49 protein-coding genes and 1 tRNA gene are annotated in these 45,587 nt (G+C 73.6%); 36 read left to right on the top strand and 14 right to left on the bottom strand.

The window, feature by feature from the left end; translation table 11 throughout:
- Positions 1 to 208, top strand: a 208-nt coding sequence (locus DT057_RS36170) for a hypothetical protein (RefSeq protein WP_203236303.1), incomplete at its 5' end; no start/stop codon positions are given.
- Positions 205 to 1,206: a hypothetical protein gene (locus DT057_RS17720; protein ID WP_128563426.1), complete on the top strand. Its 1,002-nt coding sequence runs from the start codon at positions 205 to 207 to the stop codon at positions 1,204 to 1,206. The genes DT057_RS36170 and DT057_RS17720, both read left to right, overlap by 4 nt.
- A 33-nt stretch (positions 1,207 to 1,239) precedes the next feature.
- Here the strand turns inward: DT057_RS17720 and DT057_RS17715 are convergent, their stop codons facing one another.
- Positions 1,240 to 1,917 (bottom strand): hypothetical protein, encoded by a 678-nt coding sequence (locus DT057_RS17715; RefSeq protein ID WP_128563425.1) that lies wholly within the window; start codon positions 1,915 to 1,917, stop codon positions 1,240 to 1,242.
- A gap of 359 nt (positions 1,918 to 2,276) precedes the next feature.
- Between DT057_RS17715 and DT057_RS17710 the strand changes: the two genes are divergently transcribed.
- The 5 genes from DT057_RS17710 to DT057_RS17690 all read left to right on the top strand — a co-directional run bounded on the left by DT057_RS17710 (position 2,277) and on the right by DT057_RS17690 (position 7,178).
- Positions 2,277 to 3,101, top strand: coding sequence for a trna delta -isopentenylpyrophosphate transferase (locus tag DT057_RS17710; RefSeq protein WP_128563424.1), 825 nt, complete (start codon positions 2,277 to 2,279; stop codon positions 3,099 to 3,101).
- Positions 3,102 to 3,307: 206 nt separating this feature from the next.
- Entirely contained in the window at positions 3,308 to 4,219 is a 912-nt protein-coding gene (locus tag DT057_RS17705; RefSeq protein ID WP_162501438.1) for a dienelactone hydrolase family protein, read from the top strand.
- A 121-nt stretch (positions 4,220 to 4,340) separates the two neighbouring features.
- The gene (locus DT057_RS17700; protein ID WP_128563423.1) at positions 4,341 to 4,769 is read left to right on the top strand and encodes a response regulator; all 429 of its coding nucleotides are present in this window, start codon (positions 4,341 to 4,343) and stop codon (positions 4,767 to 4,769) included.
- A 202-nt stretch (positions 4,770 to 4,971) separates the two neighbouring features.
- Positions 4,972 to 6,255 (top strand): dicarboxylate/amino acid:cation symporter, encoded by a 1,284-nt coding sequence (locus DT057_RS17695; RefSeq protein ID WP_128563422.1) that lies wholly within the window; start codon positions 4,972 to 4,974, stop codon positions 6,253 to 6,255.
- Positions 6,255 to 7,178, top strand: coding sequence for an amino acid ABC transporter substrate-binding protein (locus DT057_RS17690; protein WP_128563421.1), 924 nt, complete (start codon positions 6,255 to 6,257; stop codon positions 7,176 to 7,178). Before DT057_RS17695 ends, DT057_RS17690 begins: the two co-directional genes overlap by 1 nt.
- A 31-nt stretch (positions 7,179 to 7,209) precedes the next feature.
- Here the strand turns inward: DT057_RS17690 and DT057_RS17685 are convergent, their stop codons facing one another.
- Positions 7,210 to 7,686, bottom strand: coding sequence for a RidA family protein (locus tag DT057_RS17685; RefSeq protein ID WP_128563420.1), 477 nt, complete (start codon positions 7,684 to 7,686; stop codon positions 7,210 to 7,212).
- A 151-nt stretch (positions 7,687 to 7,837) separates the two neighbouring features.
- Positions 7,838 to 8,929, bottom strand: a complete 1,092-nt coding sequence (locus DT057_RS17680; RefSeq protein WP_407068092.1) for an AI-2E family transporter — start codon at positions 8,927 to 8,929, stop codon at positions 7,838 to 7,840.
- Positions 8,930 to 9,207: 278 nt separating this feature from the next.
- On the opposite strand from DT057_RS17680, the gene DT057_RS17675 reads away from it, so the two are divergent.
- The 10 genes from DT057_RS17675 to DT057_RS17630 all read left to right on the top strand — a co-directional run bounded on the left by DT057_RS17675 (position 9,208) and on the right by DT057_RS17630 (position 17,746).
- Positions 9,208 to 9,510: an acyl carrier protein gene (locus tag DT057_RS17675; RefSeq protein ID WP_128563419.1), complete on the top strand. Its 303-nt coding sequence runs from the start codon at positions 9,208 to 9,210 to the stop codon at positions 9,508 to 9,510.
- Between the two features lie 21 nt (positions 9,511 to 9,531).
- On the top strand, positions 9,532 to 9,996 hold the full coding sequence (locus tag DT057_RS17670) for a 3-hydroxyacyl-ACP dehydratase FabZ family protein (protein ID WP_128563418.1): 465 nt from the start codon (positions 9,532 to 9,534) through the stop codon (positions 9,994 to 9,996).
- Positions 9,993 to 11,135 (top strand): beta-ketoacyl-ACP synthase, encoded by a 1,143-nt coding sequence (locus tag DT057_RS17665; protein WP_128563417.1) that lies wholly within the window; start codon positions 9,993 to 9,995, stop codon positions 11,133 to 11,135. The genes DT057_RS17670 and DT057_RS17665 overlap by 4 nt, the downstream gene beginning before the upstream one ends.
- Positions 11,132 to 12,427, top strand: coding sequence for a beta-ketoacyl-ACP synthase (locus DT057_RS17660; protein WP_128563416.1), 1,296 nt, complete (start codon positions 11,132 to 11,134; stop codon positions 12,425 to 12,427). Before DT057_RS17665 ends, DT057_RS17660 begins: the two co-directional genes overlap by 4 nt.
- Positions 12,424 to 13,191 carry an SDR family NAD(P)-dependent oxidoreductase gene (locus DT057_RS17655; protein WP_128563415.1) on the top strand — a complete coding sequence of 256 codons (768 nt, stop codon included), beginning with the start codon at positions 12,424 to 12,426 and terminating at the stop codon, positions 13,189 to 13,191. Before DT057_RS17660 ends, DT057_RS17655 begins: the two co-directional genes overlap by 4 nt.
- A 31-nt stretch (positions 13,192 to 13,222) precedes the next feature.
- Positions 13,223 to 13,507: an SH3 domain-containing protein gene (locus tag DT057_RS17650; protein ID WP_128563414.1), complete on the top strand. Its 285-nt coding sequence runs from the start codon at positions 13,223 to 13,225 to the stop codon at positions 13,505 to 13,507.
- A 28-nt stretch (positions 13,508 to 13,535) separates the two neighbouring features.
- A complete protein-coding gene (locus DT057_RS17645; RefSeq protein WP_128563413.1) occupies positions 13,536 to 14,558 on the top strand; it encodes a zinc-binding dehydrogenase in 1,023 nt (340 codons plus the stop codon).
- Between the two features lie 152 nt (positions 14,559 to 14,710).
- Positions 14,711 to 15,754 carry a lipid A biosynthesis lauroyl acyltransferase gene (locus tag DT057_RS17640; protein ID WP_128563412.1) on the top strand — a complete coding sequence of 348 codons (1,044 nt, stop codon included), beginning with the start codon at positions 14,711 to 14,713 and terminating at the stop codon, positions 15,752 to 15,754.
- Between the two features lie 6 nt (positions 15,755 to 15,760).
- Positions 15,761 to 16,498: a DUF1223 domain-containing protein gene (locus DT057_RS17635; RefSeq protein WP_128563411.1), complete on the top strand. Its 738-nt coding sequence runs from the start codon at positions 15,761 to 15,763 to the stop codon at positions 16,496 to 16,498.
- Positions 16,499 to 16,708: 210 nt separating this feature from the next.
- Positions 16,709 to 17,746 (top strand): NADP-dependent oxidoreductase, encoded by a 1,038-nt coding sequence (locus tag DT057_RS17630; RefSeq protein ID WP_128563410.1) that lies wholly within the window; start codon positions 16,709 to 16,711, stop codon positions 17,744 to 17,746.
- Between the two features lie 36 nt (positions 17,747 to 17,782).
- Here the strand turns inward: DT057_RS17630 and DT057_RS17625 are convergent, their stop codons facing one another.
- The 4 genes from DT057_RS17625 to DT057_RS17610 all read right to left on the bottom strand — a co-directional run bounded on the left by DT057_RS17625 (position 17,783) and on the right by DT057_RS17610 (position 23,577).
- On the bottom strand, positions 17,783 to 19,057 hold the full coding sequence (locus DT057_RS17625; protein WP_128563409.1) for an aminopeptidase: 1,275 nt from the start codon (positions 19,055 to 19,057) through the stop codon (positions 17,783 to 17,785).
- Positions 19,058 to 19,239: 182 nt separating this feature from the next.
- Positions 19,240 to 19,551, bottom strand: coding sequence for a DUF2218 domain-containing protein (locus DT057_RS17620; protein WP_128563408.1), 312 nt, complete (start codon positions 19,549 to 19,551; stop codon positions 19,240 to 19,242).
- Positions 19,548 to 21,902, bottom strand: a complete 2,355-nt coding sequence (locus tag DT057_RS17615; RefSeq protein WP_128563407.1) for a xanthine dehydrogenase family protein molybdopterin-binding subunit — start codon at positions 21,900 to 21,902, stop codon at positions 19,548 to 19,550. Before DT057_RS17615 ends, DT057_RS17620 begins: the two co-directional genes overlap by 4 nt.
- Before the next feature lie 172 nt (positions 21,903 to 22,074).
- Positions 22,075 to 23,577 (bottom strand): FAD-binding oxidoreductase, encoded by a 1,503-nt coding sequence (locus DT057_RS17610; protein WP_238313330.1) that lies wholly within the window; start codon positions 23,575 to 23,577, stop codon positions 22,075 to 22,077.
- A 189-nt stretch (positions 23,578 to 23,766) separates the two neighbouring features.
- Between DT057_RS17610 and DT057_RS17605 the strand changes: the two genes are divergently transcribed.
- From DT057_RS17605 to DT057_RS17580, 6 genes are all read left to right on the top strand, one after another.
- On the top strand, positions 23,767 to 24,465 hold the full coding sequence (locus DT057_RS17605) for a fumarylacetoacetate hydrolase family protein (RefSeq protein ID WP_128563405.1): 699 nt from the start codon (positions 23,767 to 23,769) through the stop codon (positions 24,463 to 24,465).
- A 23-nt stretch (positions 24,466 to 24,488) separates the two neighbouring features.
- Complete coding sequence (locus tag DT057_RS17600; protein WP_128563404.1) at positions 24,489 to 24,962, top strand: NUDIX domain-containing protein; 474 nt, start codon at positions 24,489 to 24,491, stop codon at positions 24,960 to 24,962.
- Positions 24,963 to 25,058: 96 nt separating this feature from the next.
- Positions 25,059 to 25,133: transfer RNA gene (locus tag DT057_RS17595), tRNA-Gly, on the top strand.
- A 278-nt stretch (positions 25,134 to 25,411) separates the two neighbouring features.
- Positions 25,412 to 25,666 (top strand): hypothetical protein, encoded by a 255-nt coding sequence (locus tag DT057_RS17590; RefSeq protein ID WP_203236302.1) that lies wholly within the window; start codon positions 25,412 to 25,414, stop codon positions 25,664 to 25,666.
- Between the two features lie 368 nt (positions 25,667 to 26,034).
- Positions 26,035 to 26,262, top strand: a complete 228-nt coding sequence (locus DT057_RS37535; protein ID WP_128563427.1) for a putative hemolysin — start codon at positions 26,035 to 26,037, stop codon at positions 26,260 to 26,262.
- 644 nt (positions 26,263 to 26,906) lie between these two features.
- Complete coding sequence (locus tag DT057_RS17580; protein ID WP_128563403.1) at positions 26,907 to 27,341, top strand: hypothetical protein; 435 nt, start codon at positions 26,907 to 26,909, stop codon at positions 27,339 to 27,341.
- Between the two features lie 224 nt (positions 27,342 to 27,565).
- On the opposite strand, the gene DT057_RS17575 is transcribed toward DT057_RS17580, so the two are convergent.
- Positions 27,566 to 27,799, bottom strand: coding sequence for a hypothetical protein (locus DT057_RS17575; RefSeq protein WP_128563402.1), 234 nt, complete (start codon positions 27,797 to 27,799; stop codon positions 27,566 to 27,568).
- Positions 27,800 to 27,989: 190 nt separating this feature from the next.
- Here DT057_RS17575 and DT057_RS17570 point away from each other — a divergent pair, with 190 nt between their 5' ends.
- The 4 genes from DT057_RS17570 (at position 27,990) to DT057_RS17560 (ending at position 30,218) form a co-directional block, all read left to right on the top strand.
- A complete protein-coding gene (locus DT057_RS17570; protein WP_128563401.1) occupies positions 27,990 to 28,289 on the top strand; it encodes a hypothetical protein in 300 nt (99 codons plus the stop codon).
- A 154-nt stretch (positions 28,290 to 28,443) separates the two neighbouring features.
- Entirely contained in the window at positions 28,444 to 28,659 is a 216-nt protein-coding gene (locus tag DT057_RS17565; RefSeq protein ID WP_128563400.1) for a hypothetical protein, read from the top strand.
- A 33-nt stretch (positions 28,660 to 28,692) separates the two neighbouring features.
- Entirely contained in the window at positions 28,693 to 28,830 is a 138-nt protein-coding gene (locus tag DT057_RS35510) for a hypothetical protein (protein WP_162501437.1), read from the top strand.
- A gap of 746 nt (positions 28,831 to 29,576) precedes the next feature.
- A complete protein-coding gene (locus DT057_RS17560; RefSeq protein WP_128563399.1) occupies positions 29,577 to 30,218 on the top strand; it encodes a hypothetical protein in 642 nt (213 codons plus the stop codon).
- A gap of 67 nt (positions 30,219 to 30,285) precedes the next feature.
- Here the strand turns inward: DT057_RS17560 and DT057_RS17555 are convergent, their stop codons facing one another.
- The 4 genes from DT057_RS17555 to DT057_RS17540 all read right to left on the bottom strand — a co-directional run bounded on the left by DT057_RS17555 (position 30,286) and on the right by DT057_RS17540 (position 33,475).
- On the bottom strand, positions 30,286 to 31,647 hold the full coding sequence (locus tag DT057_RS17555) for an LLM class flavin-dependent oxidoreductase (protein ID WP_128563398.1): 1,362 nt from the start codon (positions 31,645 to 31,647) through the stop codon (positions 30,286 to 30,288).
- A gap of 116 nt (positions 31,648 to 31,763) precedes the next feature.
- Positions 31,764 to 31,979: a hypothetical protein gene (locus DT057_RS35505; RefSeq protein ID WP_162501436.1), complete on the bottom strand. Its 216-nt coding sequence runs from the start codon at positions 31,977 to 31,979 to the stop codon at positions 31,764 to 31,766.
- A 54-nt stretch (positions 31,980 to 32,033) separates the two neighbouring features.
- Positions 32,034 to 32,816 (bottom strand): MetQ/NlpA family ABC transporter substrate-binding protein, encoded by a 783-nt coding sequence (locus tag DT057_RS17545; RefSeq protein ID WP_128563396.1) that lies wholly within the window; start codon positions 32,814 to 32,816, stop codon positions 32,034 to 32,036.
- A 452-nt stretch (positions 32,817 to 33,268) separates the two neighbouring features.
- Positions 33,269 to 33,475, bottom strand: a complete 207-nt coding sequence (locus tag DT057_RS17540) for a dodecin (RefSeq protein ID WP_128563395.1) — start codon at positions 33,473 to 33,475, stop codon at positions 33,269 to 33,271.
- A 184-nt stretch (positions 33,476 to 33,659) separates the two neighbouring features.
- Here DT057_RS17540 and DT057_RS17535 point away from each other — a divergent pair, with 184 nt between their 5' ends.
- The 9 genes from DT057_RS17535 to glpK all read left to right on the top strand — a co-directional run bounded on the left by DT057_RS17535 (position 33,660) and on the right by glpK (position 44,075).
- Positions 33,660 to 34,466, top strand: a complete 807-nt coding sequence (locus DT057_RS17535; RefSeq protein ID WP_128563394.1) for a DeoR/GlpR family DNA-binding transcription regulator — start codon at positions 33,660 to 33,662, stop codon at positions 34,464 to 34,466.
- Positions 34,467 to 34,616: 150 nt separating this feature from the next.
- The gene (gene glpD / locus DT057_RS17530) at positions 34,617 to 36,152 is read left to right on the top strand and encodes a glycerol-3-phosphate dehydrogenase (RefSeq protein WP_128563393.1); all 1,536 of its coding nucleotides are present in this window, start codon (positions 34,617 to 34,619) and stop codon (positions 36,150 to 36,152) included.
- A 14-nt stretch (positions 36,153 to 36,166) separates the two neighbouring features.
- Complete coding sequence (locus DT057_RS17525) at positions 36,167 to 37,249, top strand: ABC transporter ATP-binding protein (RefSeq protein ID WP_128563392.1); 1,083 nt, start codon at positions 36,167 to 36,169, stop codon at positions 37,247 to 37,249.
- A gap of 15 nt (positions 37,250 to 37,264) precedes the next feature.
- Positions 37,265 to 38,365, top strand: coding sequence for an ABC transporter ATP-binding protein (locus DT057_RS17520; protein ID WP_128563391.1), 1,101 nt, complete (start codon positions 37,265 to 37,267; stop codon positions 38,363 to 38,365).
- Positions 38,362 to 39,333: a carbohydrate ABC transporter permease gene (locus DT057_RS17515; protein ID WP_128563390.1), complete on the top strand. Its 972-nt coding sequence runs from the start codon at positions 38,362 to 38,364 to the stop codon at positions 39,331 to 39,333. Before DT057_RS17520 ends, DT057_RS17515 begins: the two co-directional genes overlap by 4 nt.
- Complete coding sequence (locus tag DT057_RS17510; RefSeq protein WP_128563389.1) at positions 39,333 to 40,130, top strand: carbohydrate ABC transporter permease; 798 nt, start codon at positions 39,333 to 39,335, stop codon at positions 40,128 to 40,130. Before DT057_RS17515 ends, DT057_RS17510 begins: the two co-directional genes overlap by 1 nt.
- Before the next feature lie 18 nt (positions 40,131 to 40,148).
- Positions 40,149 to 40,430 carry a DUF2160 domain-containing protein gene (locus tag DT057_RS17505; RefSeq protein WP_128563388.1) on the top strand — a complete coding sequence of 94 codons (282 nt, stop codon included), beginning with the start codon at positions 40,149 to 40,151 and terminating at the stop codon, positions 40,428 to 40,430.
- 184 nt (positions 40,431 to 40,614) lie between these two features.
- Positions 40,615 to 42,360 (top strand): ABC transporter substrate-binding protein, encoded by a 1,746-nt coding sequence (locus DT057_RS17500; RefSeq protein WP_128563387.1) that lies wholly within the window; start codon positions 40,615 to 40,617, stop codon positions 42,358 to 42,360.
- 221 nt (positions 42,361 to 42,581) lie between these two features.
- Positions 42,582 to 44,075, top strand: coding sequence for a glycerol kinase GlpK (glpK, locus tag DT057_RS17495; RefSeq protein ID WP_128563386.1), 1,494 nt, complete (start codon positions 42,582 to 42,584; stop codon positions 44,073 to 44,075).
- 29 nt (positions 44,076 to 44,104) lie between these two features.
- Here glpK and DT057_RS17490 read toward each other — a convergent pair whose 3' ends face one another.
- Positions 44,105 to 44,602: a DUF4399 domain-containing protein gene (locus DT057_RS17490; RefSeq protein WP_128563385.1), complete on the bottom strand. Its 498-nt coding sequence runs from the start codon at positions 44,600 to 44,602 to the stop codon at positions 44,105 to 44,107.
- A gap of 146 nt (positions 44,603 to 44,748) precedes the next feature.
- Positions 44,749 to 45,587, bottom strand: an 839-nt coding sequence (locus DT057_RS17485) for a formylglycine-generating enzyme family protein (protein WP_162501435.1), incomplete at its 5' end; no start/stop codon positions are given.

Below are 45,587 nucleotides of genomic sequence, written 5' to 3'. Positions count from 1 at the left end.
CCTCGCGGCCGCGCAGGCCGCGATGGCGGACCTCCTCGCCGCGACGGGCGGGCGCTGCCCGGCCTGCGGTGGCCCGGCCGCCGCCGAGGCGCTGCTCTCCGGGCACCGCCACCGCCAAGGGGACGCGGCCTCACGGCCGGACGCGGCTTCGCGGCCGGACGCGGCCTCGCGGCCGGGTGCGGTCACGGCACCGGGGGCGGCGGCGTGATCCTCGGGCGCGAGCGGCTCGAGGCCGCCCCCTTGCGCTGCGGCGGGCTCCTGCTGATCGGCGACCCCCACGTCTCGTCGCGGCGGCCCGGCCGGCGCAAGGACCGGGACTGGCCCGGACCCGTGCTGGCGAAGCTCGCGCATTGCGTGGCCCTCGCCAACGCCCGCGACCTCGCCCCGGTGCTCCTCGGCGACCTGTTCGAGCACCCGGTCGAGCCCGACGAGAGCCTGAAGTCGCGCCTGATCCGCATCCTCAAGGCGTTCCGGCACCGGCCCCTCGCCAACGTCGGCAACCACGACATCCGCCACACCCGCCTCTCGGACGGCGACAGCCTGGCGATGCTCGCCGTGAGCGACGTCCTCGACGTCGTGGCCGAATCGGGCCCCGCCGCCCGCTACGCGGTCGGGTCGGAGCGCATCGGCCTCGGGGCGACGCCCTACGGGCAGGTTATCCCGGACGACGTGCGGGGGTGCCTCGGCGGCGTCGACTGCACGGTCTGGCTCACCCACCACGACCTCGCCTTCGCGGGCGGCTACCCGGGGGCGGTGCCGCCCGCGCCGATCCTCGGCTGCGCGCTCGCGGTCAACGGCCACGTCCACCGCCGGCACCAGCCGGTGAGCGTGGGCGGCACGGTCTGGTTCAACCCGGGCAACATCACCCGGGCCTCCGTGGACCTGATCGCCCACGAGCCCGCCGCCTGGATCCTGTCCGGGGACCTCGCGCTCGCGCCCGAGACGCTGCCCCACGCGGCCGACGTGTTCGACCTCACCGGCCGGCAGGTGGCGCCCGCCGCCGATCCGGCGCCGGCCGGCCCCGTGGAGAGCGCCTTCGTGTCGCTGCTGCGCGCCGAGGCCACGACCGACCTCGGCCGCAGCGACGACGGCGCCCTGATCCGCGAGGAGATCGAGGCCAAGTTCGCCCGCGACGAGACCCCCGAGCCGGTGCGGGCGGCGGTCCGCGCCCTCGTGGCGGGCGCGGTGGCGCGGCGCGGGGCGTGAGCCGCGGCCGCTCCACCCGGACCGGGCGCGGCTCTAGAACCCGAAGGGATCCGGGTAGGGCAGGGGGCGGCGCCGCACCGGCGTCTCCGGCAGGATCGGGCGGCTGACGTCGACCGCGACCAGCCCCTCCACCGCCAGCGCCAGCACCGCCGCGACGCCGTCCTGGGCGTTCTGCACCATGGCGGCGCACTCGACGAGGCGGCCGGTGCCGCACTCGTCGAGGTGGTGCAGGATGCGGACCCGGTCGCCCGCCGACACGTAGGTGCGGCGGCAGGCCATCACGAGGCGCACGGTCGAGATCCGGGGCTCGGCCCGGAGCGTCGCGGCGCTCTCGATGACGAAGCGGCGGCCGTCCTCGGCCAGGACCGGCTCCCCCGCCACGTAGGCGGTGCGGAACGGATGGCGCCCGAGATCCGCCTCCGCCACGACGTCGACGAGGAGGCCGGTCTCGTCCGTGCGGGTCTGCTCGAAATCGGCCGCGTGGGTCACGACCGTGTCGCCGAGGCACAGGCGCACGGGGGGCGGCGAGGCGCGCAGGCGCTCCACCGCGGGATCGAGGGCCGCGATCGCCAGGAAATCCGCCACGAGGGCGACGCGGGGCACCGCGAGCGCCACGCCGACGCCGCGCCGGCCGGCGCCGCGGACCGCGTCGCGGCGCCGGCCGGGGCGCTCCGCGAGGGAGGACGGATCGAACAGGGCATGCGTGCTCATGGACGGGCGGAACTCACGGCGAGATCGGGCCGGACGCGGCAGTGCCGGCGGCACGGGCTCAGGATCGAAGTCATCATCGCGCCAAGCGACAAGAACGATTAGCGAACATATCCGAGCCGGTCAATGCGCCGCAAATCCGCCGGGCTCAAGCGCGGCCGTGCTGATCCTCGGCTGTTCGCACGGCATCCTGCAGCACGGCCCGGATGCGACAAAATCATCGCTCCGGAACGGGATTTCGAGCCTCGCAAATCTGGCAAAAATCCTCGCCCATCACCATCTTGCATGGTACACGGAACGGGTGCGGAGCCGGACGCTCACGACCCGTCCGGATGCCGCTTCCAGCAGGTGAGATCGATCGCATGAGCGCAACGACGGACAAGCAGATCGCCGACATCCTGGCGACCTACGGCGAGCCGCTCGCCGGCAACGTCTGGCGGGTGCAGGGCACCGCCGTGATCTACCACAAGGCGCTCGAGCGCATCGCCGTGCAGGCCCGCATCCGCTTCGACGCGCCGGTGATCGTCCGGGCCGAGCGGGACGAGGCCGTGATCCTCGTCACCGGGCACATGCCGGGCGCCAACGGCGACCGCACCGAGTGGTCGATCGGCGAGGCGCTCATCGGCGTGAACTACCGCGTCTCCGGCCGCCAGGCGGCCTACGTCTTCGCCATGGCGGAGAAGCGCGCCAAGGACCGGGTCATCCTCAAGCTCGCCGGCCTGCACGGCCTGCTCTACTCCGAGGACGAGGCGGACGAGTTCAAGGCCAGCCGGCCCGACCTCGCGGCGGCCCAGGCCGCGGCGGCCCAGGCCGCACCGGCGCAAGTCGCACCGGCCCAGGCCGCCCCGGTGCAAGCTGCCCCGAGGACCGCCTCGGCCGAGTCGCGGGCGGTCCGGGCCGCTCCGGCCGAGGCCCTGGCGGCCGACGAGGGGGTGCCCGAGGACGAGACGGCGGCCCGGGAGGTGAGCGCCTCCGCGGAGGCCGACCTCACGGCCCGGATCGACGCGGCGGCGACCATCAACGCGGTCACCGACCTGATGCTCGACCCCGACACCCAGCGCATGCTGGCCGCCATGGCGCCCGGCCTGCGCGACGAGGTGCGCGAGCACGCCAAGGCCCGGCTCGTCAGCCTCGGCTGGCCGGCCCGGAACGCCGGCAAGGCGCGCAAGGCCGCGGCGGTGGCCTGACGCGCCGGGGTCGGGCCGGCCGGCGCCGGCGGGCGGTCCGCGCGAAGCGGGCCGCCGGCCAGGCCGCGCGCCGGCACCCGCCTGAATCGTGATCGCGAAAGTGGCGCGTCGCACCTTGCCCGCCGCCGCCGCACCCGCATGATGGCGCCCGCCCGAGAGGCCGGCCGCGAGGCGGCCCGGGCGATCGCACAGGGGAGGAGCCGCGGATGGTGACGAGCGATGGGGCGACGAGCGAGCCGGAGACCGGCGGGACCCGCGACCTCCAGGGCCTCGACGGGCTGGTGACGCCGCCGTTCTCGCGGCGCGGCTTCGTGATGACCGGGCTGATGAGCGGCCTGACCCTCGCGACCACCCGGGTCGAGGCGCAGGTCATCCACACCGACGAGACCGGGATCGAGGCCGGCGAGGTGCGCATCCCGGTCGGCGACGGGCCGATGCCGGCCTACCGGGCGATGCCGAGCGGCCCCGGCCCGTTCCCGATCGTCCTCGTGGTCGAGGAGATCTTCGGGGTCCACGAGTACATCAAGGACATCTGCCGGCGCTTGGCGAAGGCCGGGTACACCGCGGTGGCCCCGGAGTTGTTCGCCCGACAGGGCGACGTCTCCACGATGACCGACGCGCAGACCATCGTGCGCGAGGTGGTGTCGAAGACGCCCGACGCCCAGGTGCTCGGCGACCTCGACGCCGCCGCCGCCTGGGCGGCGGCCGAGGCCAAGGGCGATTCGGGCCGGCTCGGCATCACCGGCTGGTGCCGGGGCGGGCGCACGGTCTGGCTCTACGCGGCCCACAGCGCCAGCCTGAAGGCCGGGGTCGCCTGGTATGGCCCCGTCGGGGGCGCCCGCACGCCGATCCAGCCGAAGACCGCCGGCGACCTCGCCGCCGAGATCCGCGCCCCGGTGCTCGGCCTCTACGGCGGCGCCGACACGGGCATCCCGGTCGCCGACGTCGAGAAGGCCCGCGACGCGGCCCGCGCCGCCGGCAGGACGATGGAGCTCGAGGTCTTCCCCGACGCGCCCCACGGCTTCCACGCCGATTACCGCCCGAGCTACCGGAAGGCCGCGGCCGACGAGGGCTGGTCGCGCATGCTGGCCTGGTTCCGGAAGTACGGCGTCGCCTGAGCGGCGGTCCCACGGCGTCGCGGCGTTGCCGCGATGCCACACAGCGACAAGCTTTCGTGAGCGCATTGACAGAACGGTGCGGAGCTATGCAACCAGTAGACTGGCCGTTCGTTCCCTGCTCATGACCGCACCCGGCGCCGCCGCGAAGACCCAGCCCGTCATCCTGGTCGTCGAGGACGAACCGGAGGAGCGCTTCCTCGCGGCCACGCTCCTCGAGGAGACGGGCTTTCGCGTCATCGAGGCCGAGACCGCCGAGAAGGCCCTGGCGATCCTGCGCGAGCGCGGGGACGAGGTGAGCGTGGTGTTCTCCGACGTCCGCACGCCCGGCCAGATCGGCGGCTTCGAGCTCGCCCGGATCATCGGCGTCACCTGGCCCCGGGTCCACGTGCTGCTCACCTCGGGCGACGCGGGCGACCAGCCGAGCGACCTGCGGGTGTCGGCGACCTTCATCCCCAAGCCCTGGCGCGCCCTCGACATCCTGACCCTGGTCGAGCAGGCGGCGGGCCTCCATTCCGACCGCTCGCCGGTGGGAGACGCGAGCGCCGGCTGAGCGCCCGTCCCGGTTCCCGTCCCGACCGATCCGCCCCGCCCCGCCGGCGGCGCGCCCGCGGCCGGGCAGAGGGCAGCCCGCGGGCCTGCCGCCCGCCGCCGAGTAGCCGTCAAAGCAATTTGCACGTGGCCTGTTTCGTGCTTCACTTCCGGCGCAGGCCGAGCGACGCGAACCCGGAAGAACTCGGCCAGGAGAGGCAACGATGCGATCCTCCCGGCTGACCACGCTCATCTTCATCGGCATGTTGCTCGGCATCGTGGTCGGCTACTTGTGCAGCATCACCTGGCCTGACCCGCAGACCGCCAAGGAGATCTCGGGCTACATCTCGCTCATCAGCGACATCTTCCTGCGCCTGATCAAGATGATCATCGCCCCCCTGGTGTTCTCGACGCTGGTGGTGGGCATCGCCCACATGGGCGACACGGCCTCGGTCGGGCGGGTCGGCGGCAAGGCGCTGCTCTGGTTCGTCGGCGCCTCGCTGTGCTCGCTGCTGCTCGGCCTCGTGATGGTCAACCTGCTGCGCCCGGGCGACGCCCTCAACCTGCCGCTGCCGGAGGCCGGCGCCGGCACCGGGCTCAAGGCCGCCTCGCTCTCGCTCAAGGAGTTCGTCACCCACCTCGTCCCCAAGAGCGCCGTCGAGGCGATGGCCACGAACGAGATCCTGCAGATCGTGGTGTTCTCGGTGTTCTTCGGCGTCGCGCTCGCGGCTCTCGGCGAGAGGGGGCACGCCCTCGCGGCCGGCATCGAGGGCCTCGCCGACGTGATGCTGAAGATCACCGGCTACGTCATGATGTTTGCCCCCGTGGCGGTGTTCGCCGCCATCGCGGCCACCATCACCACGCAGGGCCTCGGCGTGCTGGTGACGTACGGCAAGTTCATGCTCGAGTTCTACCTGAGCCTGGCGGTGCTGTGGTGCCTCCTGGTGCTGGCCGGCTACCTGCTCGTCGGCTCGACGGCCATCCGGCGCCTGCTCGACCTGATCAAGGAGCCCTTCGTCCTCGCCTTCTCCACCGCCTCGAGCGAGGCCGCCTACCCGAAGACGCTCTCGAACCTCGAGCGCTTCGGCGTGCCGAACCGGATCACCAGCTTCGTGCTGCCGATGGGCTACTCGTTCAACCTCGACGGCTCGATGATGTACTGCACCTTCGCGGTGATGTTCATCGCCCAGGCCTACAACATCCCGCTCACCCTGGGCCAGCAGCTCACCATGCTGCTCCTCCTGATGGTGACCTCGAAGGGCATGGCGGGCGTGCCCCGGGCCTCGCTGGTGGTGATCTCGGCCACGCTCTCGACCTTCCAGATCCCGGAGGCGGGCCTCCTCCTCATCATCGGCATCGACCAGTTCCTGGACATGGGCCGCTCGGCCACGAACGTGCTCGGCAACAGCGTCGCCACGGTCGCGGTCGCCAAGTGGGAGGGGCAGCTCGCCATGACCGACCAGCGCCTCGACCGCGACGTCAGCCCGCTGCCGGAACCGGCCGAGTGATGCGCCGCCCTGCGCGCCTGCGCGGGCGGCCCGCGGTCCGCCTCGCCGCCGCCCTCGCCGGGCTGGTCCTCGCCGCCGCCCCGGCCGCTTCGGTCGAGGTGCTCACCGGGACGCTCCAGAGCATCGCGGCCCGCGGCAGCGTCACGATCGGCTACCGCACGAGCTCGCTGCCGTTCTCGTTCGTGGAGGAGGGCCAGGCCCGGCCGCTCGGCTACGCCATCGACCTGTGCCAGGAGATCGTCGACGACATCGCCCGCGCGGTCGGCCGGGACGGCCTGCGGATCGTGTACGAGCCCGTCACCTCGGAATCGCGCATCGCGGCCGTGACCTCCGGCAAGGTCGACCTCGAGTGCGGCTCGACCACCGCGAACGCCGAGCGGCGGCGCAGCGTCGCCTTCTCGCCCGTCACCTTCATCAGCGCCACGAAGCTCCTGGTGCGGCGCAACGCGGGCCTCGCTTCCTACCGCGACCTCGGGGGGAAGAAGGTCGTGGTGACGGCCGGCACCACCAACGAGGGGGCGCTGCGCGCGCTCCTCGCCCGGCTGAAGATCCAGTCCGAGATCCTCGTCGGGCGCGACCACGCCGAGTCGTTCGCCATGGTCCGCGAGGGCCGCGCCGACGCCTTCGCGCTCGACGACGTGCTGCTGTACGGGCTGATCGCCGGGGCCGGGGCGGACGGCGCCGCCTACACGGTCCTGCCCGACAAGCTCTCGTTCGAGCCCTACGGCATCATGTTCCGGCGCGACGACCCGGACCTCGCCGCCGTGGTGACCGGCACCTTCGGGCGCCTCGCCGAGAGCCGGGAGCTGCGCTGGACCTACGAGAAGTGGTTCCTGAAGCGCCTGCCCAACGGCGAACGGCTGAACGTGCCGATGTCGGAGGACCTGCGCACGAGCTTCCAGGTGCTCGGGCTCGAGGAGTGAGGCGCGGTCCCGGACCCGCGCCGCCTCCGCCTCAGCGCACCTCGAAGATCCCGTCCACCTCCACGCTCGCGTCGGCCGGCAGGCCCGCGACCCCGACGGCCGTCCGGGCGTGGCGGCCGGCCTCGCCGAACAGGCGCGCCATCAGGTCGGAGGCGCCGTTCACCGCCTTCGGCACGTCGGGCCAGCCCGGGGAGACCTGCACGAAGCCGCCGAGGCGGTGGCAGCGCACCACGCGGTCGAGGTCGCCCTCGAGGGCGAGGCTGAGTGCGGCGAGCAGGTTGAGGGCGCAGAGCTCGGCCGCCCGCTGGCCCGTCGCGACGTCCGGCACCGGGCCGGTGAAGCGCACCTCCCCCTCCCACTCGCAGATCTGGCCGGCGAGCCAGAGCGTCGGGCCGATCCGCGAGAACGGCAGGAACGCCCCCCGGGGCGGCGGCACCCGCGGCAGGACGAGGCCGAGGGCGCCGAGCCGCCGGGCGGCCTCGCCGCGCGGGAGGGGAGCATCCGTCATCGCCGCCATCTGCCGTCTCGAGTCTTCCGCGGGAGCGCGCCTCGCCGGTCCCCGGCAGGGCGCGCGCGATCCTGGAGCACCGGCCCGGGACGGGTAAAGCCCGGCGCGGGCGAAAGAGGCACCGCCCCCGCGGGCCGCGGGGCCGCCGGGATCAGGCGACCGGGGTCGCGTCGCCCTCGGTGTACTCGCGCCAGAGCAGCACCAGGGCGGCCATCACGGCGGGGCCGAGGAACAGGCCGAGGAGCCCGAAGGTCTCGACGCCGCCGAGGATCCCGAGCAGCACCCACAGGAAGGGCAGGCGGGTCGCGCCGCCGATCAGGACCGGGCGCACGAAATGGTCGGCCACGAAGGTCACCACGATCCCGGCCGCCACCACGACGGCGGCGGCCGTGACGCCGCCCTTGGCCACGAGCAGCACGGCGGCGAGGCCGAAGGCGAGGGGCGCCCCGAACGGGATCATGGCCGCGAGCGCCGTCGCGGCCCCGAGCAGGACCGGGTGCGGCACGCCGGCGAAGACGTAGATCACCCCGAGCAGGAAGCCCTCGCCGAGGCCGACCAGCACCAGCCCGTCGACGGTGCCGTGGATCGAGGCCGCCATCTGGCGGGCCACGCGCTCGCCCCGGGGGCCGAAGAGCCGGCGCGCCGCGCTGAGGCCCTGGTCCGCCACCGCCGGGCCGTCCCGGAACAGGAAGAACAGGGTCAGGAGGGTGAAGCAGAACAGCACCGAGCGGTGGACGATCTGGCTGCCGAAGGTGCGCCCGAAGCCGACGATTGACGAGCGGTCGAGGCGGTGCAGCATCTCGGAGGAGCCGGACGGGTGGCTCAGGTTCTCCTGCCACCAGGCCGAGACCTGCGCGGCGCCGAACGGCAGGCGGGCGACGAAGTCCGGCACCGGCCAGCCGGATTCCTCGATCTCGCGCCAGAACTGCACCACGTCGTGCGCCTCCCGGGCCGCCTGGATCGCCGCCACGGCGAGGGGCACCAGGATCACGAGCGCCACCCCGAGGGTGAATAGGGCCGGTCCGACGACGTTGTGCCGCCCCGGCGGGAAGGCCCTCGTGAAGCGGGCGTAGAGCGGCCGGAGCGCGATGGTCAGGATGACCGCCCAGGCGAGCGCGGGCAGGAACCCGTGCAGGATCCACACGCCGAGGGCCCCGAGGCCCAGGACGAGGGCGGTGCGGGCGAGGCCGTGCCGGTCCGCCTCCGCGGGCACCGTCGGCGGCGGTGGCGTCACGTGTTCCACGGGGCGTCCTCTGTGTCCACGGCGCGGCCTCGTCCGGGGGAACCGCCCGCGCTGAACTAGGGCGCGGGGGCCGCGAAGGAACGCCACGCTGTTGCCGGCCCGTGCCCCCTCGTGTATGCGGGCCCCTCGACCGGGGGCGGTCCCGCGCCAGCGGGGCGCTCCGTTCGATTCGCCGGGTCCGGCGAACGCCAACAGCGGTTTCGTGACCAGGGCTCGGGCGGGTGTCCGGAGGTCGCGCCGTTCGAGCCAGACCTCAGCAGGAAGACGGCTGCACGTCCATGTCCGACGCTACGACCTCCGGCACCTTCGATCGCGTTGCCGACATCATCGCCGAGACCGCCGACATCCCGCGCGAGTCGATCACGCCGGAGAGCCACGCGATCGACGATCTCGGCATCGACAGCCTCGCCTTCCTGGACATCGCCTTCGCCATCGACAAGGCCTTCGGCATCAAGCTGCCGCTCGAGCAGTGGACCCAGGAGGTCAACGAGGGCAAGGTGCCGGCCGAGGCGTACTTCGTGCTCAAGAACCTCTGCGCCCGCATCGACGGGCTCGTGGCCGAGAAGGCCGCCAAGGTCTGACGCCTGAGGGCCGCCGCGGGGATGCGCCTCGAATACTTCGACATGATCGACCGGGTCGTGCTCCTCGACCGCGCCGCCTGGCGCATCGGGGCGCGGGCGACGGTGCCGCTCGCGAGCCCGGTCTTCGAGGGGCACTTCCCCGGATATCCCCTGGTGCCCGGCGTGCTCCTGACCGAGACCATGGCGCAGGCCTCGGGCTACCTGCTCCTCGCCCATGCGTCGTTCCGCCACATGCCGTTCCTGATGGGCGTCGACAAGGCGCGCTTCCGCTCCTTCGTGGGACCGGGAGCCGAGCTCGACGTGGAGGCGAGCCTGGAGCATGACGGCTCGGGCTACGCGGTGACGAAGGCGGCGATCCGGGCCGAGGGCAAGCCGCTCTGCAATGCGGAGCTGCGCTTCCGGACCATGCCGTTCCCGGATGGCCTCGACGCGCCGATGCGCGAGCGCGCGGTCCGGATCGGCCTCCTCGACGGGGACGCCCCGTGAGCGCCCGCAACGTCGTGATCACGGGCCTCGGGCTCGTCTCCTGCGCGGGCGAGGGCGTCGAGGCCCACCTCGCCGCCTACCGCTCCGGCGCGGCGCCCCGCACCGACGCGACCACCTTCGCGCCTTACCCGGTCCACCCTGTGGCGCCGCCTGGCCTCGACGGCCAGATCCCGAAGAAGTCCGACCAGCGGCAGATGGAGGCCTGGCAGCGCCTCGGCGTCTACGCGGCGGGGCTCGCCCTCGACGCCGCCGGCGCCAAGGCGGACGCGGCGCTCAAGGCGGCCATGCACCTCGTGGTGGCGGCGGGCGGCGGCGAGCGCGACTACGCGGTCGACGGCCAGATCCTCACGGGCCTGCGCGGGGCCGCCGATCCGGGCGCCTTCCTGAACGAGCGCCTCCAGAACGACCTGCGCCCGACCCTGTTCCTGGCCCAGCTCTCGAACCTGCTCGCCGGCAACATCGCCATCGTGCACGGCGTCACCGGCGCCTCGCGCACCTTCATGGGCGAGGAGGCGAGCGGGGTCGACGCCCTGCGCATCGCCCGGGCCCGCATCGCCTCGGGCCAGAACGAGATCTTCCTCGTCGGCGGCTCCTACAACGCCGAGCGCGCGGACGTGCTGCTGATCCACGAGATGGGCGGGCACCTGCGCACGCCCGGCTACGCCCCGGTCTTCGCCCGGGAGGACGGCCCCGGCTTCATCCTCGGATCGGGGGCGGCCTTCCTGGTGCTCGAGGCGGCGGAGCACGCCGCCGCCCGCGGCGCGCGCGCCCTCGCGCGGCTCGCGGCGGTCGAGAGCGACCGCACGCCGCGCCGGCCCGGCGCCGTGTCGGGCAGCATCGCGGCCCTGTGGGCCGGGTCCGGGCTCGCGCGGCCCGACGCCGTGATCTCGGGCGCCACCGGCTGCGCCGGCATCACCGCCGAGGAGGCTGAGAGCCTCGGCCGGCTCGCGCCGGGCGCGCCGGTCCGGGCGCTCGGCGACGTCACGGGCCACACCCTGGAGGCCGCCGCCCCCTTCGGGGCCGCGCTCGCCGCCGCGCTGGTGGCGCAGGGCGGGGCCCGGGAGGTCGCCGTCACGGTGGTGGGCCACCGCCGCGGCGAGGGCGTCCTGCGCATCACCGCACCGGACGAGGCCCCATGACCCCCACCCCGAGCGGCAACCCGGGCGCGGTCCGCGACGCGCGCGACCGGCCCCTGGTGGCGGTCACCGGCCTCGGCGTGGTGACGTCGCTGGGGCAGGGCGCCGCCGACAACTGGGCAGCGCTCACGGCCGGCCGCTCCGGCATCCACGCCATCACGCGCTTCCCCACGGAGGGCCTGCGCACCCGCATCGCCGGCACGGTCGACTTCCTGCGAGCCGACCCGATGGTGGCGCCCCTCCTGTCGGAGCGCTTCGCCACGGAGGCGGCCGACGAGGCCGTGGCCCAGGCGGGGCTCGGCAAGGCCTTCCCGGGCGCCCTGTTCATCGCGGTGCCGCCGGTCGAGATCGAGTGGCCGCAGCGCCGGGCCCTGGCGGAAGCCTCCGGTGCCGCCGGGGACGTCACCTACGCCGACCTCCTGCGCGCCGCCGCGACCCGGCGCTTCGACGACTGGCACGACCTGTTCATCTTCGGCACCGTCGCCGACCGCATCGCCGACCGCTTCGGCACGCGGGGCTCGCCGATCTCGCTCTCGACGGCCTGCTCGTCGGGCGCGACCGCGATCCAGCTCGGCGTCGAGGCGATCCGGCGCGGCGAGACGAGCGCGGCGCTCTGCATCGGCACCGACGGCTCGGTGAACCCGGAATCGCTGATCCGCTTCTCGCTGCTCTCCGCCCTGTCGACCCAGAACGACCCGCCGGAGGGCGCCGCGAAGCCCTTCGCCCGGAACCGCGACGGCTTCGTCATGGGGGAGGGCGCCGCCGCCCTGGTGCTGGAGGACGCCGCCCACGCCCGCGCCCGGGGCGCCCGGATCCTCGGCTACGTGCTCGGCTGCGGCGAGAAGGGCGACGGCTTCCACCGCACCCGCTCGAGCCCCGACGGCGCGCCCATCATCGCGGCGATCCGGGCGGCCCTGGACGATGCGGGGCTCGCCCCCGACCGGATCGACACGGTCAACGCCCACGGCACCGGCACGCCGGAGAACGACAAGATGGAGGCACTGGGCTGCCTCGCGGTGCTGGGCGAGCGCATGCGGGACGTGCCGATCTCGTCCAACAAGTCGATGATCGGCCACACGCTCACGGCGGCCGGCGCCGTCGAGGCGGCCTTCTCGCTCCTCACCATCGCGCAGGGCCGCGTGCCGCCGACGCTGAACTACGCCGTGCCCGACCCCGCGATCCCCCTCGACGTGGTGACGCGGGCCCGCGACCTGCCGGTCTCCTTCGTGCTGTCGAACTCGTTCGGGTTCGGCGGCCAGAACACCTGCCTGGTGTTCGGGGCGGACCCGGCGTGAGCGCGGCGGCGCCGGGGCGGCGCGTCCTCGTCACCGGGGGCGCCCGGGGGCTCGGGGCGGCGATCGTGCGCGCCCTGACGGCGGCGGGCCACGACGTCGACTTCACCTACCGCGAATCCGGGGAGGCCGCCGAGGCCCTGGCCGGGGAGGCCGCCGCCGCGCATCCGGGGCGGCGCCTGCGCGCCCACCGCCTCGACCTCGCCGACCGGGCGGCCCTCGACGCCTTCTGCGAGGTGATGGCGGGCGAGGACGTGTTCGGCCTCGTCCACAATGCCGGCCAGCCCTACGACAGCCTCGCGGCGATGCTCGACCAGGAGCGGGCCGAGGCCGCCATGCAGGTGAATTTCTGGTCGCTGACGCGGCTCGCCAAGGCGCTGGTGCGCCCCATGACCCGGGCGAAGGCCGGCCGGATCGTGGCGGTGGGCTCCGTGGCGGCGCTGAGGGCCAACCCCGGCAACGCGGCCTACGCGGCCACCAAGGGGGCGCTCATCGCCTATTGCCGCACCCTCGCGATCGAGTCGGCCCGGCGCGGCGTCACCGTGAACGTGGTGGCGCCGGGCTTCATCGATACCGCCATGATGGCGCCCTACGCGGCCCACCGCGCCGGCATGGAGCGGCAGATCCCGGCCGGACGCTTCGCCGCGCCCGCGGAGGTTGCGGAACTCGTCGCATTCCTGCTCGGCCCCGGCGCGGGCTACATCACCGGGGCGGTGCTGCCGGTGGATGGCGGCCTGACCGCGATGATGGGCATCCACCGCACCTGAGCAGCGCGACGATTCCATGAGGCACCCCCCGATGCGTCGCGCCGCCGCCGCGGCCGCGCTCCTCGTCCTGGCGGCGGGGGCGGCTCCGGCCCGCGCCCAGGAGGCGTTCCGGGTCGATTCCCTGGCGCCCGGCGACACGCTGAGCATCCGCGAGGCGCCCGACGCCGCGACGCCCGTCCTCGGCCAGGCGCCGGCGCGGGCGCGGCTGCGGGGCTTCGGCTGCACTAACGACACACCGAGCGGCCTCACCTGGTGCCGCGTCAAGTACGGCGCCGTGGTCGGCTGGGCCCGGCGCCGGTACCTGGCGCCCGAGTGAGAGACGACGCGTCCACCAGGAGCACAGCATGCAGGCCCTCCAGCTCTTCGGCGACCGCGACCTCCGCCTGACGGAGATCGACGCGCCGCCGCCGCCCGGCCCCGGCGAGGTCCAGGTGCGGGTGCGGGCGGTCGGGCTCAACTTCATCGACGTCTGGGGCTTCCGCGGGATGGCCTTCGCCAAGCGCAGGCTGCCGCTCGCCGTCGGGGCCGAGGCCGCCGGCGAGGTCGCGGCCGTCGGCGAGGGCGTCCGGGACCTCGCGGTGGGGGACGCCGTCGCGCCCTACGGCGCGCTCACCTGCGGCCGCTGCCGCGCCTGCCGCGAGGGCCGCGACAACCTCTGCGAGGAGGTGGGCGGCGTCATGGGCTTCCACATCGACGGCTTCGCGCGGGAACGGGTGAACCTGCCGGCCCGCCTCGTGGTGCCGGTGCCGGAGGGCGTCGGCCTCACCGACGCCGCCTGCGCGCCCGTCGCCTTCGGCACCGTGCAGCACATGCTGTTCGACAACGCCCGGCTCGAGCCCGGCGAGAGCATCCTGGTCCATGCCGGGGGCTCGGGGATCGGCACCGCCGCGATCAAGATGGCGAAGGCGATCGGCTGCACGGTGTTCGCGACGGTCGGCGACGACGCGAAGGGCGAGAAGGCGCGGGCGCTCGGCGCCGACCACGTCGTCAACTACCGCACCGACCGCTTCGAGGGCGAGGTCCGCAAGCTGACCCGGCGCAAGGGCGTCGACGTGGTGTTCGAGCACGTCGGCCCGGAGACCTGGAACGGCTCGCTGCTCTGCCTCAAGCGGGGCGGCCGCCTCGTCACCTGCGGGTCGACCTCGGGCGTCTCCACGACCATGAACCTGATGCAGCTGTTCCAGCAGCAGTACCGCATCACGGGCTCGTTCGGCTGCCGCCTCGCCAACATCCGCGAGGCCCTGGCCAAGATGGCGGGGGGCCTCACCCCGGTCGTCGACACGGTGCTGCCCCTCGCCGACTACGCGAGCGGCCTCGAGCGCCTCGCCTCGCGCCAGGTGTTCGGGAAGATCATCGTCACGCTCTGACAATCCCCCGCCCGGACGCGGCCGGACCCGCCGCGCCGACCTTTGCGAAAATGTGACAGGTCCGCCGAATCGGCACGGAACCGGGTCTCCCGGCCGCGCGATTCGTGCGAGATCCCGGGATCCAAGCGTCGCGATCCGCCGTGAGACCCTCCTTGCTCCGTCTGAAGCTGAGGCTGTACCGCCTCCTCTCCCGCCTCGCCGGACTGCCGATGGTCCTCGTGGTGCGGGGGCTGTTCGCGGTCGCGCGCCGGCTCGGCCCGGCCCGCGCGGGGGCGGCCGGCGCCCGGATCGCCCGCGCCCTCGGCCCGCGGCTGCCCTCGCACCGCACGGCGCTCGCCAACCTGCGCCACGCTTTCCCCGAGCGGAGCGAGGCCGAGATCCGGGCCATCGCCCTCGGCTCGTGGGAGAATCTCGGGCGCACCGGGGCCGAGTACGCCCACCTCGCGGCGATCTTCGACTACGACCCGGACGCGCCGACGCCGGGGCGGATCGCCGTCGAGGGCATCGAGCACTTCTTCGCGCTGCGGGACGACGGGCGGCCCGGGCTGATCTTCTCGGCCCATCTCGGCAACTGGGAGCTGCCGGCGATCTGCGCCGCCCGCTTCGGCCTGGAGGCGAGCGCGGTGTTCCGGCCTCCCAACAGCCCGGCCGCGGCCCAGCTCGTGCAGGAGGTGCGGCGGGCCACCATGGGGGGCCTGACCGCGGCGGGCCCGGGCGCCGCCTTCGCGATGCAGGGCGTGGTCGAGCGCGGCGGCCACCTCGGCATGCTGGTGGACCAGCACTTCACCCGCGGCGTCGTGGTCGACTTCCTCGGGCGGCCGGCCCTCGCCAATCCCCTCCTCGCCAAGCTCGCCCGCCACTACGAGTGCCCGGTCCACGGCGTGCGGGTGATCCGGCTGCCGGAGGGGCGCTTCCGGCTCGAGCTCACCCCGGCCCTCGACCTGCCGCGGGACGCCGCGGGCGCGATCGACGTGCGGGGCGCCATGCAGGCGATGACCGACGTGATCGCGGGCTGGGTGCGGGACCATCCCGAGCAGTGGCTCTGGATGCATCGGCGCTGGCGGCCTGCGCTGCTGCCGAAGGGGGCGCCGCCTGCGGCTGACGCGAGGCCGCCCGCGGCGGGCGCGGCGCCGGCGCCCGTGACGGCGCCGGCTCAAGCTAACGTGACTTCCGTCGGCCCCGCGGCCGGGTGTTGATGGCGCATGACGCACGCGGCCCTCCGCCGACTTCTCGCAGGCCTGATCCTGACCGGCTTTTCCGGCACGGCCCTCGGCGCCGAGGCGCCCCGGGCCGTGATCGAGCTGTTCACGAGCCAGGGCTGCTCGGCCTGCCCGCCGGCCGACCGCCTGATGAGCGAGCTCGCCCGCGACCCCGGCGTGATCGCGCTCAGCCTGCCGGTCACCTACTGGGACTACCTCGGCTGGAAGGACACCCTGGCGCACACCGCCTTCACCGAGCGCCAGCGCGCCTACGCGAGCATGCGGGGCGACCGGCAGGTCTTCACCCCGCAGGCGGTGGTGAACGGCGCCGCCACGGTGGTGGGCTCCGACCGCGCCGCCCTGGAACGCAGCATCCGCGACCCGGGCACCGCCACGAGCCTCCCGGTGGCGATCCGCAGCGAGGCGGGGCCGGAGCGCATCGCCATCGACGTCGGCGCCGCGCCGGATCCGGGCCGCACGGCGGAGCTGTGGCTGCTGCCGGTCGCCCGCACCCGGGAGGTCGCGATCGGCCGCGGCGAGAACCGCGGCCGCACCGTGACCTACCGCAACGTGGTCAGGGGCATGCACCACGTCGGCACCTGGACCGGCGCCCCGGCCCATTACGAGGTGCTCCGCGCGGCCCTGCGGGCGGGCGACGCCGATACCTACGTGGTCGTGCTGCAGGCCGAGCATAACGGCCCGGGGCGGATCCTGGGGGCCGCGAAGGGGCCGGGCCTCTAGGGGACGCGTCCTCAGGGAGCGGTCCCGTGCGGCGCGCCAGGGTCCCGGACATCCCGCGCCGCGATCCCCGATCACCGGCGCGGGATGTCCGGGACCCGGTCGCGGCGCTACCCTGGCGCCTGCGCGCGGGTGAGCCGCGCACGAGACGCCGGTCGCGGCCGCCCCCCGGATGATCCGCCGGGCGCGGCGCGGCCAGGGGAGGGATGGACGATGAGCGGCCCGACACATGTCCCGGACTATCGCTGTCCGGACCGCAACCGCCGGGTGATACTGGCGCGCCGGCCCGAGGGCATCCCGCAGCCGGAGGACTTCGCCCTCGACGAGGTCGCGGTGCCGGAGGCCGGCCCGGGCGAGTTCCTGGTGCGCAACCTCTACCTCTCGGCGGACCCGGCCCAGCGCGGATGGGCCAGCGCCGAGTCCAACTACGCCAAGCCCGTGCCCCTCGGCGGGCCGATGCGGGCGCTGGCCGTGGGCGTCGTCGTCCGCTCGCAGGCACCGGACGTGCGCGAGGGCGAGTTCCTGTACGGATGGTTCGACTGGCAGGACTACGCCGTGGCGACGCCGGCGGCGATCTTCCGGCGCGCGAGCGAGGCGGTTCCGCTCTCCGCCCATGCGGGTCTCCTCGGCCTCAACGGGCTCACGGCGTATCTGGGCCTCACCGTGCTCGGCCGGCCGATGGCCGGCGACGCCGTGCTGGTCTCCACCGCCGGCGGGGCGGTCGGCAGCCTCGTCGGGCAGATCGCCCGGAACCTCGGCTGCCGCGCCCTCGGCCTCGCCGGCGACGACGCCAAGGTGGCGCGCTGCCGCGAGCGCTACGGCTACGACGCGGTCTACAATTACCGGACGGCGGACTGGACCGCCGCCCTCGCGGCCGACGCGCCCGGCGGGATCAACGTCTACTTCGACAATGTCGGCGGGCCGATCCTCGACGCGGCCCTGCGCCGGATGGCCGTGGCCGGCCGCGTGGTCCAGTGCGGGACGGCCTCGGTGGCGAGCTGGACCGAGACGCCGACCGGGCCGCGCAACGAGCGCGAGGTCCTCACCCGCCGGCTGGTCTGGAGCGGCTTCGTGGTGCTCGACCACGTCGCCCAGTTCGAGGCCGCCGCCCGGGCGCTGGTCTCCTGGTACCAGGAGGGCCGGCTCTACTACGACGAGGACGTCTCACAGGGCATCGAGCAGGCGCCGGGTGCCATCCGGGCGCTCTACCGCGGCGAGAACCGCGGCAAGAAGCTGATCTACGTCGGCTGAGCAACCGCGGGCGGAGCCCCGCGGCGCTCCGCCCGCTCAATCCACCCACTCGCCGCGGCGCATGAGCGGCTCGGCGCGGCCGTCCTTCGCCACGCCGTCGACGTCGACCTCGGCCGAGCCGATCATCCAGTCGATGTGGATCAGGCTGCGGTTGGCGCCGCGGGACACGAGGTCGATCTCGGTGAGCCCGGCGCCGCCGTTGCGGAAGCACTTGCTGTAGGCCTGGCCCAGCGCGATGTGGCTCGCCGCGTTCTCGTCGTAGAGGGTGTTGCAGAACAGCAGGCCGGAGGCCGAGATCGGCGAGGAGGCCGGCACGAGCGCGACCTCGCCGAGGCGCCGGGCGCCCTCGTCGGTCTCGATCACCCGGGCGAGGACGTCGGCGCCGGTGCGGGCCGTCGCGTCGACGATGCGGCCCTCCGCGAAGCGCACCGCGATGCCGTCGATCAGGGTGCCCTGGTACGAGAGCGGCTTCGTGGCGCTCACGTGCCCCTCGACCCGCGACCTGTGGGGCGTGGTGAACACCTCCTCGGTCGGGATGTTGGCGTTGCAGAGGATCCCGTTCTTCGCCGTGGCGGCGCCCCCGCACCACTCGTGGTCGTCGGCGAGGCCCACCGTCAGGTCGGTGCCGGGCCCGCGGAAGCGCAGGGACGCGTAGCCCTTCCGGTTCAGGAAGGCGGTGCGGTCGCTCAGGTGCCGGTTGTGGGCCGCCCAGGCGCCGACCGGATCCTCGCCGTCGACCCGCGACGCGGCGAAGATCGCGTCCCACAGGCGGGCCACGGCCTCGTCCTCGGGCAGGGCCGGGAACACCGTGCGGGCCCAGGCCGGGGTCGCCGCCGACACGATGGTCCAGTTGGTGGAGAAGTTCGCGATCAGCTCCAGGGCCGGCATGTAGGCCTTGGAGCGGGCGCGGTTCGCCCGCGCCACCTTGTCGGGATCCTGGCCGGCGAGCAGGGACGGGTCGTCGCCCGAGATCGCGAGCCGCGCCGCGCCGCCGCGATAGGCGTTGGCCATGCCCTCGTAGAGCCAGCCGGCGGCGCGGTCGAAGGCACCGTCGGGCGCGTGCTTGAAGCGCGCCAGGGTGGCCTCGTCGTCGGCCAGGAGCGTCGTCACCAGGGAGGCGCCGGCCGCGTAGGCCTGGGCGGTGATGCGGCGGGCGAGGGGGAGGGCCTCGAGCGGCGCCGTCATCACGAGCTCCTGGCCGGGCTGGAGGCCGAGCCCGACCCGCACCGCCACCTCGGCGAGCCGGTCGAGGCGGGCGTCGGGGGCGAACGCGGCTGTCGGCGCCGTGGGGTCGGGGGCGTGGATGTTCATGATGCCGCCTTCTTCGGGAATGCCTCGTTGCGGGCCTGCACGGCCCGACCGCGTCCGGTGCCGCGCGCGCGGGCTTCGGCGGGAACTCGGCCCCGCGAGCCCCGGGCGGCGCGGCGCGAGCGTACGCGAATCCACCCCGCGCGGCGATCCCGGCGGGCTCCTCGGCGCCGGGACCGCGCCGCTCACACCACCCGCGCCCAGGCGAGCCCGCCGAGATCCTCCCGGAAGGCGAACCGGGCCAGGTGCTCGGCCACGACGCCCTGCATCCGGGTCAGGGCCTCGAGGTCGTGGGCCGCGACCCGCAGGGTCAGGCCGTCCGGGTCGGCCTCGGCCGTGAAGGTGCGGCCTTCCCCGAACGGCACCACGCCGCGCTCCGGCGAGAACGCCGTGTCGGGGAACTTGTGGCTCCAGTGCTTGCAGAGCTGGGTCAGGTAGCGGCTGCCCTGCTGGGTGTCGACGCGGGCCTCCGACGTCAGCGTCGCCGGGCCGCTCATCGGGCGGAGGCCTCCTGGAGGGCCGCCCAGATCGCCCGCGGGGTCGCCGGCATGTTGATGTGGGCGATGCCCCGGGGCCGCAGGGCGTCCACGAGGGCGTTCATCACCGAGGGCAGCGACCCGGCGCAGCCGGCCTCGCCGCAGCCCTTCACCCCGAGGGGGTTCGTGGTGGCCGGCACCGCGTGACTCTCGAAGCCCATGAACGGCGCGTCGGAGGCCCGCGGCAGGCAGTAATCCATGTACGAGCCCGTCACGAGCTGGCCCTGGTCGTCGTAGGCGGTGCGCTCCATCAGGGCCTGGCCGATGCCCTGCACCACGCCGCCGTGGAGCTGGCCCTCCACGAGGAGCGGGTTCACGATCGTGCCGAAATCGTTGACCGTGGTGTAGCGCACCACGGTGGCGACCCCGGTCTCCGGGTCGACCTCGACCTCGGCGACGTGGCAGCCGTTCGGGAAGGCGGAGGGCGACTGCTCGTGCACGTGGGCGACGTCGAGGCTCGTCGGCGCGCCCGGGTCGGGCAGCCCGGCCCGGACCTTCGCGGCGAGCTCGAGCAGCCCGATGCCGCGGTCGGTGCCCGCGATGGTGAAGCGGCCCTCGCGGAACTCGATGTCGGCGACGCCCGCCTCCAGCACCGAGGCGGCAGCCTCGCGTCCCTTGGCGATCACGAGGTCGCCGGCCTCCACGATGGCGGCGCCGCTCGCCATCAGGGACTTCGAGCCGCCGGTGCCGCCGCCCGCGATGAGCTGGTCGCTGTCGCCCTGGAGCAGGCGGATGCGGTCGAGCGGGATGCCGAGGCGGTCGTGCAGCACCTGCGAGAACGGCGTCAGGTGCCCCTGGCCGTAATCCAGCGTGCCGGTGATGATCGTCACGGTGCCGTCGGCCTCGAAGCGGATGCCGCCCATCTCGTTCTGGGGCGGCGCGGTGATCTCGAGGTAGTCGCCGATGCCGATGCCTCGCAGCATGCCCCGGCCGGCGCTCTCGGCCCGCCGCGCCGCGAAGCCGTCCCAGTCGGCGGCCGCGAGGGCCCGGTCGAGCACCGCCGGGAAGTCGCCGCTGTCGTAGGTCATGCCCGAGGGCGCCGCGTACGGCATGTCCTCGGGGCGAATGTGGTTGAGGCGGCGCAGGGCGACGCGGTCGCGGCCGGTCTCGGCGGCGGCGGTGTCGATCAGGCGCTCGATGAAGTAGTTGCCCTCCGGCCGGCCGGCACCCCGGTAGGCGCCGATCGGCGTGGTGTTGGTGAACAGGCAGGCCACCGCGACGTCGAAGACCGGCGTGCGGTAGACCCCCACCATGTTGCGGGCGATGTTGACGGTCTGGAACAGGGGCGCGAGGGGGTTGAGGTAGCCGCCCATGTTGGCGCTGCCGCGCAGCCGGTAGGCCAGGAAGCGCCCCTCGGCGTCGAGGGCGAGCTCCGCCACCACCGCCACGTCGCGGCCGTGATGGTCCGACAGGAAGCTCTCGGAGCGCTGGTCGGTCCACTTCACCGGCCGGCCCAGCACCTTGGCGGCGTGCAGGAGCGGCAGGTACTCGGGATAGACCGGCGCCTTCATGCCGAACGAGCCGCCGACGTTGCCGGTGAGCACCCGGACCTTGTCGCGCGCGACCTTCAGGACGCCGTCCGCGAGCCCGTTGCGCAGGCCGAACACGCCCTGCGAGCCGACATGCAGGGTGTGGCGCCCGGCCTCGCCGTCGTAGGCGCCGATGGCCGAGCGGGGCTCCATCGGGTTGATCACCAGGCGGTTGTTGACGAGGTCGAGGGTCGTCACGTGCGCCGCCGCCGCGAAGGCCGCCTCGGTGGCCGCCGCGTCGCCGAGGCGGAAGTCGAGGGCGAGGTTGCCCGGCACGTCGTCGTAGAGGAGGGGCGCGCCCTCCGCGGCGGCCTCGTCGGCCGTGGTGACGACCGGCAGGTCCTCGATGTCGAGCACCACCGCCTCGGCGGCGTCGCGGGCCTGCGCCAGCGTCTCGGCCACCACCAGGGCGACGGGCTCGCCGACGTAGCGCACCCGGTCCGTCGACAGCGAGGGCTGCGGCGGCTTGCGCATGGCCGAGCCGTCCTGGTTCTTGAAGGGCATGCCGTTGCCGATCGGCCCGTAGCCGTCGAGGTCGGCCGCCGTCAGGACCGCGATCACGCCCGGCAGGGCGGCCGCGGCCTCGGAGTCGATGCCCCGCAGGAAACCGTGGGCGATCGGGCTGCGCACGAACACCCCGTAGGCCTGCCCGTCCAGGGCGAGATCGTCGGTGTAGCGGCCCTCGCCCCGCACCAGCACCGGGTCCTCGGCCCGCGGGACCGGCTGGCCGATGCCGAATTTCTGCGGGGCCGCGAAGTTGCGGGCGTCGGGACGGGCGTTCATGCCGGGGCTCTCCGGAAGTCCAATACACCCTGAGCTAGCAACTCGGCGGGAACCTGCAAGGCGCTCCGGGGCGGGACACCCCGGCGCAGGCGTCACGGCTCGGGCGGGAGCCCGCCGGCCGGTGACCTTTCGCCACGGACCGGGGCGCCCCCGGACGCCGGCTTTCCGGCGCTCAGGCCGCCGCGCCGGAGCGGCTCCCGGCCGCCGGCGCCCCGCCGGATCCCTCCCGCTCCGGCGGAGCCTCGCCGGGCAGGAGGTCGCCGGGGAGCACCCGGTCGGGCAGCACCTTGCCGGGATTGAGGAGGCCGTGGGGATCGAGGGCCGCCTTGAGGCGGTGCATCAGGTCGAGGGCGACGGGGTCCTTGTAGCGCAGGAGCTCGTCGCGCTTGATCAGCCCGACCCCGTGCTCGGCCGCGATCGAGCCGTCGAGTTCGTGCACGATGTCGTGGACGATGCGGTTGAAGCGCGGCCAGGCGGCCAGGAACGCCATCCGGTCCATGCCCGGGGGCTGGGTCAGGTTGAAGTGGATGTTGCCGTCGCCGAAATGCCCGAAGGCGCAGACCCGCACCCCCTGCATCGCCGCCTCGCAGGCGGCCGTCGCCCGCTCGAGGAACTCCGCCACCCGCGACACCGGCACCGCGACGTCGTGCTTGATCGAGCCGCCCTCGTGGCCCTGGACCTCGGACAGGCTCTCGCGCAGGCGCCAGAGGGCGCGTCCCTGCGCGTCGCTCTGGGCGAGCACGGCGTCCTCGGCCCCCTCGGCCTCGATCAGCCCGGCGAGGAGTCCCTCGAGCTCCGCGCCGGCATCGGGGGCCGGGGAGGAGAGCTCCACCAGCGCGTAGGCGGCGTGGTCGCCCGCGAGCGGGCGCACCGCACCCGGGAGGTGGCGCAGCACGATCTCGAGGGCGAAGCGCGGCAGGTACTCGAAGGCCGTGAGGCGCGGGCCGACCCGCCCGCGCAGGTGCCCGAAGGCCGCGAGCGCCGCCCGCGCCGAGGCGAGGCCCAGGAAGGCGGTGGCGCGGGAGGCCGGCTTGGGGAAGAGCTTCAGCACCGCCGCCGTGATGATGCCGAGGGTGCCCTCGGAGCCGACGAAGAGGTGTTTCAGGTCGTAGCCGGCATTGTCCTTGCGCAGGGCCCGCAGGCCGTTCCAGACCCGCCCGTCCGCCAGCACCACCTCGAGCCCGAGGGTGAGCTCGCGGGCGTTGCCGTAGGCCAGCACCGCGGTGCCCCCGGCGTTGGTGGCGAGGTTGCCGCCGATGCGGCACGAGCCCTCCGAGGCGAGGGAGAGGGGGAAGAGCAGCCCGGCCTCGTCCGCCGCCTGCTGCACCCGGGCGAGCACGCAGCCCGCCTCGACCGTGATGGTGGCGTCGAGGACGTCGAGCGTCCGCACCCGGTCGAGGCGCGAGAGCGAGATCACCACGCCGCCGGCCGGCACGCCGCCGCCGACGAGGCCGGTATTGCCGCCCTGCGCCACCACGGGCACCCGGGCGCGGGCGCATTCCCGCACCGCGAAGGCCACCTCGGCGGTGTCGCGCGGGCGCACGACCGCGAGCGCCTCCCCGCGGTAGAGCCCGCGGGTCTCGGCGAGGTGGGGAGCCACGTCGTCGGGCGCGGTCAGGACGTGGGCGGCGCCGAGGCGCGCCGCGAGGGTGTCGATCAGGCTCTTGTTGGACACGGCAGGCTCACGGAGGCGGACAGGACCCCGCACGCGGCAGGCTCCCGGAGGCGGGATGCGGTCCACCGAGGCACCGACCCGGCGGCGCGGGAGGCCGGGATGGCGCGCCGCGGACGCGGCCTCTAGATAGCGGTCAGCCGGCGTTTTCCCAAGGCGCCGGGCCCCGCCCCCCCGCCCGAGACGGACCCCATGCTCTCCGTGATCCCGAACCCGCCGCGCACCGCGCTCCCCATTCACGGCACCCAGGATCTGTTCCCGGTCCGGCGGGTCTACTGCGTCGGGCGCAACTACGCGGCGCATGCCCGCGAGATGGGCGCCGACCCGACCCGCGAGCCGCCGTTCTTCTTCATGAAGCCCGCCGACGCGCTCCAGGTGGTGCCGGCCGGCGAGACCGTGGCGCATCCCTACCCGCCGAAGACCGCGAACTACCACCACGAGATCGAGCTGGTGGTGGCCCTCGGCCAGTCCGGGCGCGACATCCCGGTCGCGCGCGCCCTCGAGCACGTCTACGGCTACGCGGTCGGCCTCGACATGACCCGGCGCGACCTCCAGGACGAGGCCAAGGCCCTGCGCCGGCCCTGGGAGCTCGGCAAGAGCGCCGACGCCTCGGGACCGGTCGGCGTGCTCCAGCCGGCGAGCGCCATCGGCCACCCGGAGCGGGGCACGATCGCGCTCACCGTCGACGGCGCCGTGCGCCAGAAGGCCGACCTCTCCGACATGATCTGGTCCGTGGCCGAGCAGATCGCCTACCTGTCGGCCTACTTCGCGCTCGAGCCCGGCGACGTGATCTTCGCCGGCACCCCGGAGGGCGTCGGCGCGGTCGCGCGCGGGCAGACCCTGGTCGGGTCGATCGAGGGCGTGGGCGAGATCCGCCTCGCGGTCGGCTGAGCGGGCGCCCGGGAGGGGACGACGTGACACGACGCACGCAGCACCTGCTCATGCGCGGCGCCCACCTGGTCTGGCGCGTCACCCGCGGGATGACCCTCGGCGTGCGCGGCGCGGCCATCGACGGAGAGGACCGGGTCTGCCTGATCCGGCACACCTACGTGGCCGGCTGGCACCTGCCGGGCGGCGGCGTCGAGCCCGGCGAGACCGCCCTCGAGGCCCTCGGCCGGGAGTTCCTGGAGGAGGCCGAGGTGGTGCTCGACCCCGCCGTGACGCCCCGCCTGCACGGCTTCTACCTCAATGCCGCCGCCTCCGGACGCGACCACGTCGCGCTCTACGTCGCCCGCGCCTTCGCGGTCCGGGCGCCCAAGCGCCCCGACCGCGAGATCGCCGAGTGCGGCTTCTTCCCCCTCGGCGACCTGCCCGCCGACACGACGACGGCCACCCGGGCGCGCCTCGCCGAGATCGCGCACGGCATCCCGCCCGCCGCGCGCTGGTGACGGGCCGCGCGCCGCGATCTCCCCCTTGCGCCCGCCGGCGGAATGGTGTTTATGCCGCCCATCGGCGCCGCCACGGTGGCTCCGGAAAACGCGAGAGCGGGTGTAGCTCAGGGGTAGAGCACAACCTTGCCAAGGTTGGGGTCGAGGGTTCGAATCCCTTCGCCCGCTCCAGTTTTCCTCAACGATCCGGACGACTTGAGGGCTGCCACTCGGCGGCCCTCGTCGTTTTCGGACGCCCCCGGAGGGCAGCGGGGCGGCGATCCTGGCGCGACGCCATGCCGCGCTTCGCGGCCGCGCGCGGACGGGCAGTCAGAGGGATTGCACGGGCCTGCCGACCGGGGCTCACGACGACGGCAGGAAGCGCCCGCACGATCGCAGGGACGCCTCCAGGGATGCCGGCGGCGCAGCGAGGCTGGTCGACCACCCGGCAGGAACGATAAGGATCAACGATGAGCACCCATGACGACGCGCCCGACGGCGCCACCGAACCGGCCAAGGCCTCCCAGCGCGAGCACCGGGCGGCGATGCAGGCCGAACGTGCCGAGATGGCCAAGCAGGCCTGGGAGGACATCGCCTCGGCCGACCGCAGCCGCGACGAGAACATGGTGCGCCTGAAGGCGGCACGGCTGGAGCGGGACGCGGAGATCGCCGCCGCCGCGCCCGCCCCGAAGGCCAAGGCCAAGGCCAAGCCGAAGGCAAGGTGATCCGGGACCGCCGGGCCTGCCGGCGTCATCGTGGCGGGGCATGGCGAGGGGCCCGGCATCCGGCCCCCAGCCGCCCACGAGCCCCGACGGGCGCCAGCCCGGCACCGTCGTCGGCACCGGTCGAGCCCGCCACCACGGCGAGGCGGGCGCGGGACGATGCCGGCGGCCCGCCCCGATGCGGATCCGCTCTCCGGCCGCACGACGCGCGGCGCGCGAAGGCCGGGCGGGTCTTCGCAGATCAGGCCGTGTACGCGCGGGCGGCGACGCGCGGACGGGCCGATGCAGGTGAAGCGGCCGGTGGAGGAGCAACGATCGTGATCGATCATCGGGAACGAAGACCGGCTGCCGTAGTGGCCCGGTCTCTCCTCATGGTCTGCGCGTGCCTGATCGCCGCCGGCGCCGAGGCGGGTCAACGCGGCCGTTCCGAGCGCCTCACCCTCGGAAACTCCGCATCCGTGAGCTGCGCAGAGAAGGGCGGGACGTCCGAGATCCGAAGCCGTGACAGCGGCCAGACCGGGTATTGCCGCTTCCCCGACGGCCGCGTCTGCGAGGAATGGGCACTCCTGCGGGACGGCCGCTGCACCCCTCCCGAGTGACCGCACGGGCGCACGCGCGGCGGCCTGCCACCGGACGCGGGGACCTCATGGTGCACGATCCCGTCGCCGCTCTCGCAACCGGTGCGGTGGCGTCCGACATCCGGCAACCCTGCTCGCAGGTTCACGCGCACGGGCAGGCCTCCCGATTCCTTCGAGCGACCTTCGGCCTCCTTTCGGCCTGATCTCCGCCACGATCGCGTGCTGCGGGAGCCCCCGCCGTCGGCTGCCATCGTCCCCGCCCTCGGCCCGACGCCACCACGGCCACCGCAGCCGGACCGGCCGCCGCAAGTCGAACTGCCGTTCTCGGGATTGGCACAATCCTGACTGATTGAATTTCTTTTGAGCGCGGCCGCTACAAAATGAAATCAACCGGTTATTCACGGCCAAAATCCATCGATATGTACAATATATTGAATTTTGATCTAGTATAGATTGAAATTTCTGCCGGCAAGTCGGATCGTATTCATCACTCTGCCAACCGCGATGCCACCGCCAACGCTGCGATGCCGGGAGGCACATGGGACGCCGGCGGGCTATGTCGTGCCTTAACCAAGCCTTAATTGACCCTATTGTGCCTCGCCGGGCGACCAGCGTGACGGTTCACGCCGCGCGCGTGCGGCGCACGCAATGTGGAGGGCTACCGATTGTACTCTGAATATATCAGATATTGCCTCGTTGGCGCCTCCGCCATCTTATTGGCTGTCGTCTTGTTTGTGTATCTACAGTCCGGGCAGTTGTTCAATCTGACGGCCCTTGGCCTGATTCTGTTCTTTGCCGCGAACGCAGGCTACCTGATGTTCTGCAAGGAGTTCGCGCAGCCCAGCCGCCTCCTCGCCTTCGTGGCGAGCTGTGCCGCCCTGGCGGCGTACAAGCTCGAGGATCTGGCCGAGCAGGCCGAGCACACCGAGCGGGAACGCGCCGCGACCCTCTCCGCCCGGGCCGCGGAGCCTGGGCCGCCGCAGAAGGACGTGTCCCGTCAGACGATGCCGGTGCCGCGGGACGTCGCGCTCCCGGTCTCGCTCGCGAGCACGGCGCAGCTGTCCGTCGCGGATCATTCCCGCGAGCTCGCACTCCACTAGCGAGGACCGGGCGGTGCGCCCCGGCCTGCGGGGGGTGAGCCCCGGGCAGGCTGCGCTCGGCGCGTCTGCCCGGGGCATCAGAGCGCCGGCGGCGGTGTGCGGCGCGCTGATCTCAGAAAGAACCCGCCTCGGCGGGGCCGGGCGGGAAGGCGGGGTCCCGACCTTGACCGTAACGCGTCGCCGCCGGGCCGGCACACTCATTTGAGAAGGGCGCCGCGCGCGGATCAGCCCGGGAGGCTCGACGGGGCCTGCCAGGCCACGCCCGGGTGCTCGCGGATGTCGCCGGCCCGGCTCCCGGTGTCGGCATCGCTCACCCAGTCGCTCGGCTCCGCCACCGCCTCGATCGTCTCGTCCGGATAGGCGGCCTCGAGGAACAGCCTGGCCTCGCCCTCGCCTGCGGCCCGCACCGTCACCAGGGGATGGTCCCGGCCGATCTTCGCGATGAAGAGCTTCGTCATGCTCACGCTCCGTCGTGGCAGCCGCCGCGCGGCTCAGCCCCTGAGATAGGGCGCGGATGCGCCTCGCCCCGCCGCCATCGCGGGCGCCGGGGTCGCGGGCCGCACGCCGGTCAGGCAAATCCCCACTTCATGACCCCGAGATTTCCACGCTACAACGCAAACATCCCGCGACGGCGGAGTGCGCCCGGTCGTGGCAGAGCGCGACCCGTTGCGTGCGGCACCCATGACCAATATGGCGATCACCCACACGTACGGCAGTGCGATGCGGTTCGGCGACACGACCTACAGTGTCTGCCTGCTGGATCCGTCCGATGCGGTCGTCGACACGTACAGGATGGTCGCGGACGACGACGCGGCGGCGATCCGGCGCGCCGCGGCTTTCACGGCCCGCTACGCCGTGGAGGTCCGGGACCGCGCCCGGCTCATCGCGCGCATGCCGCCCCGGGCCGGCCGCGGAGGCGGGCCGGCGGCCAGCGGGCGCCAGGGGTGACGGGCGGCGCGAGGGCGCGGCGCCGCCGTCCCGCCTTCCGGTACGGGCGAGCGCCATAAGCGGTAGAGGCCGGGAGCCGGCCCGATTCGATAGGCGTTGTTCTCAGGCTGGCACGGCCCGTGCAGTAATCAGGCAATCAAGCTGCGAGGCAACCATGGCGGTCTACCACTTCCTGGGTGCGGAGAACGAGCCGGACGGCGTGATGAGCCCGGTCCTCTACCGCCACGAGATCTCGGCGGCGACGGATTCCGAGGCCCTGGAGATGGCGCGCGCGATCGGCCTCAACACCGCGGATGCCCGCGTCAACGTCGTGTGGATGGTGTCTCCCGATCGCCGGGTGCTCTGGGTGGGGTTGGGCGCTCATCCCTAGGTTTCCCGCAACCGAGCCGCGAGGATCGCGATCATGGTCGAGGCCCGCAAGGAACGTGCGTTCGACGGCTACTGCACCGTCTACCTCGGTCCGCACGTCATCATCACGAACCTGACCGACAGCGCCGCGGACGCGCTGATCAGCATCCATCGACGGTTGAACGGGCGGTAGCGCGCGGCGCCGCGCCGGAGGCCGCGGGACGCCGTCGAACCCCGCGGGCCGGGCTGGGACCGGCCGGCGCGCGGGACCGGGCGGGGCCGCGCGACACCGGTCCTCCCCCCGGGCCGGCGCAGCCCCATGCCGGCGCCTCCGCTCCCGTCTGGCGCCGCGCCGGGCGCCGCCGAGCCCGCCATGAGGTCGAAGGCCCGGCCCGTCACCCCGCCGCGCCCCGCAGCCCGCCGTCGTTCCGCCGCGCCGCGAACCCCGACGATGCAGGGACGCCGGCGCCCGGCGACGCGCGGGCCCGCCGGCCGCGCGCCCGGCGCCCCGATGAAGCGCGTCTCGCCCCTCCTCGCCGGCGCCACGCACCTCCCGCGGAAACCGGTCCCGGCCGGTCCGGCGGCCCCGAGCAGCGTATTCGGGCAATGCGGCCGCCGCCGGCGCGTGTCATCATCCGATCGCAGGAGGCGCCCAGCGTATTTGTCCAGTACTTTGGATCCCATCGTTCCCGTGACAGGCTTTCGAGATCATCGATCTCGCGATGGGGGGTGTGCAATGCTCCGTCTCATTATCATCGTCCTGTGCCTCATACTGCTCGTGCAGATCGAAACCGCCTTCCACCCCGGCGCGAGCGCGTCGGGATCGGAGCAGGATGACGCGGTGCTGTCTGTGCCTGCCCCCGAGCCCCCGCCCATCGATTGATCGGCTCGTCCGCGCGGCGCGGCGCATCAGGCACGACGGCGATCCGGGGGCTCACCATGCCGCGGTCCATCGGGGTCCCCGCTCCCGGCTCCAAGCCGGTACAGACCGCCTACCTCGCCGCGGTCGGGCTGCCGATCCTGGCGATCTGCCTCGCGGCCGCCCAGCATCAGCACCGCGCGGCATCGGCCCCGTACGCCGCCGCCCCGCCGGTGCCCGCGACGGTCGCCGGCTACGTCGCGTGCGACACCTACAAGGCGAACTTCGCGCGGCACCTCGCGGCGGGCAGGGCCGACCTGCCGCAGCCCGTCTACACGCCGCAGCGGTTCTTCCCGCAGAGCCAGGAAGTGCTGAACTATCGCCTCGCGGATTACATGCTCGGGTGCAGCAGCGACGCGGCGATCACGGAGATCAGCGCGACGCTGAAGGACCACACGGCACGAGGCGTCGAGGACTGGCGCCGGCTCCTCGCCGCCATCATCCGCAGCCTGCGAACCGAGCTCACGCACGGCGACTGCGACGCCCTCCTCGCCACGCTCGAGGACGGAGCCCTGGCGCGGGCGCGCCGCAGCCGGGCCGAGCGGGGATTGGATTTCGGCGAGGACCGGCTGCGTCTGCCGGACTACATCCTGGAGTACACGGTCAGCACCGGGCGGCACCACTTCCACGTCTATTCCGACAAGCCGTCCGCCTCGGAGTAGCGGGCCCGGCCGGCTGCGCGGCCGATGCCTCCGGGCGGCGTCCCCCGTGCGGGGCCGCCGCCCGCGCTCACCCGCGCCGGAGGGAGGCGGCCGGATGGCTGGCGGGCAGCCGCGAGCGTCCGGTGAGCCGCGCGCGCAGGGTGCCGGCCGGGGAGGCGAGGGGGTAGCGCCCGCGGCCTTGGAGCTCCGGCACCAGCAGGTCGACCGCGTCCGTGAAGCTCTCGGGCGCCACCGCGTAGGCGAGGTTGAAGCCGTCGACGCCCGTGCGGGCGATCCAGCCCTCCAGGGCGTCGGCGACGGTCGCCGGCGCGCCGACGAAGACCGGGCCGATGCCGCCGATGCCGACGTGGCGGGCCACCTCCCGCACCGTCCAGACCCGGCCGGGGTCGGCCCGGGTGATGTTGTCCATGGCGCTCCGCCCGGCGTCGTTCTCGACGTGGCGCACCTCGGCATCGAGGTCGAGCCGGGAGAAATCGACCCCGGTCCAGCCGGACATCAGCGTCAGGGCGCCCTCGTCGCTGATGTGGGCGCGGTACTCGGCGAGCCGGGCCTCGGCGGCCGCGTCGGTCCCGGCCACGATCACGGTGGCGAGCGCGTAGACCGTCACGTCGCCCGGGTCGCGGCCGTGGGCCGCGAGGGACTGGCGGAGCGCCGCGACCCGCGGCGCCACCACCGCCTCCGAGGGACCGGAGAGGAACACCGCCTCGGCGTGCCGGCCGGCGAAGTCGCGCCCCTTCGGCGAGGTCCCGGCCTGGTAGAGGAAGGGCGTGCGCTGGGGCGTCGGCGCGCAGAGATGGATGCCGTCGAGGCGGAAATGCGGGCCCTCGTGGCGGACCGCCCGCACCCGCTCGGGGTCCACGAAGACGCCGCGGGCCCGGTCGGCCACCACGGCGTCGTCCGCCCACGACCCCTCCCAGAGCGCGTAGACGACCTGCATGTACTCCTCGGCCACGTCGTAGCGGTCGTCGTGGGCGGCCTGGCGCGGGAGCCCCATCGCCCGGGCGGCGCTGTCGAGGTAGCCGGTGACGATGTTCCAGCCGACGCGCCCCCCGGTGAGCTGGTCGAGGGTCGAGAAGCGCCGCGCCAGCAGGTAGGGCGGCTCGTAGGACAGGTTGCAGGTGATGCCGAAGCCGAGACGCTCCGTCACCGCGGCCATGGCCGGCACGAGCAGCATCGGGTCGGCGAGGGGCACCTGCGCGGCGTTCCGCAGCGCCGCGGCGGGCGAGCCGGCGTAGACGTCGTAGACCCCGAGCACGTCGGCCAGGAACAGGCCGTCGAACAGGCCCCGCTCCAGGGTGCGGGCGAGCTCCGTCCAGTAGGCCAGGCTGCCGTACTCCGCCGAGCGGTCGCGGGGGTGGCGCCAGAGGCCGGGGGACTGGTGGCCGACGCAGTTCATCGCGAAGGCGTTCAGGCGGATCGGTGGCGCCATGGCGGACGGGCTCGTGGTGGAGGGGCGACGCCGCTCTTACCCGGTCGCGGCCGGCCGGGCGAGGGGCCGGCCGCCGCGCCGCCGGCGCGGCATCGGGCACCGGCCCGCGGGGGCGCTCAGCCGCGCAGGCCCGCGTCGGGGCGCCGGTCCGCGGGGCCCGCGGCCTCCTGCAGGGCGAGCACCCCCGTGGCGAGGGCGCCCGCGCGGACCTCCCGCTCGCCGGCCCGCACCACGTAGGTGGTGAGGAAGAGGAGGACCAGGACCGTCAGGGCGTTCCAGGCGAAGAGCCGGCTCCTGCGGCGGAGCCGGCGCGCGACGGCGATGGCGGGCATGGCGGACCTCTCCTGGCGGGGGACTTGCGGTGGCGGAGCCGGCGGGGGCATTCCTCACCACGTCGGCACGTAGGCGCCCTTGAACCGGGCCAGGATGAAGCGCTTCACCGGCTCGGAGCGGTAGGCCTCGACCAGCGCCTGCACCCAGGGCTTGTCCCGGTTCGGCTCCGCCACCGCGATGATGTTGACCCAGGGGCCCTCGGCCGGCTCGCGCAGGAGCGGGTCGCGGGTCGGGTCGAGCCCGGCCTGGATGGCGTAGTTGTTGTTGATCGAGGCGGCGTCGACGTCGTCGAGGGCGCGGGCGAGCTGGGCGGCATCGAGCTCGACGAAGCGGAAGCCGCGGGGATTCTCGGCGATGTCGGCGAGGCTCGCCGCCGTGTCGCCGGGGTTGCGCAGGCGGATCAGCTGGTTGGCGTGCAGGATCTGGAGCGAGCGGGCGCCGTTCGAGGGGTCGTTCTGGATCGCGATCGTCGCCCCCTTCGGCAGGTCGGCCACCGACCTGTAGCGCTTGGAGTAGATCCCCTGCGGCGACGCCGTGGTGGTGGCGACCTTGACGAGGGGCCACCCGGTCTTGGCGATCTGGTTGCGCAGGTAGGGCTCGTGCTGGAAGGAGTTGGCGTCGAGGTCGCCCTGAGCCAGCGCCTGGTTGGGGACGACGTAGTCGGTGAACTCGATCACCTTGAGGTCGAGGCCGCGCTCGGCCGCGACCTTGCGCACGGCCTCCAGCACCTCGGCGTGCGGCCCGGCCGTGACCCCGACCCGGATCGGGTCGGCCGGGGCGGCGGTCGCTCCCACGGCCAGCAGCAGGGCGAGCGCCAGGGCGGGACGTCGAAGCATCGCGGCAGGTCTCCTCGTTCGAAACATCGTCCCGGCGGGGCGGCGCTCAGTGCAGGCCCGGCACGCCGGCGCGCAGCGGCAGGACGGTCGCGCCCGTCGCCGCGACGGGCTCCGGGCTCAGGCCCGCGGGGTGCGCCGGCGGCGCGGGCGAGGGCCGGCCGGCGCCCGCCCTTCAACCCGCCGCCCCGGAGGGCCCGTGCCGGTCCGGGCGCGAAGCCTCACCGTCGAGGCGGCGCGCGTCCGCGCGGCCGTCGAGACGCCATCCTGAGGCCTCCACGCGTGGACCGGGGAGCGCCGGCCGCGGGCGGGCCGGCGCCGAGGTCCCGAGACTGCCGGGGCGCGTTCTTCAAGTCAACGAGATTGTTCTTTTTAAAGAACGGGGCCGCGCAGGAGATTGTTGCGCGCCGGGTGCGCCGGCGAGAACGTTCTGCCCCGCGGCCGGGCCCGCCGGCTCATTCCATGGTGAAGCCCACCTTCAGGGTGACCTGGTAGTGCTGGACCTTGCCGCTCTCGATCTGCCCGCGGGTCTCCAGCACCTGGAACCAGCGCAGGTTGCGCACGGTGCGGTGGGCGCGCGCGATCGCCGTCTCGATGGCGTCCTCGATCGAGACCGTGGACGAGCCGACCAGCTCGACGACCTTGTAGACGTGCTCCGACATCGATCCCTCCGGGCGATTGAGGCCGCCGCGAGTGTGGGCCCGCCGGCCCGCGCGCTCAAGCGGGAGGCGGCGCGTGAAGCCCGCGGGCCGGCGCCCGCGGGCGATTGCGCCGCCCGGCCGTTCCCCCGACAATGCCGCGGATCGCCGCCCGCGCGGCCGGCCGACACCGGTGCGATAGGATCCCGTGAACGAGCACGTCTCCCAGCGCCAGCAGGACATCCTCGCCCTCGCCCGCCAGCAGGGCCGCGTCAGCGTCGAGGACCTGGCGGCGCGGTTCGACGTGACGCCCCAGACCATCCGCAAGGACCTGAACGAGCTCTGCGACAGCCGGCTGCTCTCGCGCATCCACGGCGGCGCCGTGGTGGCCTCGGGCGTCGAGAACGTGTCCTACGAGGCCCGCCGCCTCGTCGCCCACGCCGAGAAGCGGGCGATCGGCGCGGCGGCGGCCCGGCTCATCCCCGACAACGCCTCCCTGTTCATCAACATCGGCACCACCACCGAGGAGGTCGCCCGGGCGCTCGGCGACCACCAGGACCTCCTCGTCATCACGAACAACCTCAACGTCGCGACGCTCCTGTACCGGCACCCGAAGATGAGCCTCATCGTCGCGGGCGGGCCGGTGCGCCGGGCCGACGGGGCCGTGATCGGCTCGGCGGCGGTCGACTTCATCAGCCAGTTCAAGGTCGACTACGCGGTGATCGGCGCCTCCGCCATCGACGAGGACGGCACGCTCCTCGACTTCGACTACCGCGAGGTGCGGGTGGCCCGCGCCATCATCGAGAATGCCCGCCGGGTGATCCTGGTCGCCGACAAGCTCAAGCTCGAGCGCTCGGCCCCGATCCGCGTCGGCCACGTCGGCGAGCTCGACGCCTTCGTGACCGACGCGCTGCCCTCGGCGGCCCTGCGGGAGCTCTGCCTCCGGCACCGCGTCGAACTGATCGAGACCGGGACGGACCCCGCCGCGCAGGAGACGCCCGACGCCGCCGAGTGACGGCGCCGGGCGGGGCGGCGATCCGAAAGCCGCCGGGTTTCGCGTCCGGGCCTGTTCTTTCGTTTTCGCTTGCGTTCGATTTCCGGCCCTCATAGGTTCGATTCAGGCGTAGAAACGAAAGAGCCGAAAGGCTCCGGCAGGGAGGTTGGCTTGGGCGTCGGACGCCAGCAGCACGGCATCGTCGACCTCGCGGTGATCGGCGGCGGCATCAACGGCTGCGGCATCGCCCGCGACGCGGTCGGCCGGGGCGCCTCCGTGGTGCTGTTCGAGCAGAGCGACCTCGCCAGCGGCACCTCCTCCACCTCCACCAAGCTGATTCACGGCGGCCTGCGCTACCTGGAGCACTACGAGTTCCGCCTGGTGCGCGAGGCCCTGATGGAGCGCGAGGTGCTGTGGGCCATGGCGCCCCACATCGTCTGGCCGCTGCGCTTCGTGCTGCCCCACCAGGAGGGCCTCCGGCCCGGCTGGCTCCTGCGCCTCGGCCTCCTGCTCTACGACAACCTCGGCGGCCGCAAGCGCCTGCCCGGCACCCGCACCCTCGACCTCGCGCGCGACCCCGCCGGGGCGCCCCTGAAGGCGGGTTTCCGGCGCGCCTTCGAGTATTCCGACTGCTGGGTGGAGGATTCGCGCCTCGTCGTGCTGAACGCCCGCGACGCGGCCGAGCGGGGCGCCGTGATCCGGCCCCGCACCCGGGTGCTGGCAGCGGCCCGGGCCGGCGATCACTGGGACGTGACCGTGGAGGACCGGGCGAGCGGTCGGCGCGAGACCGTGCAGGCGCGCACCCTCGTCAACGCCGCCGGCCCCTGGGTCGCCGACGTGCTCACGGGCGTGGTGCGGGCCAACGCCGCGGCGGGGGTGCGCCTGGTCCAGGGCAGCCACATCGTGGTGCGGCGCCTGTTCCAGCACGACCGGGCCTACATCTTCCAGAACGCCGACCAGCGCATCATCTTCGCGATCCCCTACGAGCGCGACTTCACCCTCATCGGCACCACCGACCGGGACTACACGGGCGACCCCGCGGCGGTGGCGGCGAGCGAGGAGGAGGTCGCCTACCTGTGCGCCGCCGCGAGCGAGTACTTCCGCGAGCCCGTGACCCGCGAGGCGGTGGTCTGGACCTACTCGGGCGTGCGTCCCCTCTACGACGACGGCGCCTCGAAGGCGCAGGAGGCCACCCGCGACTACGTCCTGGCCCTCGACGCGCCGCAGGGCCAGCCCGCCATGCTGTCGGTGTTCGGCGGCAAGATCACGACCTACCGGCGCCTCGCCGAGGCGGCGCTCGAGCGCCTGAAGGACCACCTGCCGGCGGCGCACGGGGCCTCCTGGACCGGGAGCGCCACCCTGCCGGGCGGGAACTTCCCGGCGGACGGCTACGGCGACGTCGTGGCGGGCCTCGTGCGCCAGCATCCGGGCCTGCCGCGGGCGCTGGTCGAGCGCCTGGTGCGGGCCTACGGCACGGAGGCCCGCGAGATCCTCACGGGCGCCCGCAGCCTCGCCGACCTCGGCCGCCTGTTCGGCGCCGACCTGACGGAGCGCGAGGTCGTCCACCTGATGCGCCGCGAATGGGCGGCGGGCGCCGACGACGTGCTCTGGCGGCGCTCCAAGCTCGGCCTGCGCCTCGACGCCGCCGAGGCCGCCGCCCTCGACGAGTTCATGCGGCGGGACGCCGCCGCCTCCTCGGCGGCCTGAGGGGAGGGCGCGCCATGACGCTGGTCCTGGAATCCGTGACCAGGCGGGTCGGCCCCGAGACCCACATCCGCGACGTCAGCCTCGCGCTGCCGAAGGGCTCGCTCAACGTCCTGCTCGGCCAGACGCTCGCCGGCAAGACCAGCCTGATGCGCCTGATGGCCGGCCTCGACGCGCCGAGCGAGGGCCGGATCCGCGTCGACGGAGCGGACGTCACCGGCTGGCCGGTGCAGCGCCGCAACGTCGCGATGGTCTACCAGCAGTTCATCAACTACCCGTCGCTGTCGGTCTACGAGAACATCGCCTCGCCGCTGCGGGTCGCCCGGCTGCCGCGCGCCGAGATCGAGGCCCGGGTGCGCGAGGCGGCGCGCCTCCTCAAGCTCGAGCCCCATCTCGGGCGCCGCCCGCTCGAGCTCTCGGGCGGGCAGCAGCAGCGCACCGCCCTGGCGCGGGCGCTCGTCAAGCGCGCCGACCTCGTGCTGATGGACGAGCCGCTGGCGAACCTCGACTACAAGCTGCGCGAGGAGCTGCGCGAGGAGCTTCCCCGCATCTTCGCCGAGACCGGCGCCGTCTTCGTCTACGCCACCACCGAGCCCGCCGAGGCGCTGCTGCTCGGCGGCCACACCGCGGCGCTCCACCGGGGCCGGGTGACGCAGTTCGGCCCGACGCCGGAGGTCTACCGGCGGCCCCACGACCTCACGACCGCCCAGGTGTTCTCCGACCCGCCCCTCAACACCCTGAGGGTGGTCAAGGCCAACGGCCGGGTGACGCTGCCGACGGGCGGGCAGGCCCGGGCCGCCGGCACCTTCGCGGGCGTACCGGACGGGACCTACACCCTGGGCTTCCGGGCCCACCACCTCGCCCTCGACCCGATCCCGGACGCCGTCGCCCTGCCCGCCACCGTCTCGGTCGCGGAGATCACCGGCTCGGAGAGCTTCGTGCACATCGATGCCGGCGAGCACCGGCTGATCGCGCTCCTCGCCGGGGTGCGCCGGTTCGAGCCGGGCACGGCCGTCACGGCCTACCTCGATCCGCGCCACGCGCTCCTGTTCGACGCGGGCGGCCGTACCGCGGCCCTCGACCTGCCGGCGGCGGCCTGAGAGGAGCCCGCCCCCATGGCCCGCATCACCCTCGATCACCTCGCCCACGCCTACGGGCCCCACCCGAAGGAGCCGCAGGACTACGCGCTGAAGGAGATCGACCACGTCTGGCGCCAGGGGGGCGCCTACGCGCTGCTCGGCCCCTCGGGATGCGGCAAGTCCACGCTCCTCAACATCATCTCGGGGCTCGTGGTGCCGACCCGCGGCCGCATCCTGTTCGACGACCGCGACGTCACCACCCTGCCGACCGAGGCGCGCAACATCGCCCAGGTGTTCCAGTTCCCGGTCGTCTACGACACCATGACGGTGCGCGAGAACCTCGCCTTCCCGCTCCGGAACCGCCGGGTGCCGGCCCCCGCCGTCCGGGCCCGCGTCGAGGAGATCGCCGGCCTCCTCGACCTCCGGGGCGTGCTCGACCGCAAGGCCAGCAACCTCACGGCGGACATGAAGCAGACGATCTCGCTCGGGCGCGGGCTGGTGCGCCCCGACGTGGCCGCGATCCTGTTCGACGAGCCCCTGACGGTGATCGACCCGCACCTGAAGTGGCAGCTCCGCTCGATGCTGAAGGAGCTGCACCGCAAGCTCGACCTGACGATGATCTACGTCACCCACGACCAGACCGAGGCGCTGACCTTCGCCGACACGGTGGTGGTGATGCACGACGGGGCCGTGGTGCAGACCGGCACGCCCGACGAGCTGTTCGAGCGGCCGGCCCACACCTTCGTCGGCCACTTCATCGGCTCGCCGGGCATGAACCTGCTGCCGGCGCGGGTCGAGGGCCGCACCGCCTACGTCGAGGGCCACGCCATCCCGCTCGCCCGCGGCTACCCGGACCTGCCGGAGGGCCGGCGCATCGAGCTCGGCGTGCGGCCCGAATACGTGCACCTCGCGCCCCGGGGCCTCGGGCTGCCGGTGCGCCTGCGCCGCATCGACGACATCGGCCGCCAGCGCCTCGCGCGGGTGGAGCTCGGCGGCCGGCCGCTCGTGGCGACCGTGGCGGAGGGCCAGAGCCTCGACGGGGACGAGGCGGCCCTGACCCTCGATCCGCGCCAGATCCACATCTACGCCGACGGCGCCCTGGTGCCGGGCCTCGCCGCGGGAGGCGGCGCGCCATGACCAAGACCGTCAACCAGAAGGCCTGGCTGCTCGTCCTCCCGGTCTTCCTCGTCGTCGCCTTCTCGGCGGTGCTGCCGCTGATGACGGTGGTGAACTACTCGATGCAGGACACGTTCGGGAACAACCAGTTCTTCTGGAACGGCATCGGCTGGTTCCAGGAGCTGCTCGACCCCGCGAGCCAGTTCGGCGAGCGCTTCTTCGACGCGCTGTGGCGCAACCTCCTGTTCTCGGCCGTCATCCTGGCGATCGAGGTGCCGCTCGGCATCGCGGTGGCCCTGGCGATGCCGCGGGAGGGCAGGGCGGTGGCCTTCTGCCTCGTGGTCATGGCCCTGCCGCTCCTGATCCCGTGGAACGTCGTCGGCACGATCTGGCAGGTCTTCGCCCGCGGCGACATCGGGCTCCTCGGCTACCTGATCAACCGGCTCGGCATCGACTACAATTACGCCGGAAGCGCCCTCGCGGCCTGGTCCACGATCGTCGTCATGGACGTCTGGCACTGGACGAGCCTCGTGGCGCTCCTGTGCTACGCCGGCCTGAAGTCGATCCCCGACGCCTACTACCAGGCCGCCCGCATCGACGGCGCCGGCGCCCTCGCGGTGTTCCGCACCATCCAGCTGCCGAAGATGCGCCGCGTGCTGCTGATCGCCGTGCTCCTGCGGTTCATGGACTCGTTCATGATCTACACCGAGCCCTTCGTGCTCACCGGGGGCGGCCCCGGCAACGCCACCACCTTCCTGTCGATCGACCTCGTCAAGCTGGCGCTCGGCCAGTTCGACCTCGGCCGGGCGGCCGCGATGTCGCTCGTCTACAACCTGATCATCCTGGCGACCTGCTGGGTGTTCTACACCGTGATGACGAACGTCGACGCGGGCAGCCGGGCCGCGCCCGCGCAGAGCGACCCGGCGGACGCTGCCGGCAGCAGCCTGCCGCCCGCCGCCACCGTCGCGCTCGACCGGAGGGCCGCCTGATGCGCGGGCGCAACGTCGTGATGACGCTCTACCTGCTTTTCCTGATGCTGCCGATCTACTGGCTCGTGAACATGAGCCTGAAGACCAACCAGGAGATCACCACCGGTCTCACGCTCTGGCCGCGCGACATCACCTTCGCGAACTACGTCCGGATCTTCACCGATCCGAGCTGGTACGGCGGCTACCTCAACTCGCTGACCTACGTCGGCATCAACACGGTGCTGTCGATCGGGCTCGCGCTGCCGGCGGCCTACGCCTTCTCGCGCTACCGCTTCATCGGCGACAAGCACCTGTTCTTCTGGCTGCTCTCGAACCGCATGGCGCCGCCGGCGGTGTTCGCGCTGCCGTTCTTCAACCTCTACTCGGCGGTCGGGCTGTTCGACACGCCCTGGTCCGTGGCGCTCGCCCATTGCCTGTTCAACGTGCCGCTCGCGGTGTGGATCCTCGAGGGCTTCATGTCGGGCGTGCCGCGGGAGATCGACGAGACGGCGGCCATCGACGGCTACGGCTTCCCGCGCTTCTTCGTGCGGATCTTCATGCCGCTGATCGCCTCCGGCATCGGCGTCGCGGCCTTCTTCTGCTTCATGTTCTCGTGGGTCGAGCTCCTGCTCGCCCGCACGCTGACCTCGGTCAACGCCAAGCCGATCGCCGCCACCATGACCCGCACGGTCTCGGCGGCGGGCATGGACTGGGGCCTGCTCGCGGCGGCCGGCGTGCTCACCATCGTGCCGGGGGCGCTCGTGATCTGGTTCGTGCGCAACTACATCGCCAAGGGCTTCGCCCTCGGCCGGGTGTGAAGGGTCGGGAGGAGGCGCATGCCTGATTTCGCCTGGATGGCCTGGACCTGGCAGACCGCCGCCTTCTTCGCGGTGATCGCCGGGCTCCTCGCCCTGATGACCCTGCTCGCCGTGTGGCGCCCGGAGACCGAGCGCGTCGGCATCCTGCGCATCCCGACGACCCGGGGCGACCGCCTGTTCCTGACGCTCGTCGGGGCCGCCTTCATCCATCTCGCCTGGCTCGGGCTCGTCGGCCCGAGCCTCGAATGGGCGCTCGCGGCATCGCTCCTCTACGGGGCGGCGATGTTCCGCTTCGCCTAGACGAGCGGGAGGGATACGAGATCGGCTGCGGCGGAACGGCGAAGCCCGTCCGCCGCGGACCGGTCCGGAGACGGCGCGCCGCGTTCCGGGCCTCGCGGTTCGCGCAACCGGACCGGCCGGAGCGCCCGGACCAGCGCGCCCGCACGGGCGAGCCCACACGGATCCACCAGGGAGGATGACACCGATGACACGCCAATGGTTGCTCACCGCCGCGAGCGCCCTCGCCCTCAGCGTCGCCGCAGGCGGCGCGAAGGCCGGCATGGACGAGGCCAGGCGCTGGGTCGACGTCGAGTTCCAGCCCTCGACCCTGTCGAAGGACGAGCAGCTCAAGGAGATGCAGTGGTTCGTCGATGCGGCGAAGCCCTTCGCCGGCACGGAGATCAACTTCGTCTCCGAGACGCTGACCACCCACGAGTACGAGGCCCGCACCCTCGCCAAGGCGTTCCAGGAGATCACCGGCATCAAGGTGAACCACGACGTCATCCAGGAGGGCGACGTCGTCGAGAAGATCCAGACGCAGATGCAGTCCGGCAAGAACATCTACGACGGCTGGATCAACGATTCCGACTTCATCGGCACCCACGCCCGCTACAACCAGACCGTCAACCTGACCGACTGGATGGCGGGCGAGGCCAAGGCCGTCACCAACCCGCAGCTCGACGTCGACGACTTCATCGGCCGCTCCTTCGGCAGCTGGACCGACGGCAAGCTGTTCCAGCTCCCCGACCAGCAATTCGCCAACCTGTACTGGTTCCGCTACGACTGGTTCCAGCGCGCCGACCTGAAGGAGAAGTTCAAGGCCAAGTACGGCTACGAGCTCGGCGTCCCCGTCAACTGGTCGGCCTACGAGGACATCGCCGAGTTCTTCACCAGCGACGTGAAGGAGATCGACGGCCAGAAGGTCTACGGCCACATGGACTACGGGAAGAAGGACCCGTCCCTCGGCTGGCGCTTCACCGATGCCTGGCTCTCCATGGCGGGCAACGGCGACAAGGGCATCCCGAACGGCAAGCCGGTGGACGAGTGGGGCATCCGCCTCGACGGCTGCCGCCCCGTCGGCTCCTCGGTCGAGCGCGGCGGCGACGCCAACGGCCCGGCCTCGGTCTACGCCGTCGCCAAGTACGTCGACTGGCTGAAGAAGTACGCCCCGCCCCAGGCCGCCGGCATGACCTTCTCGGAATCCGGCCCGGTCCCGGCGCAGGGCAACGTCGCCCAGCAGATGTTCTGGTACACCGCCTTCACGGCCGACATGGTCAAGCCCGGCCTCGCCGTGGTGAACCCGGACGGCTCGCCGAAGTGGCGGGTGGCGCCCTCGCCGCACGGCTCCTACTGGAAGGAGGGCATGAAGCTCGGCTACCAGGATGCCGGCTCGCTCACCCTCCTGAAGTCGACGCCGGTCGAGCGGCGCAAGGCCGCCTGGCTCTACCAGCAGTTCATCGTCTCGAAGACGGTCAGCCTGAAGAAGAGCCACGTCGGCCTCACCTTCATCCGCGAGAGCGACATCTGGGACAAGTCGTTCACCGAGCGGGCCCCGAAGCTCGGCGGCCTGATCGAGTTCTACCGCTCGCCGGCCCGCACGCAGTGGACCCCGACCGGCGTGAACGTGCCGGACTACCCCAAGCTCGCCCAGCTCTGGTGGCAGAACATCGGCGACGCCTCCTCGGGCGCCAAGACGCCCCAGGCGGCCATGGACGCCCTCGCGGCGGCCCAGGACGACGTGATGGCGCGCCTGGAGCGCTCCAAGGTCCAGGGCGATTGCGGCCCGAAGCTGAACCCGAAGACCTCCGCCGAGCACTGGTTCGAGCAGGCCCAGAAGGACGGCAACATCGCGCCGCAGCGCAAGCTCGCCAACGAGAAGCCGAAGGGCGAGACCATCGACTACGACACCCTGATCAAGAGCTGGCCGGCCTCGCCCCCGAAGAAGGGCTGATCCGCCGGGCCGGGACGGGCGCAACGGCCCGCCCCGGCCCCGCCGCCTCGCCCGGTCGCCGGGATGCCGCCGCGGGCGCCTCCGGGCGGGGCGCCCGCGGCCAGCGCCCCGCCCGCCAGGCCGGTTCCCGGCGCCGGGCGCCCCCGCCGCCCTCGCGCGGAGGCCTTCCTGCCCGGCGGACGCTGCCGGCGCGGCCACGCCCCTCTCTGGAGAGCCCGCGCATGTCCCGCTTCATCCTCGCCATCGACCAGGGCACCACCTCCTCGCGCGCCCTCCTGTTCCGGCCGGACACCTCCATCGCGGCCCTCGCCCAGGCCGAGTTCCCGCAGCACTTCCCGGCCTCGGGCTGGGTCGAGCACGAGCCCGAGGATCTCTGGCGCACCACCCTGGAGACCTGCCGGGCGGCGCTGAGGCAGGCGGGCGCCTCGGGCCGGGACGTGGCGGCGATCGGCATCACCAACCAGCGCGAGACGACGCTCGTCTGGGACCGCCGCACCGGGGAGGCGGTGCACCGCGCCATCGTCTGGCAGGACCGCCGCTCCGCCGGGATCTGCGCCCGCCTCCGGGCCGAGGGGCACGAGCCGCGGGTGACGGCGACGACCGGGTTGATCCTCGACCCCTACTTCTCGGGCACCAAGATCGCCTGGATCCTCGACAACGTGCCGGGCGCCCGGGCCCGGGCCGAGGCCGGCGAGCTCGCCTTCGGCACCGTCGATTCCTACCTGCTCTGGCGCCTCACCGGCGGCCGGCTGCACCTCACCGACGCCACCAACGCCTCGCGCACGCTGCTCTACGACATCCACCGCGGCGCCTGGGACGACGGGATGCTGGCGCTCCTCGGCGTGCCGGCCGCCATGCTGCCGGAGGTGCGCGATTCCTCGGGCGATTTCGGCAGCACCGCGCCGGACCTGTTCGGCGCCGCGATCCCGATCCGGGGCGTCGCCGGCGACCAGCAGGCGGCGACGGTGGGGCAGGCCTGCTTCCGGCCCGGCATGGTCAAGTCGACCTACGGCACCGGCTGCTTCGCGCTCCTCAACACCGGCGCGCAGCCGGTGGCCTCGCGCAACAAGCTCCTCACCACCATCGCCTACCAGCTCGGCGGACAGCGCACCTACGCGCTCGAGGGCTCGATCTTCGTCGCCGGCGCGGCCGTGCAGTGGCTGCGCGACGGCCTGAAGGTCATCGCGTCCGCCTCCGAGACCGGCGACCTCGCCGAGCGGGCCGACCCGGCCCAGGAGGTCTACCTCGTGCCGGCCTTCGTGGGGCTCGGCGCGCCCTACTGGGAGCCCGACGCCCGCGGGGCGCTGTTCGGCCTCACCCGCGGCACCGGCCCGGCGGAGCTCGCCCGGGCGGCCCTCGAGAGCGTGTGCTACCAGACCGCCGACCTCCTCGCCGCCATGCGGGCCGACTGGCCGGACGGGGAGGGCCGCGCCACGGTGCTGCGGGTCGACGGCGGCATGGTGGCGTCCGACTGGACGATGCAGCGCCTCGCGGACCTGCTCGCCGCCCCGGTCGACCGGCCCGAGGTGAAGGAGACGACCGCGCTCGGCGCCGCCTACCTGGCGGGGCTGAGCTGCGGGCTCTACCCGGAGCCCGAGCACTTCGCCGACCATTGGCGCCTCGAGCGCCGCTTCACCCCGGCCATGGAGGGGCCCGTCCGCGAGCGCAAGCTCGCGGGCTGGCGCCAGGCCGTGGGCTGCCTCGTCGGGCGCTGACGGCCGCGGCGGCGCCGCCCGGCCCGCCGTCAGCGGCGGTTGCGGTGCCGCCGGTGCTTGCGCGCGCGGTGGCTCGCCGAGACCACCGTGATGGTGATCTTGTCGGAGGCGACGCTCGGGGAGAACGGCCGGTGCAGGGCGTCGCCGAGGACGAGCTGCAGCGTGTGGCGGCCCGGCTCGAGATCGAGCTTCGTCTCGGTCTGGCCGCCGCCGAAATGCAGGTGGTTGGTGTCGGCCGGGATCGGCGCGGAGGCGGCGGGCGTCCCGGCATCGACCACGAGGTGGTGGTGTCCGGCGTTCCTGGCCGGGCTCCCGGCCTGGGTCACGCCCATGTTGCGCAGGCCGAACCGCACCACGACCGGCGACTTGAGGCGCGCGCCGTTGGTGGGCGAGATGAAGTACACCGTCGCGTCAGCCGGCGGGGCCACGATGGGCGGCGGCGCCGGGTCGGCGGGCGCCTGGGCGTGCGCGGGCGCGGCCGCGAGCAGAACACAGAGACCGCAACCCGCGGCCGTCAGCTTGATCATCGCCATCCTCCTCCGCGCTCCGGCGACCCGGAGCGGGTGTCACAGGAAATCCGGCCGGCGCCCGGCCCTCGCGCGGCCGCCGCGGGCCGGGCCCGGACCCGGGTGGGGACCCGCCGCGGCCCCGCCGGCGCCCGGGCCGCGACGCCTCAAAAGTCCCTCGCGATCCGGAAGCCGTTCGCCGGGTAGCGCACCGAACTGTCGTAGAAGTTGCGGCTCGTCATGCGCACCGACGTGCCGGCCGCCATCCAGGAGCCGCCCCGCAGGACGCGCTGCTGGCAGCTGCCGCCCACCACCCAGGCGCTGCCGTCGGTCGGCGCGCGCTGGAAGTTCCTGTGCCAGCAATCGGCGGTCCACTGCGCGACCGAGCACAGGCTGTCGCCGACGCCGAAGCGGTTGAGCCACTGGCGATCCACCGGAGGGGGCGCGGCCGGGGGGGCGCTGCCGGCGGGGGTGCAGGCGGCGAGGTCGGGCCGGAAGGTGTTGCCCCACCAGTAGCGCGTCGTCGTCCCGCCCCGCGCGGCGAACTCCCACTCCGCCTCGCTCGGCAGGCGGTAGAGCTGGCGGGTCGCGCGGGAGATCCAGGTCACGTATTGCTGGGCGTCGTCGAAGCTGAGATTCGAGACCGGCCGCTCGGGCTCGCCCGTCGGCTTGTAGTCGCAGGCGCCCGCCCGCTGGCACACCGACCATTCCGCCACGGTCACCGGGGAGACCCCGATCGCGAAGCGCCTGAGGCTGACCTGGTGGGTCGGCTGCTCGGTCGGGTGGGCGCTGCTGCCCATCACGAAGGTGCCGGGCTCGATCACCACCATGGGCGGGCAGTCGGCGCAGTCCTGGAACCGGCCCTCCCGGTCGACGACGGGACGGCCGCCCTGGCGCAGGCCCGCCTCCCGGTCGGCCGGGCGCGGCTCGGCGTCCGGCGGCGGGACCACGGCCGGCGGGGGCGCGGCCGGCAGGGTGCCGGCACCGGGCGTGCGCGCAGGCGGCT

The organism is Methylobacterium crusticola, assembly GCF_003574465.1.
In the GTDB taxonomy this organism is placed as follows: domain Bacteria; phylum Pseudomonadota; class Alphaproteobacteria; order Rhizobiales; family Beijerinckiaceae; genus Methylobacterium; species Methylobacterium crusticola.
The sequence above is the reverse complement of the archived record's forward strand: the minus strand, read 5'-3'. Positions and strand labels throughout refer to the sequence as shown.

What these genes read in the sequence shown, in the direction of transcription:
- DT057_RS17715 (WP_128563425.1), bottom strand. Translation starts at nt 1,917, where the DNA reads ATGAGCACGCATGCCCTGTTCGATCCGTCCTCCCTCGCGGAGCGCCCC.
- DT057_RS17710 (WP_128563424.1), top strand. Translation starts at nt 2,277, where the DNA reads ATGAGCGCAACGACGGACAAGCAGATCGCCGACATCCTGGCGACCTAC.
- DT057_RS17705 (WP_162501438.1), top strand. Translation starts at nt 3,308, where the DNA reads ATGGTGACGAGCGATGGGGCGACGAGCGAGCCGGAGACCGGCGGGACC.
- DT057_RS17700 (WP_128563423.1), top strand. Translation starts at nt 4,341, where the DNA reads ATGACCGCACCCGGCGCCGCCGCGAAGACCCAGCCCGTCATCCTGGTC.
- DT057_RS17695 (WP_128563422.1), top strand. Translation starts at nt 4,972, where the DNA reads ATGCGATCCTCCCGGCTGACCACGCTCATCTTCATCGGCATGTTGCTC.
- DT057_RS17690 (WP_128563421.1), top strand. Translation starts at nt 6,255, where the DNA reads ATGCGCCGCCCTGCGCGCCTGCGCGGGCGGCCCGCGGTCCGCCTCGCC.
- DT057_RS17685 (WP_128563420.1), bottom strand. Translation starts at nt 7,686, where the DNA reads ATGACGGATGCTCCCCTCCCGCGCGGCGAGGCCGCCCGGCGGCTCGGC.
- DT057_RS17675 (WP_128563419.1), top strand. Translation starts at nt 9,208, where the DNA reads ATGTCCGACGCTACGACCTCCGGCACCTTCGATCGCGTTGCCGACATC.
- DT057_RS17670 (WP_128563418.1), top strand. Translation starts at nt 9,532, where the DNA reads ATGCGCCTCGAATACTTCGACATGATCGACCGGGTCGTGCTCCTCGAC.
- DT057_RS17660 (WP_128563416.1), top strand. Translation starts at nt 11,132, where the DNA reads ATGACCCCCACCCCGAGCGGCAACCCGGGCGCGGTCCGCGACGCGCGC.
- DT057_RS17650 (WP_128563414.1), top strand. Translation starts at nt 13,223, where the DNA reads ATGCGTCGCGCCGCCGCCGCGGCCGCGCTCCTCGTCCTGGCGGCGGGG.
- DT057_RS17645 (WP_128563413.1), top strand. Translation starts at nt 13,536, where the DNA reads ATGCAGGCCCTCCAGCTCTTCGGCGACCGCGACCTCCGCCTGACGGAG.
- DT057_RS17635 (WP_128563411.1), top strand. Translation starts at nt 15,761, where the DNA reads ATGACGCACGCGGCCCTCCGCCGACTTCTCGCAGGCCTGATCCTGACC.
- DT057_RS17630 (WP_128563410.1), top strand. Translation starts at nt 16,709, where the DNA reads ATGAGCGGCCCGACACATGTCCCGGACTATCGCTGTCCGGACCGCAAC.
- DT057_RS17625 (WP_128563409.1), bottom strand. Translation starts at nt 19,057, where the DNA reads ATGAACATCCACGCCCCCGACCCCACGGCGCCGACAGCCGCGTTCGCC.
- DT057_RS17620 (WP_128563408.1), bottom strand. Translation starts at nt 19,551, where the DNA reads ATGAGCGGCCCGGCGACGCTGACGTCGGAGGCCCGCGTCGACACCCAG.
- DT057_RS17615 (WP_128563407.1), bottom strand. Translation starts at nt 21,902, where the DNA reads ATGAACGCCCGTCCCGACGCCCGCAACTTCGCGGCCCCGCAGAAATTC.
- DT057_RS17605 (WP_128563405.1), top strand. Translation starts at nt 23,767, where the DNA reads ATGCTCTCCGTGATCCCGAACCCGCCGCGCACCGCGCTCCCCATTCAC.
- DT057_RS17590 (WP_203236302.1), top strand. Translation starts at nt 25,412, where the DNA reads ATGAGCACCCATGACGACGCGCCCGACGGCGCCACCGAACCGGCCAAG.
- DT057_RS37535 (WP_128563427.1), top strand. Translation starts at nt 26,035, where the DNA reads ATGGTCTGCGCGTGCCTGATCGCCGCCGGCGCCGAGGCGGGTCAACGC.
- DT057_RS17575 (WP_128563402.1), bottom strand. Translation starts at nt 27,799, where the DNA reads ATGACGAAGCTCTTCATCGCGAAGATCGGCCGGGACCATCCCCTGGTG.
- DT057_RS17565 (WP_128563400.1), top strand. Translation starts at nt 28,444, where the DNA reads ATGGCGGTCTACCACTTCCTGGGTGCGGAGAACGAGCCGGACGGCGTG.
- DT057_RS35510 (WP_162501437.1), top strand. Translation starts at nt 28,693, where the DNA reads ATGGTCGAGGCCCGCAAGGAACGTGCGTTCGACGGCTACTGCACCGTC.
- DT057_RS17560 (WP_128563399.1), top strand. Translation starts at nt 29,577, where the DNA reads ATGCCGCGGTCCATCGGGGTCCCCGCTCCCGGCTCCAAGCCGGTACAG.
- DT057_RS17555 (WP_128563398.1), bottom strand. Translation starts at nt 31,647, where the DNA reads ATGGCGCCACCGATCCGCCTGAACGCCTTCGCGATGAACTGCGTCGGC.
- DT057_RS35505 (WP_162501436.1), bottom strand. Translation starts at nt 31,979, where the DNA reads ATGCCCGCCATCGCCGTCGCGCGCCGGCTCCGCCGCAGGAGCCGGCTC.
- DT057_RS17545 (WP_128563396.1), bottom strand. Translation starts at nt 32,816, where the DNA reads ATGCTTCGACGTCCCGCCCTGGCGCTCGCCCTGCTGCTGGCCGTGGGA.
- DT057_RS17540 (WP_128563395.1), bottom strand. Translation starts at nt 33,475, where the DNA reads ATGTCGGAGCACGTCTACAAGGTCGTCGAGCTGGTCGGCTCGTCCACG.
- DT057_RS17525 (WP_128563392.1), top strand. Translation starts at nt 36,167, where the DNA reads ATGACGCTGGTCCTGGAATCCGTGACCAGGCGGGTCGGCCCCGAGACC.
- DT057_RS17520 (WP_128563391.1), top strand. Translation starts at nt 37,265, where the DNA reads ATGGCCCGCATCACCCTCGATCACCTCGCCCACGCCTACGGGCCCCAC.
- DT057_RS17515 (WP_128563390.1), top strand. Translation starts at nt 38,362, where the DNA reads ATGACCAAGACCGTCAACCAGAAGGCCTGGCTGCTCGTCCTCCCGGTC.
- DT057_RS17510 (WP_128563389.1), top strand. Translation starts at nt 39,333, where the DNA reads ATGCGCGGGCGCAACGTCGTGATGACGCTCTACCTGCTTTTCCTGATG.
- DT057_RS17505 (WP_128563388.1), top strand. Translation starts at nt 40,149, where the DNA reads ATGCCTGATTTCGCCTGGATGGCCTGGACCTGGCAGACCGCCGCCTTC.
- DT057_RS17500 (WP_128563387.1), top strand. Translation starts at nt 40,615, where the DNA reads ATGACACGCCAATGGTTGCTCACCGCCGCGAGCGCCCTCGCCCTCAGC.
- glpK (WP_128563386.1), top strand. Translation starts at nt 42,582, where the DNA reads ATGTCCCGCTTCATCCTCGCCATCGACCAGGGCACCACCTCCTCGCGC.
- DT057_RS17490 (WP_128563385.1), bottom strand. Translation starts at nt 44,602, where the DNA reads ATGATCAAGCTGACGGCCGCGGGTTGCGGTCTCTGTGTTCTGCTCGCG.